Source organism: Polaromonas sp. P1_F8, from assembly GCF_056405635.1.
In genome coordinates this window covers 448,464-505,392 of record NZ_JBFUBS010000003.1, presented here as the reverse complement: position 1 = coordinate 505,392, position 56,929 = coordinate 448,464, and the positions used below count along the sequence as shown (strand labels likewise).

Genomic DNA, 56,929 nt, shown 5'->3' with positions numbered 1-56,929 from the left:
TAGAACGATGATGGCACACCAAAACAAGATGCCGAGCACTGCCGCTCCGGCGATCGGGAAAATATCCGCACCGCGAATACCGACTTGAGCAGAACCAAGAGCATGAGTGTACCGAGGCTTTCTGCGGCCCAGGCTAAGCAAGAACAGAAGCACCTCTCCAGTTGCTGTGAACGGCGCGTGTAATCGGAAGAGAAGGAGCAGGATCTCCACTAAACCCAGCAGGGCAGCGGCCGCTGAAACAACGGTAAGTATTGTCACTAAAGCGTGCATGGGCGAAGGAAATCTAACGTAATGTATGCCGCAAAACCTGCGGTATAACCTGGCGCTTGCAATCTAATCTGGACATTAAAACCTCCTGTAAGCCGCTTGCATGCTGGGATTCAAAGAAATATACTGTAATTTCATACAGATATAAAAATTCTGTGAAACCCCGCAATCCTCCACTGCAGTCTGCCCGCTTGCTGGATCAGGTCCGGGAGCGGGTTCGGTATTTGCACTATAGCCTTAGCACCGAGAAAACTTACCTGTATTGGGTCCGTTTTTTTGTCCGATGGCATGGCCGCAACGGCCACATGACGCACCCGCGCGACATGGGAGCACGCGAGCTGGAGGCGTTCCTCACGATGCTGGCCAATGAGCGCAAAGTTTCAAGCGCCACCCACAACCAGGCTTTGAGCGCGCTGCTGTTTTTGTACCGTGAAGTACTGGAGGCAGACTTGCCTTGGCTCACGGAGCTCAATCGCCCCAATCGGGTTCGCCGAATTCCTTCCGTACTGACGAAGGAAGAAATCGCCAGTCTCCTGGCCGTGATGGACGGCGAAACTTCCCTGCTCGCACGCCTGCTTTATGGCACCGGCATGCGGCTGATGGAAGGAATGCGCTTGCGGGTCAAGGATGTGGACTTTGACCGCCACGTCATCATCGTGCGCGAAGCCAAGGGCAACAAGGACCGTGTGGTGATGCTGCCGCGCTCGCTCGCACCGGCTCTTCGGCTGCAGATGCTGACTGCCCGCGCAACATGGGAAATGGACCGGCAGGCTCAGCGCAGCGGCGTGCAGGTGCCCGACGCCCTTGAACTCAAATACCCGCGGCTTGGTCAGACCTGGGGATGGTTCTGGATGTTTCCGGCACCCAAACCCTCTATTGACCCACGCACCGGCGTAGAGCGACGCCATCATCTTTTTGAAGAACGCTTGCAACGCAGCCTCAAAAAAGCTGTCGCGCTGGCTGGCATCGTCAAGCCCGTATCCGTTCATACCCTGCGACACAGCTTCGCGACCCATTTGCTGCAGTCCGGCACCGACATCCGCACCGTACAGGAACTGCTGGGCCACAGCGACGTGAGCACCACGATGATTTATACGCATGTGCTGAAGGTTGCCGCCGGCGGTACAGCCAGCCCGCTGGATGCTCTGCTCGCCTGAAGCGCTATTGATTTGATAGCTGCTCGCGCACATTCGGATTGGGCTGCAGCCCGTTTTGATACCTAAAAAAAGGCCAAAACCGCTTTGGAGGCGGTTGCAGCGCCTTGGCGAGGCATGGCAGCGTCAAATCCCTTATTTTTGAGCATTTTGGGGCTGCTTTTAGATACGAAATATGCCCGTAGACCAATGCAGACGAGCGAAAGCAGCTATTGATTTGATAGCACAACAAAACGGCGCACAAGGCGCCGTCTTCGTTTCAGCCCCGACCAGAGGCCTCAGTGCGCCCCGGCCGCGGCGTCCGCACTCCCCGCCCCCACCTTGGTATGCCGCGTCAAAAACACCAGTGGAATCAGCAGCAGGAAGATCAGCGAGGAGGCATAAAACACGTCGTTGGCGGCCAGCATGTAGGCCTGCTGGTCGACCAGGCGGTTGATGGTGCCCAGCGCCTGGTCAGGCGTGAGGCCGGCGCCGGCCAGGCCTGTCAGGGCGCTGTTGGTGGCGGTGCTGCCCTGGTTCACGTATTCGCTGATCTGCGCGTGGTGCATGGCGGCGCGGTCTTGCCAGATGGTGGTGGCAATCGAGGTGCCGAAGGAGCCGGCCGTGATGCGCACGAAGTTCGACAGGCCGGATGCCGCGGGGATCTTGTCGGGCGAGATGCCCGACAGCGTGATGGTGACCAGCGGGATGAAAAAGAAAGCCATGGCCACGCCCTGGATGATGGTCGGGATCATGATGGTGCGGAAGTCGGCCTGGGTGTTGAAGTTGGACCGCATCCACAGCACCAGCGCAAACACCATGAAGGCAAACGCGGCGAAACGGCGCGGATCAACTTTCGCGATGTTCTTGCCGACGACGGGCGACAGCAGCAACGCAAACGCGCCAACAGGCGCCAGCACCATGCCGGCCTGCGTGGCGGTGTAGCCCATGTATTGCTGCAGCCACAGCGGCAGCAATACGACGTTGCCGAAGAAGAGGCCGTAGCCCACCGACAGCGCCAGCGCGCCGGCCCAGAAGTTGCGTTTTTTGAACAGCGTGAGGTCGACCACCGGATGCTCTTCCGTCAGCTCCCAGATCACAAAGGCGATCAGGCCGACCAGCGCGATGATGCCCAGCGCGATGACTTCACCAGAGTGAAACCAGTCGAGCTCCTGGCCCTTGTCGAGCATGATCTGCAGCGCGCCGACCCAGATGACCAGCAGCGCCAGCCCCACCGAGTCGATGGGCAGCTTTCGGGTGACGCTTTCGCGCTTCCTGAAGATGCTCCAGGTGATGAAGGCAGCGCCGAAGCCGACGGGGATGTTGATGTAAAAAATCCAGGGCCATGAAATGTTGTCGGTGATCCATCCCCCTAAGAGCGGCCCCATGACGGGCGCGATCAGCGTTGTCATGGACCACAGCGCCATGGCCAGCCCCGCCAGCGCTTTCGGGTAGCTCGACAGCAGCAGCGCCTGTGAAAGCGGAATCATCGGCCCGGCCACCAGGCCCTGCAGCACGCGCAGAAAGATCAGCGTGGTCATGTTGGGCGCCAGGCCGCACAGCCACGAGGTGATGACAAACAGGATGACGCTGGTGGTGAAAAGCCGCACCTGGCCGAAGCGCTGCGACAGCCAGCCGGTGAGCGGCACGGCAATCGCGTTGGCCACGCCAAAGCTGGTGATGACCCAGGTGCCCTGGTTGGGGCTCACGCCCAGGTCGCCGGCAATCGCGGGCAGCGACACGTTGGCGATGGACGTGTCGAGCACGTTCATGAAAGTCGCGGCCGACAGGGCCAGCGTGCCCCACAGGCGGGCAGAGCCCGTCAGCGGTGGCGGCTGGACATAGGCGGAGGCGGGAGCAGGTGCGGAAGCCATGAAAGCCTTGCGAATAAGGGGCTGGTGGAAACCGCTACGGAAAATCGCTGCGGTTGCGCGGGCCGGAGTGCGGGGTTGTGTGAGGCCTGTGACTTACGGCGCCACGCGGTTGCCAGCCAGCGACAGCGTGTGGCTGAACGCGAGGCGCTGCGCGTCGGCACCGGCCTGGGCGGGCGAAACGGCCCCACCCTGCGGCAGGGTCGGACTGACTGCGACGGCGGGCTTGGCCAGCTTCACGGATTTGCCGGTGTTGGCGGCAATGACGCGCTGCACATCCTTGTCGGCGGCATCGTCAGGTGTGCCGTAAGTCTGGGTGTGTGCCAGGGCGGCGTCGCGCGGGGCATCGGCCAGCGTCTTGCCGTCCTTGCTGCTCACGTCCACTTCGGCGTCCATCGACAAGCCCACGCGCAGCGGGTTGTCGGCCAGCTGCTTGGCGTCCAGCGCGATGCGCACCGGAACGCGCTGCACCACCTTGATCCAGTTGCCGGTGGCGTTTTGTGCGGGCAGCAGCGAGAAAGCCGCACCGGTGCCAACGCCCAGGCCGGCCACCTTGCCTTTGTATTCCACCTTCTTGCCATACAGGTCAGCTACCAATGTCACGGGCTGACCGATGCGGATGTTGCGCAGCTGGACTTCCTTGAAGTTGGCGTCGACCCAGACCTGGTTGAGCGGGATGATGGACATCATCGGCGCGCCGGCGGCCACGCGCTGGCCGAGTTGCACCGTGCGCTTGGCCACATAACCGTCCACGGGCGCCAGCAGCGCGGCGCGCTGTGTGGCCAGGTAGGCCTCGCGCACCCGGGCGGCTGCAACCTGCACGCTGGGGTGCTGCTCGACGCTGGTGCCTTCGGTCAGGGCCTGGTTGCTGGTGAGCTGCTCACGTGCGGCGACCACACCGGCCTGCGCCGCAGTCAGCGCACTTTTGGCGGTGGCCAGCTGCGTCTGCGCGTGGTTGAGTTCTTCCTTGGACACTGCGCCGTTGCCGGTGAGCGACTGGCGGCGGTTCAGGTCGTCGCTGGCGCGGGCGATGTCGCTTTGCGCCTTGACCACATCGGCGTCGCGCAGGGCAATCTGCGCGGCCAAGGTGCCGTTGTTGGCGTAGAGCGTGCGCACCTGGCGCACGGCCTGGGCCAGTGCGGCCTCGGCCTGCTCCAGCGCGACCTTGGCATCGGCCGGATCCAGCTGTACCAGCGTCTGGCCGGCTTTCACGAAGTCGGTGTCGTCGGCCATGATGGCCATGACGGTGCCGCCGATCTGCGGCGTGATCTGGATCACGTTGCCCTGCACATAGGCGTTGTCGGTGGACTCGTAATGGCTGGCCACCAGGTATTCATAGGCAGACCAGCCGAGCCCTGCAACGACCACCACGGCCGCAAGCGCCGTCAGCGCCTTTTTGCGTTTGGGGTTTCCTGCGGGCGGCTGTGCTGGTGCATCGGAAGCTGGGGAGTTGGTAGATGTTGTGTCGCTCATGATGGTGTCGGGTGTTGGTTGATTCGGGGACGTTGCGTGACGTTGAGCCGGCGCTTAATGCGCTGCAGGCACTTTTTCAGAATTAAAACCGGCTGCAGCCCAATCAGGACGGGCGCCAGCAGCTATTGTTTTTGTAGCGCCCTGCGCTTGCGGCGCCTGTGCCGGGGAACTGCCGTAGCCGCCGCCCAGGGCGCGTATCAATGCGACCTGCGTGTCGAGCGCGCGGGCCGAGAGGTCTACCGCCAGGCGGCGCTGGGCCAGCACGCTGGTTTCGGCGGTCAGCACATTGAGGTAGGTGCCCAGGCCGGCCTTGTAGCGCTGCACGGCGATGTCATAGGCGCCTTCTGCGGCTTCCTGCGCGGCGCGCTGCTCGGTTTGCTGGCGCGTGATGGCTTGCGATGACGCGACCTGGTCGGCCACATCGCGCACCGCGTCGATCACGGCGGCGTTGTAGCTTTCGACAGCGGCGTCCAGGTCGGCCGTCTTGCCGCGCAGGTTGGCGCGCAGGCGGCCGGCGTCAAAAATCGGCAGGCGCAGGGCCGGCCCGACACCCCACTGCTGGCTGCCGGAGTCGAGCAGACGGCCCAGGCCGATGCTGGAAAAACCGGCGAAGGCGACCAGGTTGACGTTGGGGTAGAACTGGGTTTTGGCGTTGACCACGTCTTTGGACGAAGCCTCTACGCGCCACCGCGCAGCGGCGATGTCGGCGCGCCGGCCCAGCAGGTCGGCGGGAATGGCCGTGGCGGTTGCTACGTTTTTGATAGCTGCTTGCGCCGGAAGGGAAAGGGCTGCAGTGCCATTTTGCTTGCCAATGAGGGCGTCGAGCGCGTTGCGCGTGAGGGCCATCTGCTCTTGCAGGGTTTCGAGCTGCAGGCGCGCTTCGGGAAGGCCGCCTTCGCTCTGGCGCAGCTCCAGGCGGGTGTCCAGGCCGGCGTCGACGCGGTCGCGCACCAGCTTGAGGGTTTCTTCACGCTGGGCGAGCGTGCGGCGGGCCACCGTCACCTGCTCGTTCAGGCGAACCAGCTGAAAGTAAGTGCGGGTCACATTGCTGGCCAGCAGCAAGCGTGCGGCCTGCGCGTCTGCTTCAGCCGCGCTGGCGGTGCCCAGCGCGGCATCCAGCGCGGCGCGGTTCTTGCCGAAAAAATCAAGCTCCCAGCTCACCGCGAGCTGCGCCGTACCGCTGTTGCGGATGGAGCCTGCCAGTGGTGCGGGCACTGCGCCATTGGCGGTGTACTGCTGGCGCGTCAGGTCCAGTTGCCCGGTGACCTGCGGCAATGTGGCCGCATCGGCAACCTCGGTGACGGCCAGTGCGCGCGCCAGGCGGGCCTGCGCGAGCTTCAAGGTCGGGCTGGTTTGCAGGGCCTGGTCGACCAGGTCGTTGAGCTGCACATCGCCAAACTCGCGCCACCATTCGGCGGCCAGCGGCGCCTGGGCCGGCGTTTGGCTGGCGGTGTCGGCAGCCAGGCCCAGCGAAGGCGCGTCACGCAGGCTGGAATGCGGCGCGATGCCCGACATGTCGGCACAGCCGGTGAGGCCGGTTGCCATCAGGCCCACAGCCACCACGCTGGCGGCAGCCACCAGGGCCATGCGGAAAGAGGCGCGCCAGAGCGGCAGGCGCGGCTCGGCGTGTTCGGCCTGGTTCACCGAAACGCAAGCCGAGGCGGAAGCGGATGCGCTGCAGAGGGTGTTGCTGTTATTTGTCATCTTTTTCATTCGCTGCTTGAAGGGCTTGAAGGGTCTGGGCTGTTTCAAGGATGCGGCGCAGGTAGCCTTTGAGGTTTTGCCACTCCTCGACCGTGAAGCCGGCCAGGTGGGCGTTTTGCACACGGCTGAGCACCGCGGGGATTTCTTTCGCCGCTTCGCGGCCTTCGGGCGTCAGTTCGATGTTGACCACGCGCCTGTCTTCGCTGGAGCGGATGCGGCGGCAAAAGCCCTTGGCTTCGAGCCTGTCGAGCAGGCGGGTCATGGAACCGGCGTCGAGCTGGCAGACACGGGCGAGTTCTGCCACCGTGGAGGCCTTGCCGAGGTAGATCTTGAGCATGGGCACCCACTGCGCGTTGGTGAGGCCCTGGGGCTCCAGTTCGCGTGTGACCTGCTGGGAGACGCTGTTGAGAATCTGGCGCATCAGCGCGCCGGTGCTCTGTCCGGCGTCGTAATCAGTCGCGCAATAAAACTCGGCCGGCAACCCACACAGGGGGACTGGGGCAGCTGGCGGACGGGTGGATTCGGGTTTCATGGACACGAATAATACATGCCTAGACAAACATTGTCAAGGCTGTGTTTGTACAGACATCTTTTATGGCTAAACTCCCCGCATGGCTACTTCTTCCCTTTCCAATGCGCCCAAAGGCGCACCCCGTTCCCTCTCCGGCCTCGTTCCCTTCCTGCGTCCCTACCGGGGGCGAATTGTTCTGGCGATGTTTTTCCTGGTGATGGCGGCCGTTGCCACGCTGGTGTTTCCGCTGGCCCTGCGCAGCCTGATCGACGGCGGGCTCAGCGCGGCGGACAAGGGCCAGCAGCTGATGGCGCTGCGCACCCATTTCTTTGAACTGTTTGGCGTGGCGGCGGCGCTGGGCCTTTTTTCGGCAGGCCGCTTCTATATGGTGAGCTGGCTGGGCGAGCGTGTGACGGCAGACCTGCGCAATGCTGTCTACGCACATGTGGTGCGGCAAAGCCCCGAGTTTTTTGAAACCACGCAAACCGGGGAAGTGCTCTCGCGCCTGACAGGGGACACGACACTGGTGCAGACGGTGGTGGGCTCCTCGCTCAGCATGGGCCTGCGCAATGCAGTCATGGGCGTGGGCGCGCTGGGCATGCTGGTCTATACCAACCCTTACCTCATGGTGCAGGTACTGGTGGTGCTGGTGCTGATCGTGGCGCCCTCGGTCTGGTTTGGCCGGCGTGTGCGCAAGCTGTCGCGCGCCAGCCAGGACCGCGTGGCAGACTCCAGCGCGATAGCGGCCGAAGTGCTTAACGCCATTCCGGTGGTGCAAAGCTACACCGCTGAAGGCCGCGAAGCCGCGCGCTTTGATGCGTCAACGACCAATGCCTTCAACACCGCGATTCGCCGCACCAGGGCGCGCTCGGTGCTGGTGGCCTTCATCATCATCGCTACGTCGGCGGCGCTGCTGTGGGGCCTGTACCAGGGCACGCAGGCGGTGATGCGGGGCGACATCACGGCGGGCCACCTGGGGCAGACGGTTGTTTACGTGATCATCCTGGCCAGCGCGGCGGCCGTGCTGGGCGAGGTCTATGGCGACCTGCTGCGGGCTGCGGGCGCCACCGAACGGCTGATGGAGCTGCTGACGTCGCGTTCACCCGTGGCATCACCGGCCAAACCGATTCCCGCACAAGTCACGCGGGCCGGCAGCGCGGTCAAATTTGATGCCGTGACATTTCACTACCCGTCGCGGCCTGCGCAGGCCGCGCTGACAAACTTTTCCCTGAGCGTGGCGCCCGGCGAAACGGTGGCCATCGTGGGGCCCAGCGGCGCGGGAAAGAGTACGGTGTTCCAGCTGCTGCTGCGGTTTTATGACCCGGCCTCGGGCCGCATCGAACTGGATGGCGTGCGCACGGCCGACATGGCGCTGCATGATTTGCGGCAGCGCATCGGCATCGTGCCGCAGGACGCCGTCATCTTTTCGACCAGCGCGCTGGAGAACATCCGCTACGGCAAACCTGAAGCCACTGATGAAGAGACCCGTGCAGCGGCCAGGGCGGCCTTCGCGCATGAGTTCATCACAGCCCTTCCCGACGGCTACGACACCTTCCTGGGGGAGCGCGGTGTGCGGCTTTCCGGCGGCCAGCGCCAGCGCATTGCGATTGCCCGGGCGATGCTGAAAAATGCCCCGTTGCTGCTGCTGGATGAAGCGACCAGCGCGCTCGATGCCGAAAGCGAGCGCATGGTGCAGGCGGCCCTGGAGTCGGCCATAAAGGACCGCACGACGCTGGTGATTGCGCACCGGCTGGCCACTGTGCAGCAGGCTGACCGCATCCTGGTGCTGGACCACGGACAGCTGGTGGAACAAGGCACACATGCCGAGCTGGTGAATCGCGGGGGCGTTTATGCGCGGCTGGCGGCATTGCAATTCACGGTGTGACGGCCTTGGCATGTGCGGGCTTCCCGGCTTTCGCCGCAGCTCCGGCGGCCATCAAAATCAGTGATATGCATTATTTGCATAGATTTTGCTCAACAATGCCTTGGACTATTTAGACCGGGGCTCTTAAGCTCCGTGCATTGATTCTTCCCGCAGACTTTCCCGCAAGAAATCCCACAAGGAGCTTTTTCAATGTCACACGCAGCCTCTTCCGTTCCCACCCCCGCCGGGTCTCACCCGCTTCCCTCTTACCTGCAGGCGGACAACCTGGGCCCCTGGGGCAACTACCTGCAGCAGGTAGACCGCGTCATTCCGCACCTGGGCAGCCTGGCGCGCTGGGCTGAAACCCTCAAGCGGCCCAAGCGTGTGCTGATCGTGGACGTGCCGATTCACATGGACGACGGCACCGTGGCGCACTTTGAAGGCTACCGTGTGCAGCACAACGTCTCGCGCGGTCCCGGCAAGGGCGGCGTGCGTTTCCACCAGGACGTCACGCTGTCGGAAGTGATGGCGCTGTCGGCCTGGATGTCGGTCAAGAACGCGGCGGTGAACGTGCCTTACGGCGGTGCCAAAGGCGGTATCCGCGTTGACCCGAAGAAGCTTTCGCGTGGCGAGCTGGAACGCATGACGCGCCGCTACACCAGCGAAATCGGCATCATCATCGGCCCCAACAAGGACATCCCGGCGCCGGACGTCAACACCAACGACCAGATCATGGCGTGGATGATGGACACCTACTCGATGAACACCGGCTCTACTTCAACCGGCGTTGTCACGGGCAAGCCGGTCGATCTGGGCGGCTCGCTGGGCCGGCGTGAAGCCACGGGGCGCGGCGTGTTCACCGTGGGCACCGAAGCGGCCAAGCACATCGGCCTCGATATCAGTACCGCACGGGTCGCCGTGCAGGGCTTTGGCAATGTGGGCGGTGTGGCGGGCAAACTGTTTGCCGAAACCGGTGCACGCGTGGTCGCGGTGCAAGACCATGGCGGCACGATTTACCGCGAAGCCGGCCTTGATGTGCCCGCGTTGCTGCGGCACGTAGAAGCCAACGGCAGCGTGGCCGGATTCACCGAAGCCGAAGTCATTGCCAACGACGCGTTCTGGGACGTGGAGTGCGACATCCTGATCCCGGCCGCACTTGAGCAGCAGATCACGGCGGCCAATGCCGGCCGCATCAAGGCGCGCATGATCATTGAAGGCGCGAACGGCCCGACCACGCCCGCCGCCGACGACATCCTGCATGACCGCAACGTGCTGGTGCTGCCGGACGTGATCGCCAACGCCGGTGGCGTGACCGTCAGCTACTTTGAATGGGTGCAGGATTTTTCCAGCTTCTTCTGGGACGAAGAAGAAATCAACAAGCGCCTGGTGAAAATCATGAAAGACGCCTTTGCCGGTGTTTGGGCCGTGGCGCAAGACCAGAAGGTCAGCCTGCGTACCGCCACCTTCATCGTGGCCTGCAAGCGGATCCTGCACACACGCGAGCTGCGCGGCCTGTACCCCTGAGTTGCTGAGGCAGCGCGAAACCCTTCGCGCTGGAGACCAAACTCAGTGAACGGTCTTTTCAAGCAGGGGCCGCAGAACCGGCTTTGCCGGGCTGCAGGCGCAGCGCCCCCTCGGGGGGGCAGCGCATTACACGAAGTGAAAAGCGTGGGGGCTCTATTGCTCCGCAGAACCGGCTTTGCCGGGCTGCAGGCGCAGCGCCCCCTCGGGGGGGCAGCGCATTACACGAAGTGAAAAGCGTGGGGGCTCTATTGCTCCACGGAACCGGCTTAGCCGGGCCGCAGGCGCAGCGGCCCCCTCGGGGGCAGGGAGTTACGCGAAGCGAACGACCGTGGGGGTCATTACTGCAACGTTTCCTTGATCCCAGGCAGCGAAGGCAAAGGCATGACGTCTATGCCTTCTTCGATCAGTTCCACGGCTTCGCGCGCACTGGTCTGGCCGCGAATATTGCGCGCCTCAAGTTCGCCATAGTGCATGCGGCGGGCCTGCTCCGCGAACTGGCTTCCGACATCTTCGGTATGCGCCATCACGTGACGCAAGGCCTTCAAGAACGCTGCCTGCTCTGCATGATTCTTTGCGGCCGGTATACCTGCCATGGCGATGGCCTCGCCTTCAGCGCCCCGAACCGGGTTCGGAATCGCAACTGATGAAGACGCAGCAGCCCGGCTGCCAGCGCTCACGATGTCATGGCCGCCCAGGTTGAGGCGTGGTGCACTGGGAAGTTTCTGGATGCTTTTGTCGGCACACATCGGGCATTCGATCAGGCCGCGCGACAGCTGGGCCTGGAAGTCGTCCTCGGACGCAAACCAGCCTTCAAATGAATGCTGGTGCGCACATTGGAGATTCAGGACTTTCATGGCCGGATTATCGCCGGGGGATCAGGGGGTTGCAGCTTGCCAGTCCAAAGCCCACGCACCGGACAGCACGTTTTGCAACCACAGCGCGCCTGTCAACGTTTTTGCATCCGTGACCTCGCCGCTGGCGCACCAGGCAAGAAGCTCAGGGAGTGTTGCCGTAAAGACGTCCAGAAACTCCCCGGCATCCAGCTTGCGCTGGCCGAGGGCCAGCCCACGCGCAAACCAGATATCAATGAATTCGGTGGAATAAGAAATCACCGGGTGCAGCACGCCTGCCCTCGCCCACTCACGCGCGGTGTAACCGGTTTCCTCCAGCAGTTCACGCTGCGCGCAGGCCAGCGAGCCTTCGCCTGGATCGAGCTTGCCCGCAGGAAACTCCACCATCACGGCACGCATGGGGTAGCGGTACTGGCGTTCCAGCACCAGACGCCCGTCGTCCAGTTGGGCCACGATCATCACTGCACCGGAGTGAATGACGTATTCGCGCGTTGCCTGCTTGCCGTCGGGCAGCCTGACGGTATCACGCAAGGCATGCAGGAAATTCCCTTTCAGGATCTCGACCGAGTCGATGCAGGTCTCGACGAGGTGCGCGTCGGCAATTGCACCGGCTTGATCAGGATCGGAAGACGCGCTCATGGGCGGTGCTTGAACAGGTAGCGCCAGGTAAATCCGGGAAACGCAAAGGTGATGAAGAGCGTGCCGGTGATGGCATAAAACTCCCAGCCTTGCGGTGCAATCTGGCCGCTCCGCTGCTCAAGGTATAAACCCAGACCGCCGACAACCAGGTACCAGACCACCAGCTCTGCGGCCCTGATTGCCAGGTTTTTCGGCAACTTGAGCGCGTAGACCGCGAACAGGCGATTGCTGATGAAAGGCAGGTTGGCTGCCAGCAAGGCCAGCAGCACGACCAGCCAGACTGAAGCAGTTTGGGTCATGGCAGGGGTCAGCTACCCAGTGATTTGACGATGCTGCTGATGGACTGCGCGCACAAGGTCATCAAACCGCCAGGCATGATGCCCAGGATCAAGATGAGCGCACCATTGATGGCCAGCACTGCCTTGGCATCTGCCGGCGCAGAAACCGGCTGGGCGTTATGGGCCAAGGGTGCATCAAAGTACATGACCTTGACCACACGCAAGTAATAGAAGGAGCCTACCAGCGACATGATCACCGCAAAAATGGCCAGCACGATGTAGCTGGTTTGTTGCGACGAAATCAGCGCCTGCAGGACGGACAGCTTGGCATAAAAACCCACCAGCGGCGGCAGGCCGGCCAGCGAGAACATGCTGATGGCCATCACACCGGCGTACAACGGGCTACGCTGGTTCAGGCCGGCCAGATCGACGATCTCTTCGGACTCGTGCCCGGCGCGTGCCAGCAGCATGATGATGCCGAAAGCACCCAGGGTGGTGAGCACATAAGTCAGTGCATAGAACATCGCTGCGCTGTAGGCCGATTCGGTGTTGAGCTGGTTGCCGTTGACCACGCCGGCTAGCAAGCCGAGCAGCAGGAAACCCATTTGCGAGATGGTGGAGAACGCCAGCATGCGTTTGAGGTTGGACTGCGCAATTGCGGCCAGATTACCCACCAGCAGCGAGCCGATCGCCATCAATCCCAGCATCTGCTGCCAGTCAATTGCCAGCGGCAACAGGCCTTCGACCAGCAGGCGGATACAGATCGCAAAGGCCGCGAGCTGCGGCGCTCCACCGATCAGGAGGGTCACGGCTGTAGGCGCACCCTGGTAGACGTCAGGCAGCCACATATGGAAAGGCACAGCGCCCAGTTTGAAGGCCAGGCCAGCCACGATGAAGACCAAGCCGAAAATCAGTACCTGATGCTTGACCTGGCGGCTGGCAATCGCGTTGAACACTTCGTTGAGGTCCAGGGAGCCGGTCGCGCCGTACAGCATCGAAAGACCATACAGCAGGAAACCCGAAGCCAGCGCGCCCAGCACGAAGTACTTCATGGCGGCTTCGGTGGCAGTGGCGTTGTCGCGACGCAGGGCCACCAGCGCATAGCTGGACAGCGTCAGCAATTCCAGGCCCATGTAGATCACCAGGAAGTTGTGGCCCGAGATCATGACGAACATGCCCAGCAGCGCGAACAGGCTCAGGGTGAAGAACTCACCGCCGCGCAGCATGTCGCGATCTGCCGCGTAAGGGCGACCATAGACCAGCGTAATCATCACGGTGATACAGGCAAAGCACTTGAGCCAGCCGCCCATGGGGTCGCTGACAACCATGTTGCCGAAACCATAGAAGGTCTGGCCTCCAGAGGCGTAGGCAGCCTCCATGGCCGCCACGACGGCCAAGGTCAACAGCGTGAGCACGTAGGTCAGCGTACGCTGCGGCGTCTTGACGCCCAGGTCCACCAGCGCAATCACGCAGGCCATTGTCAGGAGGACGATTTCCGGATAAACCGTGATCCAGGAGAGTTTGTCAATCATCTGAATTCTTTGTAGTTGCTTCAGTTCAGTTTGGAGGCCGCGACGTGCTTGAGCAGGTCCGCCACTGAAGTATTCATCACATCGGTAAACGGCTTGGGATAGATGCCCATGTACAGCACAGCGATGGCCAGCAGCGCCAGCATCAGGAATTCGCGGCTGTTGATGTCGACGAGTGCCTTGACGTCGTCATTGGCCACGGGGCCCAGGTAAACGCGCTTGTACATCCACAGGGTGTAGGCTGCGCCAAATATGAGTGCCGTCGCTGCCGCGCCGCCTATCCAGAAGTTGTATTTGACCGCACCCAGAATCACCATCCACTCGCCGACGAAACCGGCTGTGGCCGGAAGGCCGCAGTTGGCCATGGCAAACAGCAGCGCAAAGGCCGCAAACTTGGGCATGGTGTTCACCACGCCGCCGTAGCTGGCGATCTCGCGCGAATGGACGCGGTCGTACAGTACACCAATGCACAGGAACATCGCGCCCGACACAAAGCCGTGGGCGATCATCTGCACGATGCCGCCGGAAACGCCCAGGTCGTTGAAGATGAAAAAGCCCAGGGTGACAAAGCCCATGTGGGCCACTGACGAATAAGCCACCAGCTTTTTCATGTCCTGCTGCACCAGTGCAACCAAACCAACATAGATGACAGCAATCAAGGACAGGGCAATCATCAGCCAGGACCATTCATGCGCAGCATCCGGGGCTATAGGCATCGAGAAGCGCAGGAAACCGTAAGCGCCCAGCTTCAGCATGATGGCGGCCAGCACGGCCGAACCACCAGTGGGGGCCTCAACGTGCACATCGGGCAGCCAGGTGTGGACCGGCCACATCGGCACCTTGACGGCAAAGGCTGCGAAGAAGGCGAAGAACAGCAATGTCTGCACCGTGCTGCCCAGAGGCAGCTTGTGCCAGGTCAGGATGTCGAAGCTGCCGCCCGACTTGTTGTACAGGAAGATCAGTGCCACCAGCATCAGCAGGGAGCCGAGCAAGGTGTACAGGAAAAACTTGAAGGCCGCGTAGATCTTGTTGGGGCCGCCCCAGATGCCGATGATCAGGTACATCGGGATCAGCGTGGCTTCAAAGAACACGTAAAACAGAATGCCGTCCAGTGCCGCAAACACGCCGATCATGAGCCCGCTCAGGATCAGGAAAGAAGCCATGTACTGGTTGACGCGCGTGGTGATGGCTTCCCAGCTGGCGATGATGACGACCACATTGATAAAGGCCGTCAAAAGCACAAACCACAGCGATATGCCGTCAACACCTACGTGGTAGTTGACATTAAACCGCTGGATCCAGCTGCCCTTTTCGACAAATTGCATGGCCGACGTGTCCAGCTGAAAACCGCTGTACAAAGGCAGCGTGACCAGGAAACTGACGACCGCGCCTATCAGCGCAACCCAGCGAACGCTGCGCGCTTGCTCGTCACGGCCCAGCGCCAGCAGAACCACACCGAAAACAATCGGCGTCCAGATCGCAAGACTCAACAAACCCATTCTTGTTCTTCCTTGATTTTGTTGAAACTGATCAGCGATTGAGCCAGACGAAATACGTCATCAACACAAACACGCCAATGATCATGCCGAAGGCATAGTGGTAGATATAGCCGGACTGCAGCCGGCGCACTATGCCGGAAACCCAGCCGACCAGCTTCCATGAACCGTTGACCAGCGCGCCATCGATCAACTTCTGGTCGCCGCCCTTCCAGAGTGCGGTACCAAGTGCGCGCGTGCCCCGGGCCAATACGTTCTCATTGAACCAGTCAAGGTAGTACTTGTTCTCGAGCAACGTGAAGACTGGCATGCACATGCGCTTGATCGCGGCCGGCAGGGCCGGGTTGATCATGTACATGTACCAGGCCAGCACCGAGCCCGACAGGGCCAGCCAGAACGGCGCAGCCGTGAGGCCATGCAAGGCCATCTGGGCCGGGCCGCGGAACAGATGCTTGAGCTCTTCCATGGCCGGGTGTTTTTCGAGATTCACCACGATGGCGCCCTTGAAGAACTCGCCGTACAGCATGGGTTCAATTGTCATGAAGCCGATGACCACGGACGGGATCGCCAGCAGGATCAGCGGCACCGTGACGACCCAGGGGGACTCGTGTGGCTCGTGGTGCTCATCATGGTGGCCGTGGTCGTCGTGGCCATGGTGGTGCGCATCGGGATTCTGGTCAAAACGTTCCTTGCCGTGGAACACCAGGAAATACAGGCGGAAGGAATAGAAAGCCGTCACGAAGACGCCCGCCAGCACCGCGAAGTACGCGAAGCCCGCGCCCGCCAGGTGGCTTTCATGCACGGCTTCGATGATGCTGTCCTTGGAGTAGAACCCCGCGAACAAAGGCGTGCCTATGAGGGCCAGTGTGCCCAGCAGTGAGGTGATCCAGGTGATAGGCATGTACTTGCGTACGCCGCCCATCCAGCGGATGTCCTGGTTATGGTGCATGCCGATGATGACCGAGCCGGCGGCCAGGAACAGCAGCGCCTTGAAGAAAGCGTGCGTCATCAGATGGAACACCGCGACGGAATAAGCCGAGGCGCCCAATGCCACCGTCATGTAACCCAGTTGCGAGAGCGTGGAATACGCGACCACACGTTTGATGTCGTTCTGGATAATGCCGAGAAAGCCCATGAACAGCGCCGTAATGGCACCTATCACCATGATGAAGCTGAGCGCGGTATCGCTGAGCTCAAACAGCGGTGACATGCGCGCCACCATGAAGATGCCGGCCGTCACCATGGTTGCCGCATGAATCAGCGCGGAGATCGGGGTTGGGCCTTCCATGGAATCTGGCAACCAGACGTGCAAAGGGAATTGCGCCGACTTGCCCATGGCGCCAATGAAGAGGCAGATGCAGATCACGGTCACCAGCATCCAGCCGGTGCCCGGGAAGCTCAGCTTGGAAAGCTCGCCGGCCTTGGCAAAGGCCTCGCCGTAGTTCAGCGTGCCGGCATAGGCAGCGATCAGGCCAATGCCGAGGATGAAACCGAAGTCGCCCACGCGGTTGACGAGGAAGGCCTTCATGTTCGCGAAGATGGCGGTCGGCTTGTTGAACCAGAAGCCGATCAGCAGGTAAGACACCAGGCCCACGGCTTCCCAGCCGAAGAACAGCTGCAGCATGTTGTTGCTCATCACCAGCATCAGCATGGAGAAGGTGAACAGCGAGATGTAGGCAAAAAAGCGGTTGTAGCCCTCATCTTCTTCCATGTAACCGATGGTGTAAATGTGCACCATGAGCGACACAAAGGTCACCACGCACATCATCATGGCTGTGAGGCCGTCGACCAGGAAGCCAATTTCCATTTTCAGGCCGCCGACGTTCATCCAGGTGTAGAGCGTTTCATTGAAACGCGCGCCGTCGATGGCCACGCTCTTGAGCGTCATTGCCGAAATGATGAAGGCCACCAGCACGCCGAGGATGGTCAGGCTGTGCGAGAGGCGACGGCCTATCCAGTTGCCGCCGAAAGAGGTGCCGAGGATACCGGCCGCCAGGGCGCCGGCCAAGGGTGCCAACGGAACGGCCAGCAGAGTTGAAGCGTTGAGGGTTGATGCCATATTAGTTTTTTTCCGCCAAGCAAGTTACGCAGGCAAACAAGGAAGCCATGCCAGGGCCGCCACGGAACCGGCTTTGCCGGGCCGTCAGCGGCGCCCCCTTGAGGGGGAGGCGGCCGGAGGCCGCTTCGGGGGGGAGCGTCATCATTAGCCCTGGAGCGTATTGAGTTCGTCTACGTTGATGCTGGACTTGTTGCGGAACAGCAGCACCAGGATGGCCAGGCCGATGGCCGATTCAGCCGCCGCGACGGTCAGAATGAAAAACACGAACACCTGTCCGGCCATGTCGTTCAGGTAATAAGAGAAGGCCACAAAATTCATGTTGACGGCCAGCAGCATCAGCTCGATGGCCATGAGCAGCACGATCAGGTTTTTGCGGTTCAGGAAGATGCCGATGACCGACAGCGCGAACAGCATCGCGCCCAGCGAAAGAAAATGTCCCAGGGTGAGCGTCATGCCTTCTTCTCCTCGGCGGCAGCAGGTGCCGCGGCGACAACCGGTGCGGCCACAACAGATTTCATTTTGACCAGGCTCACACGATCTGCACGCTTGACCCGGATCTGCTCTGAAGGGTTCTGGTATTTGGAGTCCTTGCGTGCACGCAAGGTCAGTGCGATGGCGGCAATGATGGCTACCAGCAGAATCACCGCGGCGACTTCCAGCGGATAGAGGTATTCGGAGTACAGCAGTTTGCCGAGCTCCTTGGTATTGGAGACCTGCGCGCCTATCTGGCCCGCGGCGGTCGCGGCCTTGGGTGGCTCACGAAAACCACCCATCAGCACGTAAGACATTTCCAGCGCGATGATGGCGCCCACGGAACCGGCCAGCGGGAAGTGCTTCCAGAAACCTTTGCGCACACTGTCAATATTGATGTCCAGCATCATCACGACAAACAGGAACAGCACCATCACGGCGCCCACATAGACCAGCACCAGCGTGATGGCCAGGAACTCAGCCTTCAGCAGGATCCAGACGGCGGATGCCTGGAAGAATGCCAGCACGAGGTATAGCGCCGCATGCACGGGGTTGCGCGCGGTAATCACCTTGAATGCTGCAAACAGCAGCACTGCGGCAAAAACATAAAAAAGACCTGTTTTAGCGTCCATGTTGTTGTGGATTCTTTCTTGAGCCAGCGGCTTGGGATTCAGCGGTACTTTGCGTCTGCCGCGCGGTTGGCGGCAATTTCGGATTCATACCGATCGCCCACGGCCAGCAGCATCTCTTTGGTGAAATACAGGTCGCCGCGCTTTTCGCCGTGGTATTCAAAGATGTGGGTCTCAACAATGGAATCGACCGGGCAGCTTTCTTCGCAGAAACCGCAGAAGATGCATTTGGTCAGGTCGATGTCGTAGCGCGAGGTGCGGCGGCTGCCGTCTTCACGCACGTCGGATTCGATGGTGATGGCCATCGCCGGGCACACCGCTTCGCAGAGCTTGCAGGCAATGCAGCGCTCTTCGCCGTTCTCATAGCGGCGCAACGCGTGCAGGCCGCGAAAACGCGGGCTCAGCGGGGTCTTTTCCTCAGGGAACTGAACCGTGATCTTGCGGCTGAACATGTACTTGCCGGTCAGGGCCATGCCCTTGAACAGCTCGGTGAGCATGAAGCTCGACGCAAAGTCTTTGATGGAAGCTACGGCACTCATGATGATTTCCTGCGCAACTGAGTCATATAAGGGGTGCTCGCGAGAGGCTCTGCCCAAGCAGGGGCCGCGGAACCGGCTTTGCCGGGCCGCAGGCGCAGCGCCCCCGCGGGGGGCAGCGCATTACACGAAGTGAAAAGCGTGGGGGCCATGATCACTTCCAGATGTTGTACGGCGTCTGCATCCAGGCGCCGACGACCACCAGCCAGACCAGGGTCACGGGAATGAAAATCTTCCAGCCCAGGCGCATGATCTGGTCATAACGAAAGCGCGGGAAGGTGGCGCGCACCCACAGGAACATGGTGACCACCACAAAAGTCTTGGCGCCGAGCCAGATCCAGCCGGGGATGAAACTCAGGGCTTCGACAGGTGGCAACCAACCGCCCAGGAACAGCAATACGGCCAGAATGGCAACAAGCCACATGTTCGCGTATTCGGCGAGGAAGAACATCGCGAAAGCCATGCCCGAGTACTCGACCATATGGCCGGCCACGATTTCGGACTCGCCTTCGACGACATCGAAGGGATGGCGGTTGGTTTCGGCCAGGCCGGAGATGAAGTACACGACAAAAATCGGCAGCAGCGGCAGCCAGTTCCAGGACAGGAAAGTCCATCCGTTGCTTGCCAGCATGCCCTTGCCCTGGCTCATCACGATGTCGGTCATGTTCAGGCTGCCGGACACCATGAGCACCACCACCAGACAGAAGCCCATGGCGATTTCATAGCTGACCATTTGCGCCGAAGCGCGCATGGCGCCGAGGAATGCGTACTTGGAGTTCGAAGCCCAGCCCGCGATGATCACGCCATAGACCTCCAGCGAGGTGATGGCCATCAGGAACAGCAGGCCGGCGTTGATGTTGGCCAGCGCGATCTCGGGTCCGAAGGGAATCACGGCCCAGGCGGCCAGGGCCGGCATGATCGTCATGATGGGACCGAGCACGAACAGGCCCTTGCTGGCCGCCGTGGGAATGATGATTTCCTTGGTCAGCAACTTGAGCGCATCGGCAATCGGCTGCAGCAGGCCAAAAGGCCCGACGCGGTTGGGCCCAAGGCGGATCTGGGTGAAGCCGATGGCCTTGCGCTCCCACAAGGTCAGGTAAGCCACGAGGCCCATCAGCGGCAGCAGCACGCAGACGATCTTGATGAGGGTCCACAACACAGGCCATACCGTGGCCGGCCAGATGCCGCCCATCAAACCCTGGCCAAACGCGAAGATTCCATCAATCATGCCGTCACTCCTTCGAGCTTGGCGGCGGCCTGGCGGGCATCCGCCGTCAGCTGCAGCGATGTGGCGCGCCTGACCAGCCCGTCGAGCTGGTAAATGCTGGCCACCGCAGGCACCTGGACGATAGCAGCCGACAGGTCGATAGCGGCCTGGGTGCTGTTGCCGAGCTTGTCCGCGGGAAGCTGCGTCGCATCAGCATCCGCGACCTGCTTGAGCACGTCCTGCGACGATTCGAAATCAAAGCCGGGCAAGCCCAGCACGTTGGCGAGCACGCGCAGCACCTTCCAGGCCGGACGGGCATCGCCCAGCGGCTTGACGACGGCGTGAAAGCTTTGCACGCGGCCCTCGGCGTTCACAAAGGTGCCGGGCGTTTCGGTGAAAGGCGCAATCGGCAGCAGCACATCGCTGAAGCCCATGTTGGCCTTGAAAGGGCTCAGCGTCACGACCATCTGTGCGGCGTTGAGCGAGGACTTGGCGCTGGCGCCGGCAGCCGAGTCAAACTCGGGTTCGTTGTTGAGCAGGATCACGGCCTTGAGCTGGCCACCCAGCATCTGACCGGCGTTCAGGCCCTTGCCCGCAGGCAAGGCGCCGGCCAATTGGGCACCCACGGTATTGGCAGCTTCCGTGAGGTAGCCCACGGTGGCGCCGGTTTGCGCAGCGATCCAGTTGGCAAGCACCAGCAGGCTGGAGGCCTTGGCGTGGTGCGCCGCGGCGTTGCCCAGCAAAATGGCTTTGCGTTCGCCACCCAGCAAGGACTTGGCGACGGCCTTGGCGGCGTCGGTGGCCTGGCCGGCGGCGGGCGCTGCGACACCCTTGCCAGCGGCAATCGCGGCGGCCACATCGGCCAGAGCCTGGGCCCAGGCTTCAGGCGCTGCCAGCAATGTGTTGGCGACGGGCATGGCCCATGCGTCGGCGCTCGCCAGTTCGGTAGCGGAATTAATGACGCTGAGTGCCCCACCCTTGCGAACCGCCTGACGTATGCGCTGCGCGAACAGTGGATGGTCCTTGCGCAGGTTGGAACCGACCACGAGCACGCGCTGCAGTTGCGACAGTGAAGCGATGGAGGTGCCCAGCCAGCGGATGGCCGACGGCGCGGTGAATTCAGCGTTGCGCAGGCGGTAATCGATGTTCTCGCTGCCGAGACCACGCATCAACGAGGCGGCGAGGTAGAGCTCTTCGAGCGTGCTGTGCGGGCTGGCCAGAGTGCCAATGCTGTTGGCACCGTAGTCGGCCTTGATTTGTTTGAGGCCGTTGGCCACGTACTCGAGCGCGGTCTGCCAGTCGACAGCCTTCCATTCGCCGCCCTGCTTGAGCATGGGGCTGGTCAGGCGTTCGTCGCCGTTGAGGGCTTCATACGAGAAGCGGTCGCGGTCGGCGATCCAGCATTCGTTGACGTCTTCATTCTCGAGCGGCACGACGCGCATGACCTTGTTGCTCTTGACCTGGACAATCAGGTTGGCACCGGTCGAGTCGTGCGGGCTGACCGACTTGCGGCGCGACAGTTCCCAGGTGCGGGCGCTGTAACGGAAAGGCTTGCTGGTCAGCGCGCCGACCGGGCAGATGTCTATCATGTTGCCGGACAGCTCGGAGTCCACCGACATACCGACGAAGGTTTCGATTTCGGCGTGCTCGCCGCGATGCGACATGCCGAGTTCCATCACGCCGGCCACTTCCTGACCGAAACGCACGCAGCGCGTGCAATGGATGCAGCGGCTCATCTCCTGCATGGAAATCAGCGGGCCCACGTCCTTGTGGAAGACGACGCGCTTTTCTTCCTCGTAGCGCGATTCGCTGCCGCCGTAACCGACGGCCAGGTCCTGCAGCTGGCATTCGCCGCCCTGATCGCAGATCGGGCAGTCCAGCGGGTGGTTGATCAGCAGGAACTCCATCACACCCTTCTGGGCCTTGATGGCTTTGTCGTTCTTGGTGCGCACGATCATGCCTTGCGTGACGGGCGTAGCGCAGGCCGGCATGGGCTTGGGCGCCTTCTCCACGTCGACCAGGCACATGCGGCAGTTGGCGGCAATGCTGAGTTTCTTGTGATAGCAGAAATGCGGAATGTAGGTGCCGGCTTTTTCGGCCGCATGCATCACCGTGCTGCCTTCAAGCACTTCCACCTTCTGACCGTCGAGTTCTATTTCAACCATATTTTTTTCTTTCCGGGACTCAGGCTTGCGCGACGGCCGAAGCCTGGGATGCAGGCGGCTGATGGGCTGGCGTCTTGATCATGGCTTCAAACTCATGGCGGAAGTGTTTGATCATGGCGCGCACCGGCATGGCCGCGGCATCGCCGAGCGCGCAGATGGTGCGGCCCTGGATGTTGTCGGCCACCGAGTTGAGCAGATCCATGTCGGTCTGCTTTCCGTGGCCGTTGTGGATACGGTCCACGACGCGCCAGAGCCAGCCCGTGCCTTCGCGGCAAGGGGTGCATTGGCCGCAGGATTCGTGCATGTAAAAGTAGGACAGGCGTTTGAGCGACTCGACCATGCAGCGGCTGTCATCCATGACGATCACCGCGCCCGAGCCCAGCATGGAGCCGGCCTTGGCAATGGAGTCGTAGTCCATGGTGCAGTCCATCATGATGGAAGCCGGCAACACAGGCGCCGACGATCCGCCGGGAATCACGGCCTTGAGTATGCGGCCCTTGCGCACGCCACCGGCGAGTTCCAGCAGCCTGGAGAACGGCGTGCCCATGGGCACTTCATAGTTGCCAGGCAATTCGACGTCACCGGACACGGAATAAATCTTGGTGCCGCCGTTGTTGGGCTTGCCGCATTCGAGGTAAGCCTGGCCGCCGTTGCGGATGATCCAGGGCACGGCCGCGAAGGTTTCGGTGTTGTTGATGGTGGTGGGCTTGCCGTAGAGGCCGAAGCTGGCCGGGAACGGCGGCTTGAAGCGCGGCTGGCCTTTTTTGCCTTCGAGCGATTCGAGCAGCGCGGTTTCTTCGCCGCAGATGTAGGCGCCGAAGCCATGCGAGGCATGGAGCTGGAAGCTGAAGCCGCTGCCGAAGATGTTGTTGCCCAGCAGGCCGGCGGCGCGCGCTTCTTCCAGGGCTTCTTCAAAGCGCTGATAGGTCGCGAAGATCTCGCCGTGGATGTAGTTGTAACCCACGCTGATGCCCATGGCGTAGGCAGCGATCGCCATGCCTTCGATCACGCTGTGCGGGTTGTACTGCATGATGTCGCGATCTTTGCAGGTGCCCGGCTCGCCTTCGTCCGAATTGCAGACCAGGTATTTCTGGCCCGGGAACTGGCGCGGCATGAAGCTCCACTTGAGCCCGGTCGGGAAACCCGCGCCGCCGCGGCCGCGCAAGCTGCCGGCCTTGACTTCGGCAATGACCTGGTCGGGCGTCATGCCCTCGCCGCCATCCTGTTTCAGGATCTTGCGCAGGGCCTGGTAGCCGCCGCGCGCTTCGTAGTCCTTGAGCCGCCAGTTGCTGCCGTTGAGGTCGGCCAGAATTTGCGGGTTGATGTGCCGGCCGTGAAAGCAGGTCTGCACGCCGGTGGCCGAGAACTGGGACAGCACGCTCTGCGCGGCTGCGCTGTTGGGAGTCAGGGGTGCGAGCGTCATGGTTGTTTTGCCTCGGCGGATTTGAGACCTTCGATGAGCTGGTCCAGCTTCTCGTTGCTCATGAAGCTGCACATGGTGAGGTCGTTGACGAGCATCACCGGAGAATCCGCGCAGGCGCCCAGGCATTCGGACTGCTGCAGCGTGAAAAGACCGTCGGCGCTGGTTTCGCCCATGGCGATGCCCAGCTTGTGCTGCAGGTGCTTGAGCGCCTTGGCGCCGTCGCGCAACTGGCAAGGCAGGTTGGTGCAGACGTTGAGCTTGTACTTGCCCACCGGGCGCTGGTTGTACATGTTGTAAAAGGTGGTGACTTCGTGCACGGCGATCGGCGCCATGCCGAGGTACTCGGCCACGACCTTCTCGCTTTCGGCGCTGACGTAGCCGTGCTCTTCCTGCAGGATGGTCAGGCAGGCCATGACGGCCGACTGTTTCTGGTCCGCGGGGTATTTGGCGACTTCGCGATCGAAGCGCGCTCTGGTTTGTTCAGAAATCATGGGGGAAACCATCCGGTTTAGCGATCAATCTCACCGAACACAATGTCCATGGTGCCGATCACGGCGACGGCGTCGGCGATCATGTGGCCGCGCGACATTTCGTCCATGGCCGCAAGGTGCGAAAACCCCGGCGGACGGATCTTCAGGCGATAGGGCTTGTTGGCGCCGTCGCTGACGATGTAGATGCCGAACTCGCCCTTGGGGTGCTCGACCGCCGCATAGGCTTCGCCTTCGGGCACGTGGAAACCTTCGGTGAAGAGCTTGAAGTGGTGAATCAGCTCTTCCATGTTGGTCTTCATGGATTCGCGGTCGGGTGCGGCAACCTTGTGGTTGCTGGTAATCACGGGACCGGGGTTGACGCGCAACCAGTCGACACACTGCTTGATGATGCGGTTGGACTGGCGCATCTCTTCGATGCGGACCAGGTAGCGGTCGTAGCAGTCGCCGGTCTTGCCGACCGGGATGTCGAAGTCCATCTTGTCGTAGACGTCGTAGGGCTGCTGCTTGCGCAGGTCCCAGGCGAAACCGGAACCGCGAAGCATGGGACCGGTAAAACCGAGATTCAGGGCACGCTCGGGCGAGACGACACCAACGCCGACGGTGCGCTGCTTCCAGATGCGGTTGTCGGTCAACAGGGTTTCGTATTCGTCGACGTAACCGGGGAACTTGTTGGTGAAGTCCTCGATGAAGTCGAGCAGCGAACCTTGGCGGTTCTCATTGAGCGCGGCGATGGCCTTGGCGTTCTTGACCTTGCTGACACGGTACTGCGGCATACTGTCGGGCAGGTCGCGGTAGACGCCGCCCGGGCGGAAGTAAGCCGCGTGCATGCGCGCGCCGGAGACGGCCTCGTACATGTCGAACAGCGCCTCGCGCTCGCGGAAGCAGTAAATCAGGATGTTCATCGCGCCGCAGTCGAAACCGTGCGCGCCCAGCCACAGCAGGTGGTTGAGCAGGCGCGTGATTTCGGCGTACATCACGCGGATGTATTGCGCGCGCACCGGCACATCGACGCCGAGCAGCTTCTCGATGGCCAGGCAGTAAGCCTGCTCGTTGGACATCATGGAGACGTAGTCCAGCCGGTCCATGTAAGGCAGCGACTGGATGTAGGTCTTGCTTTCGGCGAGCTTTTCGGTGGCACGGTGCAGCAGGCCGATGTGCGGATCGGCGCGCTGGATCACTTCGCCGTCGAGCTCCAGCACCAGTCGCAGCACGCCGTGCGCCGCGGGATGCTGTGGCCCAAAGTTGAGCGTGTAGTTTTTGATTTCAGCCATGGGGATGTCTTCTGTCGACGCTGCTTACTGCAGGCCGCCGTAGTTGTCTTCACGGATCACACGCGGAGTGATCTCACGCGGCTCGATGGTGACCGGCTGGTAAATCACGCGCTTTTGCTCAGGGTCGTAGCGCATCTCCACATGGCCCGAGGTCGGGAAGTCCTTGCGGAAAGGATGGCCGATGAACCCGTAGTCGGTCAGGATGCGGCGCAGATCGTTATGGCCTTCGAAGATGATGCCGTAGAGGTCGAAGGCCTCGCGCTCGAACCAGTTGGCGGAATTCCAGATGCCGTTGAGCGAATCCACCACGGGGAAATCGTCGTCGGGGCAGAATACCTTGAGGCGCACGCGCTGGTTGAGGCTGACCGACAGCAGGTGCGACACCACGCAGTAGCGCAGGCCGTCGTACTGACCGTCACGGTATTCGGAATAGTCGACGCCGCATAGGTCGATCAGCTGCTCGAAGCGGCAGCCCGGCGCATCGCGCAGCAGGGTAGCGGCCGCAAGGTAGTCGGCGGCGGAGACCGCAAGGGTGATTTCACCGAGCGCCGTCGCCAAGGTTTTGACCTTGTCGCCAAGGACGGCATGAATCGTTTCGACGAGTTGCTCCATGGACACGGGAGAAGAGGACATGTCTTATGCCCTCGCAATCGTGTTGGTGCGACGAATTTTCTGCTGCAGCTGGATGATGCCGTACATCAGCGCTTCAGCCGTGGGCGGGCAGCCGGGCACATACACGTCAACCGGCACGATACGGTCGCAGCCGCGAACCACGGAGTAGCTGTAGTGATAATAGCCGCCGCCATTGGCGCACGAGCCCATGGACAATACCCAGCGCGGCTCCGACATCTGGTCGTACACCTTGCGCAGGGCCGGGCCCATCTTGTTGCACAGCGTGCCGGCCACGATCATCAGGTCGGACTGGCGCGGGCTGGGTCGGAACAACATGCCGAAGCGATCCAGGTCGTAACGCGCCGCGCCCGCATGCATCATTTCGACGGCGCAACAGGCCAGGCCGAACGTCATGGGCCAGAGCGAACCCGTCTTGGCCCAGTTCACCACCGAGTCGTAACTCGTGGTCATGAAGCCTTCGTTGAAAACACCTTCAAGTGACATACCCGTACCTTTGTGGCGAGACCCGCCTGGAAAACCCTCGGGATTCTTAGCTTCTTATTCCCAGTCCAGCGCACCCTTTTTCCACTCGTAGACAAAGCCCACGACCAGAATGCCCAGGAAAATCATGACGGACCAGAAACCGGCGGGGCCGACTTCCTTGAGCGCTACGGCCCAGGGAAAAAGAAACGCGATTTCGAGGTCAAAAAGAATGAAGAGGATGGCAACCAGGTAGTAGCGCACATCGAATTTCATGCGGGCATCTTCGAAAGCCTCGAAGCCGCATTCGTAAGGGGAATTTTTTTCGCTGTCGGGGCGCACAGGGCCCAACAAACGCCCCAGAACCTGAGGCACCACACCGACACCCACACCGACCAGAATAAACAGGAGAACAGGAAGGTATTGATCGAGGTTCATCGTGGATTCAACTTCTGAAAAGCCACCTGCGCGGTTTGTTCAGCTTGCCGTTTAAGGCGACAGCATCGCCGGAGCGCTGCTGCCGATGCTTGTTCTGGTGCGGACGGCGAGACTCGAACTCGCACACCTTTCGGCACTACCCCCTCAAGATAGCGTGTCTACCAATTTCACCACGTCCGCGGTATTTAACTGCCTGGATGGCATGAGGAACCTTGCGGTTTTTGGCTTTCCAGACAGTCTTAGAGTTTACCCCGAAATATTGCTGCTCCCGACTGCGGGCAACAGCAAAATCTCGTTATTTCGTCGGGATTTGCGCAGCACCGGACGCGGCAGGCGCAGGCGGGACAGGAACTGCCGTGCCGGCACTTGCAGGCGCAGAGGTTCCCGGAATCTGGGCCGCACCGGAAGCTGCAACAGCCGGCGCCGGAGCGGTCACGGCGGCCCCCTCCAGGACGCTGGAGCTGGTGCGTGCAGGAGCATTGCCAAAGTAAGCAAGCAGCAAGGTGCAGGCAAAAAACAACGCGGCGAGAACACCGGTAGTGCGTGACAGGAAATTGGCACTGCCGCTGGCGCCAAAAAGGCTGCCCGAACCGCCGCTACCAAACGCTGCGCCCATGTCTGCGCCCTTGCCGTGCTGCACGAGGATCAGGCCAATCATGCCGAGCGCCGAAAGCATTTGCACGGCGAGGACAATGGTTAATACAACGTTCATATTTACTCCTAAATTAATAGCATTCTGCGCCCGTCAGTTGCGGGCTGCAGCAATAATTGTCAAGAAATCAGGGGCCTTGAGCGACGCGCCGCCAATCAGGCCGCCGTCGATATCGGGCTGGGCCAGCAGCGTTGCCGCGTTGGCCGCATTCATGCTGCCGCCGTACAGGATTTTCACGCGGGCAAACTGGTCGGTTGCCGCCTTCAATTGGCTGCGCAGCACCAGGTGCACAGCCTGCGCCTCTTGCGGGGTCGCTGTCTTGCCGGTACCAATCGCCCATACCGGTTCGTAGGCCACCACGATTTCGCTGATGCAGTGGCCATTGGCGTGGATTACCGCCGCGAGCTGCCGCTTCACGACTTCCTCGGTATGGCCTGCCTCACGTTCGGCCAGCGTTTCGCCAACACAAACGATGGGGGTAACACCGCAGGCCAGTGCAGATTTTGCCTTGTCGGCGACCATCGCATCAGTCTCGCCGTGATACTGGCGGCGCTCCGAGTGACCAACGATGGCGAAACGGCAACCAAATTCCTTGAGCATGGCGGCACTGACTTCACCCGTATAGGCGCCACTGGCATGAGCGGACACATCCTGCGCGCCCAGTTCAATGGCAGACAGGCCGGGTTTTGCAGCTCGCAATAGCTGAACCTGTGCCAGGTAAGGCGCGGGAACACAAACCGCCACCTCGCATGCCGGGGGGCTGGCCAGCCCGCCCGCCAGAGCATCCAGCAAGGCTGCGTTGGCCTCCAGGCCGCCGTTCATCTTCCAGTTACCAGCAATAAGCTTCTTCATGGTGTCAGTGGCCAGGTTAAGACGATTTTGCCGACATGCTGGTTGGACTCCATCAATGCATGCGCCTTGGCCGCACCAGCCGCCGCAAACGTGCTGTGAATCACCGGCTTGACAGCACCGCTCGCAAGCAGTGGCCACACCTTATTCTTCAATGCATTCGCAATGGCACTCTTGAACTCAACAGATCGCGCACGCAGGGTTGAACCGGTGATGGTCAATCGCTTGCGCAATACCAATCCCGCATTGATCTCGGACTTGACCCCACCCTGTATCGCAATGATGACCAATCGGCCATCGTCGGCAAGGCAATCAACCTCGCGCGCCACATACCCACCAGCCACCATATCGAGAATGACGTCAACACCCTTCCCGTTCGTGAGCTTTTTGACCTCTTCAGAGAAATCACTGGTTTTGTAGTTGATGGCATGGTCAGCACCTAACGCAACACAGGCAGCGCATTTTTCGTCGCTGCCGGCCGTCACCAGCACCGTGACTCCCAGGGCCTTGGCGATCTGGATGGCCGTGACGCCGATGCCGCTGGAGCCGCCCTGGATCAGCAAGGTTTCGCCCGGCTGCAGGTAAGCGCGCTCAAACACATTGCTCCAGACGGTGAAAAACGTCTCGGGCAGAGATGCCGCCTCGATGTCGCTCAGCCCTGAAGGCACCGGCAGGCACTGCCCAACCGGCGCAACACACAATTCGGCATAGCCGCCACCCGCAACCAGCGCGCAGACACGGCCACCGATTTTGAGGCCGGCTGCGGCCATGGCAACGGCATCGCCGGACACGATCACACCCGCGACTTCAAGCCCGGGGATGTCAGATGCCCCGGGCGGTACCGGGTAGTGACCCATTCGCTGAAGAACATCAGGGCGGTTGACGCCACTGGCGCTCACGCGGATCACTACCTCGCCAGAGCCTTCGATGGGCGCCGGCCGATCGGCCAGGCGCAACACCTCAGGCTTGCCGTAGGAGGTAATTTCAACAACTTTCATGGCGTATCAAGGTCATTTGAGCCGCCAGCCCTCTATACAAGAGCGCAGGCAGCTACAAAATCAATAGCAGTATTGATCAGCCCCGGTCCTGGTCCTGGGCCGGGCGGTCCAGCAGGGCCTTCATCGACAGCTTGACACGGCCTTTTTCGTCGGTTTCCAGAACCTTGACCTTGACGATCTGGCCTTCGCTCAGGTAGTCGGTGACCTTCTCGACGCGCTCGTGGGCGATCTGGCTGATGTGCAACAGGCCGTCCTTGCCGGGCAACAGGTTGATCAGAGCGCCGAAGTCCAGGATCTTGGTGACCGGGCCTTCGTACACCTTGCCGATTTCGACTTCAGCGGTGATCTCGGCGATGCGGCGCTTGGCTTCATCGGCCTTGGCGCTGTCATTCGACGCGATGGTGATGGTGCCGTCTTCTTCGATGTTGATCTGCGTGCCGGTTTCTTCGGTCAGCGCGCGGATGACGGCGCCGCCCTTGCCGATCACGTCGCGGATCTTCTCGGGATTGATCTTCATCACGTACAGGCGCGGTGCGAAGTCGGACACTTCAGCCTTGGCTTCGCCCATGGCTTCCTGCATCTTGCCCAGGATGTGCATGCGGGCTTCCTTGGCCTGGGCCAGTGCGACCTGCATGATTTCCTTGGTGATGCCCTGGATCTTGATGTCCATCTGCAGCGCGGTGATACCGAAGGTGGTACCGGCAACCTTGAAGTCCATGTCACCCAGATGATCTTCGTCACCCAGGATGTCGGTCAGCACGGCAAAACGGTTGTCTTCCTTGATCAGGCCCATGGCGATGCCGGCCACGTGGGCTTTCATCGGCACGCCGGCGTCCATCAGCGACAGGCAGCCGCCGCAAACCGAAGCCATCGACGAGGAGCCGTTGGACTCGGTGATTTCAGACACCACACGCATGGTGTACGGGAATTCTTCCTTCGTGGGCAGCACGGCGATCAGCGCGCGCTTGGCGAGGCGGCCGTGGCCGATTTCTCGGCGTTTTGGCGAGCCGACACGGCCGGTTTCGCCGGTGGCGAACGGAGGCATGTTGTAGTGCAGCATGAAGCGGTCTTCGTAGTCGCCCGACAGCGCATCGATGCGCTGCGCGTCGCGCTCGGTACCCAGCGTGGTAACGACCAGAGCCTGGGTTTCGCCGCGCGTGAAGAGGGCAGAACCGTGGGTGCGTGGCAGCACGCTGTTGCGGATTTCAATCGCGCGCACGGTGCGCGTGTCGCGGCCGTCGATACGGGGCTCGCCGGCCAGGATCTGGCTGCGGACGATCTTGGCTTCGATGTCGAACAGCATGCCTTCAACGGCCACGCCGTCGAATTCAACGCCGTCAGCCTTCAGTGCGGCCATCACGTCGGAGGTCACCACGCGGCAGGCTTGCGTACGGGCTTGCTTGGCGCGGATCTGATAAGCGGCTTGCAGCTTGGCGCCGGCGAGTTCGTTGACCTTGGCGATCAGCGGCTCGTTCTTGGCGGGGGCTTTCCAGTCCCAGACCGGCTTGCCGGCGTCGCGCACGAGTTCGTGGATCGCGTTAATGGCGATGTTGCCCTGCTCATGGCCGAACACCACGGCGCCGAGCATGATTTCTTCGGACAGTTGCTGGGCTTCGGACTCGACCATCAGCACGGCGGCTTCAGTGCCGGCCACGACGAGGTCCATCTTCGAATCCTTGAGCTGGGTCTTGCCGGGGTTCAGAACGTATTGGCCGTCGATGTAAGCAACGCGGGCGGCGCCGATGGGGCCGTTGAACGGGATGCCGGAGATCGACAAGGCGGCGCTCGAAGCGATCAGCGCGGGGATGTCGCCTTCCACTTCAGGGTTCAACGACAGCACGTGGATCACAACCTGCACTTCGTTGAAGAAGCCTTCGGGGAACAGCGGGCGAATCGGGCGGTCGATCAGGCGGGAGGTCAGCGTTTCGAATTCGCTGGGGCGGCCTTCGCGCTTGAAGAAGCTGCCCGGAATACGGCCGGCGGCGTAGGTTTTCTCAAGGTAGTCAACGGTCAGGGGGAAGAAATCCTGGCCGGGCTTGGCATCGGTCTTGGCGACGACGGTGGCCAGCACCACGGTGCCGTCCATGTCAACGATGACTGCGCCGCTGGACTGGCGTGCGACTTCGCCGGTTTCCATCGTGACCTTGTGCTGGCCCCATTGGAAAGACTTGGTGACTTTGTTGAAAATGCTCATGTTCTTATCTCCACTAAATTCACGCACTTGAGGCAGTGCGGGAGGCCCGGAGCGGCGGCTGGCTGAACACGATGCCATTCCACAAAATGCCTGGATCAGGGGTCTGACCAGGGCTTTTCTTGTGGAATGACACAGCGCGTGCTCGTTTTGCCTTGCTCCGAAGTAAAAAGCGCCTGAGCTAGTGAACTAACTCAGGCGCTTTCAAATCGTTGTTACCGATTACTTGCGCAAGCCAAGCTTGGCGATCAGCGCGGTGTAACGTTCGGCATCTTTGGACTTCAGGTAGTCCAGCAGCTTGCGGCGGCGGCTCACCATGCGCAGCAGACCGCGGCGGCCATGGTGATCCTTGGCGTTGGCCTTGAAATGGGGGGTCAGTTCGTTGATGCGGCCGGTCAGTAGCGCCACTTGAACTTCAGGGCTGCCGGTGTCGCCGGCGGCACGTGCGTTGGCCTGAACGATTTCGGCCTTGATTGATTTTGCAATCATGTTTTTTCTTTCTTGCACCGAGGTGCGCTTGCGAGCGAAGCAGCGTTCCCGACATGGGAGTGAATAAACCGCTTTCGTCGTGTTCCGGCATGAAAAAGGCCCAAAAAGAGCCTCAAACTGCGCAGAGCCTTGGATTATAGCCCAAGCCAATGCCTGAGGCGGCCAACCCCCTGCCCCAGCCTGTCCACGTCCTGGCTGGCGAAGCACCAGCGCAGCCAGCCCTGGGCCTCTGGACCTGGATTGACCATGAATGCATTGCCGGGTGCCAGGCCCAAGCCCCCCTCCACCACCAGGCGCTTGGCGGTCTCCAGAGAGTCCCCGAAGCGCGCCTGGTCTTCCAGGCGGAAAAAGGCGTACATGCCGCCCTTGGCCGGTGCCAACTGCACGCCCGGCACGGCCTGTAGCAGCGGCACCAAGGTGTCGCGGCAGGTTTTCAGATGGGCAACCACCCGGGGCGTGATATCGGCCGTCCGCTCGATGGCCACCAGACCGGCCCGTTGCACGAACACCGGGGCACAGGAGGTATTGAACTCCACCAGCTTGCCCATGTGTGGCGTCATGGCAGCCGGCATCACCAGCCAGCCCAGGCGCCACCCAGTCATCAAAAAGCTCTTGGAAAAGCTGTGAACGACCACCAGCCGATCCTCGGGCGCGGCGATATCCAGAAAACTGGGGGCGCAACCATTAGGGGTGGGCTCGTAATAAAGCCGTTCATAGACCTCGTCCGCCAGAATCCAGGTGCCCGTCTTGCGGCAATGCGCCAGGATGACCTCCTGTTCGGCGCGTGACAGCGTCCAGCCAGTGGGATTGTTGGGCGCGTTGACGATGAGTAGTTTGGTTTTCGGCGTGATGGCGGCCAGCAGTTCGGCCACGTCAAGCCGCCATTCGCCTGCCACCGGCTTGAGGCTGACGCATTTGACCTGCGCGCCCATGATGGCCGGCTGGGCCGTCAGGTTGGGCCAGACAGGCGTCACGGCCACGACTTCGTCGCCGGCATCCACCAGCGCCTGCACCGCCAGCATCAGCGCGTTGACGCCGCCTGAGGTCACCGCAATGCGTTCGGCCGTGATCGGCGCGGCCCCCACACAGCGCAGGCCCGTCGCGTAATTGGCAATAGCCTCCCGCAGCTGTGGCAAGCCCAGGTTTTGCGCATAAAAAGTCTCGCCCTGCTGCAACGACGCAGCCGCCGCATCGCGGATAAAGGCGGGCGTGACCTCATCGCTCTCGCCAAACCAGAACTTGAGGACGTCATCGCGACCCATGCCCGCGTTGGCCACCTGGCGGATCATCGATTCTTCAAGATCTAAAACAGTTTTTCTCATGGATAGTCCGTCCGCCTGTGCCGGCTTCAATCAATTGTTCAATCAGCCCATTTGAACTCAGGGCCGGACCATCTTGCAGCTGTTGGGCTGCTCGGCCTTTTCGGGCGAAATAGTCTTGATGACGCGAAAGCCGTAGCCCGAGCCCTCGACATCAAATTTCACACCCGACGAGCCCTGCTTGCCCATCAGTGCCACAAGCAGCGGCTGCTGGAACTGGTGGTCGGCCGAGCGCATCGCGCCTTTGTGGCCCACGAAGGTGACCGAACTACGCTCCAGCTGCGCCGCCACCGCGCCGGCGTCAGCACTGCCCGCTTTGTCAAGGCTTTGGGCCAGCGCCTCAATCATGAGCTGCATGCGCATGTGCACATAGTCGTCCTGCGGCTTGGGAAAGCGCTGGCGAAAGGATTGGTAGAAGGCTTCGGACTGCGCGCCCGCCTCATTCGGGAACCAGTCGGCCACCGCGATCACCTTGCCTACGCCGGCATCGCCCAGCGCGCCCGGCACGCCCAGTGCGTTGCCGTAGAAGGTGTAGAACTTGCCCTCGTAACCGACTTCCCTTGCCGCCTTGATCAGCAGTGTCAGGTCGTTACCCCAGTTGCCCGTGAGCACTGCCTGCGCTCCGCTGGCCTTGATCTTCGCGGCATAGGGAATGAAGTCCTTGACGCGGCCCAGCGCGTGCAACTCGTCGCCCACGATCTGCACGTCGGGTCGCTGCGCGCCCAGTTGTTTGCGTGCCTCGCGCAACACGGCCTGCCCGAAACTGTAATCCTGGCCTATCAGGTAAATGCTTTTGAGCGCCTTGTCGTCCCGGAGCACATCCATGAGCGCGGCCATGCGCATGTCCGCGTGCGCATCAAAGCGGAAATGCCAGTAGCTGCACTTTTCATTTGTCAGGATCGGGTCGACCGCCGAGTAATTGAGGAACAGCACACGCTTGTTCGGCTCACGTTCGTTGTGCTTGTTGATGGCATCGATCAGCACAGCCGCAATCGCGGATGAATTGCCCTGTGCAATGATGGTCACGCCGTCGTCGATCGCCGAGCGCAATGCCGCCAGCGCCTCTTCGTTCTGGCCCTTGTTGTCATAGCGCTCAACCACCAGGTTGCGCGGCCCGCCCGCCAGCTTCACGCCGCCACGCGCATTGACGCGCTCAGTAGCCCAGACGAGGTTTCGGAACACCGCCTCGCCGGTATTGGCGAACGCGCCTGAAAGGCTTTCGATCAGCGCAATACGAACAGGTGCCGGCACAGGCGGCTGGCTTGCGGTCTGCGCGAACGCCGCCGCCGAGGCGCAAAGACATAAGGCCATGAGGAAGCGTTTCAAGTGTTTCTGCATAAAAAAATAGACCCTGGTCTTTTGCCTGATTTGGCTTGAATAAACCGCTTGCACACCTAACTGGGGTGCATGCGGCAATCACGGTGAGCGCCGCGCAGTGTAAGGGGAAAACACCCCTTGTTCATCCATCAAGGAATAGCCATGTTTTACTCTCTCGCCCATCGCCCTGCCCGCGCCTTTCATCGTCACTACGCACCTGTCGTGAGCAACGGCGCCCTGGAAAAATTCCTCAACGACACCTTCTCTTCGCTGTCTGACACCGGCACCGCCAAGGCCGCCAATGTAGAAGATCTTGAAAAGGCCTACACCCTGCAACTCGATGTGCCGGGCCTGGCCCGCGAACAGCTGGACATCGGCATCGAAGGCGATGTGGTCCGCGTCTCGAGCAAAGAAGACGCACCCCGCAAAATCAAGGCCGCATGGCGCTTCCCGCTGGAAATCGACACCACCAACAGCAGCGCCAAGCTCGAAAACGGCGTGTTGACCCTGACACTGGGCAAAAAAATCCCTGTCAGCAACGTCACCCACCTCGACATCCAGTAACCCGACCAAAGCCGGGTAGCCGTCCCTGCCAGCCAGGGCCGCGGAACCGGCTTTGCCGGGCCGCAGGCGCAGCGGCCCCCTCGGGGGGCAGGGGAGCTACGCGGCGCGAGCGACCGTGGGGGTCAAACTCCAGCGCGGCTTCACGTCAAAGGTGTAGCCGCGTTGCAGTGTTTCCAGGCCTGCCTGTAAGCGCATACCAGCCGCCAGGGCAATCATGGCGCCGTTGTCGGTGCACAAATGCAGCTCGGGGTAATGCACACGAATGCCGCGCTGCTTGCACACGGCATTGAGCTGGCTGCGCAGCAACGCATTGGCGCCCACGCCGCCAGCCACCACCAGGCGCTTCAACCCGGTTTGCGTCATGGCCGCCAATGATTTTTTCACCAGCACTTCAACAATCGCCGCCTGCGTGGCAGCTGCCAGGTCGGCCTTGCGGCTTTCCAGATCCGGCCCCAGTTTTTTGGCCTGCGTCAGCACTGCGGTTTTGAGCCCCGCAAAGGAAAAATCCAGGTCACCGCTGTGCAGCAAGGGGCGCGGCAGCTTGAAGGCCGCACCGTCGCCGTGCTCAGCCAGCTTCGACAGATGGGGCCCACCGGGATAAGGCAAGCCCATCAGCTTGGCCGACTTGTCAAAAGCCTCACCTGCCGCATCGTCAATGGTTTCACCGAGCAATTCGTAACTGCCAACCCGGTCCACCCGCATCAGCTGGGTATGGCCGCCAGACACCAGCAGCGCCACAAAAGGAAACTCGGGCGGGTCGGCGCTCAGAAAGGGCGACAGCAAATGCCCTTCCAGGTGATGCACACCCATCGCCGGCTTGCCCAGCGCCGCCGCCAGCGAGCAGGCCACACCCGCCCCCACCAGCAACGCACCCGCAAGCCCGGGGCCGCGCGTATACGCCACCACATCCACTTGCGCCAGGCTGCTGCCCGCCTCGGCCATCACCTGATGCGTCAAAGGCAAGACACGCCGGATATGGTCCCGGCTTGCCAGCTCAGGCACCACGCCGCCATAGGCCTGGTGCATGTCAATCTGGCTGAACAAGGCGTGCGACAGCAGACGCGGCACGCCGCTGCCACTGGCATCCACCAGCGCCACACCGGTTTCATCGCAACTCGATTCGATTCCTAGAACTAGCATCGTCCAAGTGTAGACCCACCCCCGTCCAGGCTCACTGCGTGTAGCCTGTTCCCCCCTCCAGGGGGCGGCGCCTGCGGTCTGGCAAAGCCAGTCCCGCGGCTGCCCGCTGGTACTCTTTAACCCAGCATGAGCCGTGGAACCGGCTTTGCCGGGCCACAGGCGGGCGGCACCCCTCGGGGGCAAGGAGTTACACGCAGTGAACGACTGTGGGGGCACGGTTCTTGCACCGCTTGGCGCATGACACCGTCCCAATCCCTGCGCCTTGTCATCATCGCCCCGGACCTGCTGGAGTCCGTGTCCGATGACGCCCATGCACGGGAGCTGGCCGAGCGCTCGCGCCAGCTGCGCATCGGCCTGCTGGAAAACGGTTACAACATCGTCGCGGTGCTCCCCGCCGATACCTTCCTGGATGAGCGCCTGGCGCAACTGCAACCCGACATGATCATCGTGGACGCCGAAAGCGAGGCCCGCGATTCGCTGGAGCATGTGGTGATGGCGACGCGGGACGCCCGGCGGCCCATCGTGCTGTTCACCAACGACAACGACACCAGCCACGTGAAGGATGCCGTCGCCGCCGGCGTGTCGGCCTATGTGGTGGCCGGCCTTTCCCCGGATCGAATCCGCCCCATCCTGGATGTGGCCATGGCGCGCTTTGAACACGAGCAGGGCCTGCGCAAGGAACTGGCACACGCCAAAACAGAGCTGCATGACCGAAAAGTCATAGACCGGGCCAAGGGCATGCTGATGCAGCGCCAGGGCCTGACCGAACAGGCTGCCTTCGAAAAGCTGCGCAAGGCAGCGATGGACAAGGGACTGCGGCTGGGCGAAGTCGCCCAGCGCATGCTCGACGCCCTGGATTTGCTGGGATGAATCCCGGGCCTGACGTCAGGTAACCCCCAATTGGTGCGCCGCACAAATACGGTGCAAACATCAAACCACCGCCTCGCACCGCCTTTCCCCGCAGCCACTGGTGCAGGCAGTGCATCCGGGGCACTTTCCCTTCTCAAAGCGACTCTCTTTCACAGCACTCAGCATCGCTGGCACAGCTTTTGCAATGCCCTAGGCATTGGTCAAAGATGGCCAACCGGCACAGCACTTCAATGGCGAAGTGTGTGGTGCCCCAAGGAACAAAGGCGTTCGCACCCTGCATCACGTTCAACGTGTTGCCCGGGTCGAGCGCCTTTTTTGTTTTTGTCTTTTGTTTTTAACTCTCAGGAGCCGCTGACATGACTGAACTGCTGAAATCTTCGCTGACACGCCGCACAGTACTGCAGGCCGCAGCCGTGGGCGCCGTGGGCATCAACCCCGCCCTGCGCGCTGCCGTCTATGCCCAGGGCTCAGACGCACCAGAGAAGAAGGAAGTGAAGATCGGCTTCATTCCACTGACCGACTGCGCCTCCGTGGTCATGGCCTCGGTGCTGGGCATTGACCAGAAATACGGCGTCAAGATCATCCCGACCAAGGAAGCCAGCTGGGCCGGTGTGCGCGACAAGCTGGTCAACGGCGAACTGGACTTCGCCCACGTGCTCTACGGCCTGGTCTACGGCGTCCACATGGGTACCGCCGGCCCCAAGAAAGACATGGCCGTGCTGATGACCCTGAACAACAACGGCCAGGCCATCACACTGTCCAAAAAACTCGCCGACAAAGGCGCGGTTGACGGCCCGGGCCTGGCCAAACTCATGGCCAGCGACAAGCGCGAATACACCTTCGCCCAGACCTTCCCCACCGGCACGCACGCCATGTGGCTTTACTACTGGCTGGCCGCCAACGGCATCAACCCGATGAAGGACGCCAAAGTGATCACCGTGCCGCCGCCGCAGATGGTGGCCAACATGCGCGTGGGCAACATGGACGGCTTCTGCGTGGGCGAGCCCTGGGGCCACCGCGCCATCATCGACGGCATCGGCGTGACCGCCGTGACCACCCAGGACGTCTGGAAAGACCACCCTGAAAAAGTGCTGGGCACCACGGCCGACTTCGTCAAAAAATACCCCAACACGGCGCGCGCCGTGACCGCCGCCATCATCGAGGCCGGCAAATGGATTGACGCCAGCCTCTCCAACAAGAACAAAATGGCCGAAACCGTGGCCGACAAGAGCTACGTCAACACCAGCGTGGACGCCATCAACCAGCGCATCCTGGGCCGCTACCAGAACGGCATGGGCAAGACCTGGGACGACCCCAATTACATGAAGTTCTACAACGACGGTGCGGTGAGCTTCCCTTACCTGTCCGACGGCATGTGGTTCCTCACACAGCACAAGCGCTGGGGCCTGATCAAGGATCACCCCGACTACCTGGGCATTGCCAAGCAAATCAACCACATCGACGTCTACAAGCAGGCCGCGACGGCTGCCAAGGCCAGCGTTCCCAAAGACATCATGCGCAGCAGCAAGCTGATGGACGGCACCGTGTGGGACGGCAAGGACCCGAAAAAATACGCCGACAGTTTCAAGGTTCACGCCTGAACACCCACGCGATATCCACGCTACACCCACCCAACCTTCCTACGTAAAGAGGTGACGCCATGGTCAGTGCCGTATTTCACAACCCGCTGGAGGCGGCAACCCCGGCAAGCCGCAGCAACGAAAGGCCCAGAGATGCTGCCGCTATCAATTCGATAGCTGGTGGCGCTCATCCAACGGGCACTACAGCCCAAAACAGCATGAACGCTCCAACAAAACCCACCCCCATCACCAAGCCATCCGGTGATGCCTCCTGGCTCTGGTTCAGCGTCCTGCCCCCCCTCCTGGGCCTGGGTTTGCTGGTGCTGATCTGGGAACTGGTTTTCATGGGCACGGCCGGCAGCATTCCCTCGCCCAAAGACACCTTTGTGCAGGCGGTGCAGATCTTCAGTGATCCGTTCTACAGCAAGGGGCCCAACGACCAGGGCGTGGGCTGGAACGTGCTGTCTTCGCTCAAGCGCGTGGCCATGGGCTTCGGCATGGCGGCTGTCGTCGGCATACCGGTCGGCTTCATGATCGGGCGCTTCAACTTTCTGAGCCGCATGTTCAACCCGCTGATCAGCCTGCTGCGCCCGGTCTCGCCGCTGGCCTGGTTGCCGATTGGTCTGCTGGTCTTCAAGGGCGCCAACCCCGCAGCCATCTGGACCATCTTCATCTGCTCCATCTGGCCGATGATCATCAACACGGCAGTCGGCGTGCAGCGCGTGCCCCAGGACTACATGAACGTGGCGCGTGTGCTCAACCTCAGCGAGTGGAAGATCGTCACCAAGATCCTCTTTCCCGCCGTGCTGCCTTACATGCTGACCGGCGTGCGCCTTGCCGTGGGCACCGCCTGGCTCGTCATCGTCGCGGCCGAGATGCTGACCGGCGGCGTCGGCATCGGCTTCTGGGTCTGGGACGAGTGGAACAACCTCAACGTCAAGAACATCATCATCGCGATCTTCGTGATCGGCATCGTCGGGCTGGTGCTGGAGTTCGCCCTCATCAAGCTGGCCACGGCTTTTACCTTCGAAGAAGTGAAAAATTAAGGAATCGCCATGACCTCTTTCACCACCAAATACATCGAAATCCAGGGCGTCGAGCAAACCTTCAAGACCAAAAAGGGGCCGTTCTGCGCACTGCAGAACATCAACCTCACGGTCGCCAAAGGCGAGTTCGTCACACTGATCGGCCATTCAGGCTGCGGCAAATCCACGCTGCTCAATCTGATTGCTGGCCTGACCACGCCGACAGAGGGCAGCCTGCTGTGCGCCAACCGCGAGATTGCCGGACCCGGCCCCGAGCGCGCTGTCGTATTCCAGAACCATTCGCTGCTGCCCTGGCTCACCTGCTTTGAAAATGTCTACCTCGCTGTCGAGCGCGTGTTCTCAGCCACCGAAAGCAAGGCGCAACTCAAGGCCCGCACCGACGCCGCACTGGCCATGGTCGGACTGACGCCGGCTGCGCAAAAACGTCCCGGCGAGATTTCGGGCGGCATGAAGCAACGCGTCGGCATTGCACGCGCGCTGTCGATGGAACCCAAGGTGTTGCTGCTGGACGAGCCTTTCGGTGCCCTTGACGCCCTGACCCGCGCCAAGCTGCAGGACGAACTGCTGCAAATCGTTGCCACCACGCAAAGCACGGTGGTCATGGTGACCCATGACGTCGACGAAGCCGTGCTGCTGAGCGACCGCATTGTGATGATGACCAACGGTCCCGCCGCCACGATCGGCGAAGTGCTGCCGGTGGAACTGCCCCGCCCGCGTTCCCGCGTGGCGCTGGCCGAAGACATCCGCTACCTGGGTTACCGCAAAGCCGTGATCGATTTCCTTTACACCCGCCAGGGTCACGTCGAAAAAGCAGCCTGAGTAAAGACTCGCCCCCGAAGCGCCTTTGGCGCCTCCCCCTCGAGGGGGCGCCACCAGCAGCCCGGCAAAGCCGGTTCTGCGGTGGCTCGCGACTAAACAACCAAGCAGGAGGTTTCCAATGTCTGCAGTTTTGCCCATTTCCGGTGCCGACAGAATCGCCCATGGTGCGTCGGCCAGCACACGGCCGCCAGCATCGCACGGCCTCTCCTCGCTCGGCAAGTACCGTGAAATCATCATCGCAGTCGCGTTTTTCCTGCTGTTTGACCTGGGGGTGCTGGTCCTGAACTTCTACACCTCGTTCAAGATCGACCAGGACACCGTGGCCATCAACCTTTCCGGCCGCCAGCGCTATGTTTCGCAGCGTGTCGCACGGACCCTGCTCGAACTCGACGCCATGCGGGTGGCGGGCACGCCTTACAAGCCCGAGACACTGGCCGAGCTGCGTTCAGGCGCAAAGATCTTCCAGGCCTCCCACGTCGCATTCCGCGAAGGCGGCACCATTCCCGGCGGCGACGGCAAACCGGTGTACCTGGAGCCCGTGGTGTCCAGCCGGGGCCGCGAGCTGGAGGACAAGGTTGATGCGCTGTGGAAACCCTATTTCGAGCTGCTCCAGCCCCTGCTTGCCGCTGACAACTTCACGCAGACGGAACTGGCCGCCGCACTGGCCTACAGCCAGGCCAACAACAGCAAACTGCTGGGCGTTGCCAACGACTTCGTGACGGAAACGCAGCAGATCGGCGCCTCGCGCGCCAGCGTGCTGCGCATGGTGCAAACCGTCGGCATCGTGCTGGCACTGTTGAATTTCGCCTTCATTCTGTTCAAGTTCCTGCGCCGCCTCAAAACTTCAGACGCCGCGATTGAAGCTGCCACCGAAGAAAACAGGGAAATTCTCGCCAGCGTGCGCGAAGGGCTGTTCCTGCTGACACCCCAACACCAGCTCGGCTCCCAGTTGTCCCGCTCGACCCACGCGCTGTTCGGCAAAACACTCGCGCCCGGGCAAAACTTTTTCTACCAGCTGTCCACCCTGGTTTCCGACAAGGCATTGACCGATGCGCGGGACTATGTCGAGTTATTGTTCTCCCCGCACGTCAAGGAGCAACTCATCCAGGGCATCAACCCGCTGTCGGAGGTGGAACTCACCGTCAGGAACCGGCTGGGCCAGGACACCAAGCGCTACCTTTCGTTCCATTTCAACCGGGTGCAGGACGGCGCCACGGTGCGGCACCTGCTGGTCACCGTACAGGACATCACGCAAAAGGTCGAGTTGCAGGCCCGTTTGACCGGCGAACGCCAGCGCTCGCAAAAAGAGCTGTCCATGATGCTCAAGGCTTTCGAGACGGAGCCGGCCATGATGCGCGCCTTTGTCGAGCGGGCTGAAGCGTCCCTGCTGGAAGTCAACGACCTGCTGCGAAGCACTTCATCGGCCGCCTCGGAAGTCCAGGTGCTCAAAGCTGTGGACGGCGCCTACCGCCGCATCCACGCCTTCAAGGGCGACGCAGCATCGCTCGGACTGGAAATCCTGGCCACACTGGCCCATCAGTTCGAAAGCGAGTTGCAAAAGCTCAAGGACAACGGCGCCGCCACCGGCGACGCCCTGCTGGCCCTGCCTTTGCCGCTCGAGGACCTGCTGGCCAAGGTCGGCGCCTTCAAGGCGCTGGGCCAGAAGCGCTCAGGCGGTGACACGGCGCCCGCCCCGGACGGTTCCGCATCGCAAGGACTGAACGCCGTGCTGACCCAGCTGGCGAACGAGGTCGGCACCGACTGCGGCAAACGCGTGGATGCCGAAGTGCGCATGGGCAGTGCCCAGGACATGCCGGCCGACAAGATGAATCTGCTGCGCGAAATCGCCATCCAGCTGCTGCGTAACGCCGTGGTGCACGGCGTGGAAGCTCCCTCCGTACGGCGCGCTGCGGGCAAGGCGGAGGCCGGGCGGATCGCCGTCAACCTCACCCGGAACGAAGACGGCCAGTGGCAGCTCAGCGTGCGCGATGACGGCGCGGGCCTGAATGCGGCCGACGTTCGCCGCCGTCTGCTTGAATTGGGCTGGTACACGCCTGAGCAGCTGCAAAGCTTTAGTGAGCAGCAGATCGTTGCGCATATTTTCAAGCCGGGCTTTTCCACGGCCGGCGCTACCTCTCGCCACGCAGGCCGCGGCGTGGGCCTGGATCTGGTGCAATCCAACGTTCAGAGTCTCGGCGCGCGCCTGCTGCTCTCCAGCACGCCCGGCCAGCACACCGAATTCAAGGTTTCTTTTTCCTGAATTTTCCTGAAGCAATCCAGCAATGGCCATCACAAACCCCACACAGGAGCTTCTCCATGCGACTGCTGATTGTTGACGACTCCAACATGATCCGGACCCGGATTTCGAGAGTGGTGCAAAACGGCGGCATCAAGGGCGTGGTGCTCGCAGGCCTGGCCAAAAACGGCCTTGAAGCCGTGCGGCTGGCCCGGGCAACCCGCCCCGAGGTCGTCACCATGGACCTGACCATGCCCGAGATGGACGGCATTGAATGCATCACCGCATTGCTGAAGTTCGACCCATCCATCAAGATACTGGTGGTCAGCGCCCTCAGCGACAAATCAACCGCCATCCAGGCGCTCAAGCTGGGCGCCCGCGGATTTGTTGCCAAACCCTTTACCGACGAAGAGCTGCAGATTGCATTGCTCGACGTTGCAGACGTGCGCTAAGGACACTGCGATGGCCACACTGAACGAAAACGACCTCAAGCTTTTTGTCGACTCCATCCGGCATTACCTCAAGATCACGACCCGGCAGGAGCCGCAGATCACCTCGGCTTATCTCGGCACGGGAGATATCGAAGCCTTTGAATTCAATGGCATCGTGACCTTTTCCGGAAGCCACAACGGACATGTGGTGGTGTCCATGCCGGGGAAACTGGTGCGCGAGATTTTGCTGCTCCAGCATGAAACCGACCTGGGCGATGGCAACCTGCTTGATGCAGTGGGTGAAATCGCCAATACGCTGGCAGGCAATGCGCGCAAGGCTTTGGGGTCCGAGCTGCAGATTTCAGTGCCGATCAAGCTACAGGGCGCGCAAGGCATGAAAGCCCGGGTACGCAAACGTCCCTACGTGATCACCTTGCGCTGGAACCACTACGCGGCGATGGTCTGCGTCGACATGGACCGCAAAAACTAGCCCGCGACCTCGGTCGGCTTGGTTGATTCGCACGGCTGCGCGCACGCAATGCGTGCGCCGCACCAAAAGAAACCGCAACTCAGGCCCAAATTGCGCTGCAAGGGTGCATTTTTAGCGCCCCAAGTTGGCATGCTTTTCGCACTGTTTCTGTGAATCAACCATCTTCACAGAAAGAGCTTGCACCATGGCGGGGTTTCGTAATTTTCTCAAGGCTGGCCACGCGCCCACACTAGGTGCAGCGTTTTTCTACTTCGCGTTTTCGTGCTGCATCTGGGTCATGAACGGCGCCATGGCGCCTTTCATTTCGGAAACCTACAAGCTCTCGCCCACAGAAAAAGGCGTGATGCTGTCGGTTCCCATCTTCGCCGGTGCGCTGATGCGCTTTCCGCTGGGCGTGCTGGCCCAGTACATTGGCCGCAAAAATGCCACGCTGGTGGAAATGGGCCTGATCATGGTCGCCCTGCTGTTCGGCTATTTCGTGGTCGATTCTTACAGCAGCCTGCTGGCCATGGGCGTGCTGCTGGGCATTGCCGGCGCCAGTTTCGGCGTAGCGCTCAGCCTGGGTTCGGGCTCCTTCCCTCCCCGCTACAAGGGCTTGGCCATGGGTCTGGTCGGTGCGGGCAACGTGGGCACCGCTGTCTCCGTGCTTGTCGCGCCGGCGCTGGCGCAGCGCTTCGGCTGGCAGTCGGTCTACGGCATTGCCGCCGTAGCCATGCTGCTGCCGATGATCGCGATGATTCTTTTTGCCAAAGAACCCGACGATGTGGACAGCCACGCCACCCTGCGCGAGCACGTGGCCTGCCTGTTTGAAAAAGACGGCTGGGCCTTCAGCCTGATCTACGCCGTGAGTTTTGGCGGTTTCATCGGGCTGGCGACGTTTTTGCCTTCCTACTACTACGACCAGTTCGGCGTCAGCAAGGTGCAGGCCGGGCAGCTGTCGATGCTGGCAGCTTTCATGGGCGCGGCGCTGCGCATCTTCGGTGGCTGGATCTCGGACCGCTGGGGCGGCGTGAATACCTTGAGCGTCGTGCTGCTCACCATCGCCGTCACACTCGTGGCATGCGGGCTGGCCAGCAAATCCCTGGTGGCCACCACCTTGCTGGTGATGCTGTGCTTTGCCGCATTGGGTGCAGGCAATGGCGCCCTTTTCCAGCTGGTACCGCTGCGCTGGCCCCTGGCCACCGCGGTGGCCGGCTCCATGATCGGGGAAATCGGCGCATTGGGCGGCGGCCTGGTGCCCAATGCCATGGGTATCTCCAAGCAATATGCGGGCACTTACATGTGGGGGTTCTTCTTTTTTGCGGCGCTGTCGCTGGGCATGCTGGTGATGCTGAGGGTGATGCAGATTCGGTGGACACGGACCTGGGCGGAGAAAGGTGGACGGGCGCGGACTGCTTGAGGATGCGCCTTTAGCTGAGGCCGCTGGCCGGGGGTTGCCCGGCCAGCTACCCTCAGCAAAGTGCGCGCTATCAATTCAATAGCTACTCGCGCCCGTCCCCATTGCCCCAGAAACCGATTCAATACTCAATCACCTTACCTGGGCAAAAACAGCAACCAGTAAATCAGCAGCACATTGACCAGCACACTCACACCCAGCAGCAGCTTCCACAACATCACGGGATCCCGCTGAATCAAAGGCGTGGCCTGCGGTGCTGTCAGCGGCCGCGAGGCGCCCCGCTCCAGCGCCAGCAACAATTCTTCGGCGGTTTCAAAACGCCTGCGCTTGTCGCGCGCCACGGCCTTGAGCACGATGTGGTCCAGCCAGATCGGCACTTCGGGGTTGATGCGGCTGGGTGCCACCGGGTCGCGGTAATACCGGCCGGCCTGGTAGGGCAGCACTTCACCGTAAGGAAGCCGGGCTGTTAACAACTGGTACAGCGTCACACCCAGCGCGAACAAATCGCTTTGCGCATCGGGCAACTCCTCCGGCCCATCTGCGCTGCTTGCGCTGAAGCCCCACTGCTCGGGGTTGATGAAGCTGGGCGTACCGGCGTGCAGCTTTCGCATGGCCTCCGGTTCACGTCCGCTCAATGCCACGCCGAGATCCAGCAGCCGCAGCACGCCATCTTCGCCCTGATGGAGATTGGCCGGCTTGATGTCGCGGTGAATGACGCACTGGCGGTGCAGCCGGCCCAGGGCCCGCGCGGCCTGGGTGGCCACGCCCAGCACCTGCTCTACGCTGAATTTATGGCGGCGGTCAAGCTGCTGCTGGAGCGTCTCGCCGCTGTGCCAGTCATACAGCAGGTAAAACGCGCTGCGCTCCTGGCCGTTCGGCAGGCGGTCATGCAGGTTCACCAGATGCCCTGCCGCCCTGCCCGACTGCATGCGCAGGGCCAGCCAGGCCTCGTGGGCCAGCATGGCGCGCTCTTCTTCGTCATGTGACCGGGCCGGGTTCAGCGTCTTGAGGGCATACAGCACCCGTGTAGCGGGGTCGCGCACCTGATACAGCACATTGATGCCGTTGTCGGCCACTGGCGCCGTCACGCTCAGGCCGTCCATCACCTCGCCCACCTTCAGGCGGGGCGGGATTGGCAGGGTCTGCGCAATGCGGTTGACGTCCTGCAGTGTTGCGTCGAGCAAACCGCGCACCCGCACCACCACAGCCGTCACGTTGTCGTTGCTGCCAGCCGCCAGGGCTGCCTCGACCAGGTTCTGGCTTGCAAGCTGGGCGTCGGCAGACGCCTCAAGATCGGCAAAACCCTGCAGCCGCACGTCACGCACCACGCCATGCACGCCATCCGTCAGCAGCACAAAAACGTCACCGACCTGCAGGTCACCCTGCATGTAGTCCACCACCACATGGTCCTCTGCGCCCACTGAACGCAGCAACTGGTGCCGAAAGTCCGGGTGATTGACTGCATGGTCGTGCGTAAGTTGCTGGGTTTTGCCGCCGCGCAGCAAATAGGCCCTCGAATCGCCGACATGCGCCAGCGTGTACGACTGCCCGCGCAGCACCAGCGCCGTGAGGGTGGTCAGGCCCATGGCCGGACTGCGGCGCTGGTTGATACCCGCCAGCCAGGCGTTTTGCGCCCCGATGATGCGGTCCAGGGCCACGGTGGTGTCCCACGTTTCGGGCGTGCCGTAGTAGTCACGGACCAGGCTGGTCACGGTGGTCTGCGCCGCCTCCCGGCCCATGCCGCCTGTGCTCACGCCATCAGCAATCGCCACGATGGAACCCATGCCCTCCTGCCCCGCCTCGGGCAGCATCGCTGCGCAAAAGTCTTCGTTGGTGTTCTTGCGGCCCGCAAGTGTTGCGAAGCCAATGTCCAGATCAAATGCCATGCACCAAGATAAGCAAGTTTAATGCCCGAATTTGGTGCATTGCAACAATGCACGCAGGCGTGCAGGCCCTAGCCCACCAGCATTTGCATACTGTGTTCGTACTGGGCCGACAGCTGCTCAAAGACGTCGAGGAGGTCTTCGCTGGCCGTCGCCAGGCCCTCCAGGCGCCGGGGGTCTTTGTCCATGGCAAGCGCACCCTCGCGCATGTGCTGCCAGCTGATGGCCGCCCGGTCCAGCGACAGGCGGATGTCCTTGCTGGTCAGCGGAATGTCGTTCAGGTACTGCAAGGCCTGCTCGAATGCCGCCTGGGACTCGGCCATGCCGGCCTCGCTGCGGGCCAGCGTTGCCTTGCCGCCGGTGGCCCTGAGCAGGGCATATTTGGCAAAACGCTGGCTCAGCATGCGCTGCCGGCCAGCCAGGTTCAGCATCTGCAGCGGCGGCATTGCGCCGGCGCTCTCCAGGCTGCTGGTCATGCGCTCGGCATCCTGCAAAAGCAGGTCTGCCAGTTCATCCAGGTGAGCCATGCTGCCAGCGGCGGGCGTGTCCTGCAGGGCAATCTTGAGCCGCCCCCAGGTAATGGACACCTGCCCGAGCAGATCTCCAAATGTGGGCTGCGAAAGGCTTTTTCCCAGTGAAACCAGGTTGGCGTCGATGCGCAGCACCGACTCTTTCAGCAGCTCTTTGGCCCGGGCGGCCTGCACCCCCGCAAGCTGCAGCAGGGCAAGCTTGACCAGCCGCTGCGACAGCATGCGCAACTGGCCGGAACGGTTGACATCCTCGGCGAAGCGTGCCGAATGGATGATGTGCTCCGACACCTGCCCCAGCCGCTGGTTGGTATGCATGGAGGCGGTCCGCAAAATATGGAAAGCGTCGTCGTCCGACATCTGCCGGGCCCGCATCAAAATACCTTTGGCCCGGTCAACCGCCTTGCGCTCTTCAAGCCGGCTGGCGGCCTCCTGCACCTGGGCACGCAGGGCCTGCTCGCGGGTAAAACGCGCCTGGGCGAGGTGAATGAGGGGCCGCAGGCGCTGCGCACCATAACCGTTGACCACATAGGCATGAACACCCACCTCGGTGGCTCGTGTGATCTTTCCCGCGTCTGTGTCGCTGGTGAAAACAATGACGGGACACGGCGCCGTGTCAGCCACCAGCTGTAAGGCCTTGAAAAGCTCATCGCCCGGAAGCGGGTCATGGCAAATCACCACATCGGGTGCCTGCCGGAGCACTTCCTGCACCAGTTTGCTGCGCTCACCGACAGGCCCCAGCACCTGGATGCCAACGGCTTCCAGGTCTGAGACCAGAGGATGTGCGCCACCGGGGCCGTTCAGATTTACCAATGCGGAGGTCATACAAATCAAGGGGTTAAGCGGGGAACAGCGACATAGTTCGCAAGTCGCAGGCCATGCCACCGCCACGCCGGTGCCGGGAAAGCCGCGAATCCCAATGATATGGCACAAGTCTTGCGTCATTTGCAGCGGGCGTAACGACGCGCCCAACCTTAGCGAATGCACTGCGGGTTCTGCGCACAACGACGTGCGTAATGGTGTGCCTCATACCGGGTTGACAGCCCGGATCCCTGTTTTTCCGGGAGAGAGCATCATGATTTCCACTCAATTTTTGACAAATCAGACAGATCCGCTGGTGTTGGCGAACTACCGCTGCGTTGCTGCGCCTCATCCTGGCGCCGAGGCCATTTACGCCGCTCTGCCCGCCCGTTGCCCATCTGCTGCCGCGTTCGCCGTGGCATGACGCTTGCACATTGGACCTTGAACATGACATCGAATCAATCTGGAGTAGCCCCATGAAAAAATCAAAACTGGTGATGGTCGGCAATGGCATGGCCGGCGTTCGCACCCTTGAGGAGCTGCTCAAGGTCGCCCCCGACCTCTACGACATCACGGTCTTCGGCGCCGAGCCCCATCCCAACTACAACCGCATCCTGCTCAGCCCCGTGCTGGCCGGTGAGCAGACGCTCGACGAAATCGTGCTGAACAGCTGGGACTGGTACAAGGACAACCACATCACGCTGCATGCCGGCAAAAAAGTGGTTGAAGTGGACCGCATCAAGCGCGTGGTCCGCGCCGAAGACGGCACCGAAGAGGAATACGACCGCCTGCTGATGTGCACCGGCTCCAACCCCTTCATCCTCCCCGTGCCCGGCAAAGACCTCAAGGGCGTGATTGCCTACCGCGACATCGCCGACACCAACGAGATGATCGCCACAGCCCAAAAGTACAAAAAAGCGGTGGTCATCGGCGGCGGCCTGCTGGGCCTGGAAGCGGCCAATGGCCTGATGCTGCGCGGCATGGAAGTCACCGTGGTGCACGTCATGCCCTGGCTGATGGAGCGCCAGCTTGACGACGTGGCGGGCAAGCTGCTGCAGAAATCGCTGGAAGACCGCGGCCTCAAGTTCATGATCGGCGCGCAGACGCAGGAACTCGTGGGTGGTGAAGACGGCCGCGTGACGGCGATCAAATTCAAGGATGGCATGGAAGTGGCCACTGACCTCGTGGTCATGGCAGTCGGCATCCGGCCGAACACCCAGCTGGCTGAGTCCATGCGCCTGCACTGCAACAAGGGCATCGTGGTCAACGACACCATGCAGACCGTCACCGATGCGCGCATCTACTCGGTCGGCGAATGCGCAGCGCACCGCGGCATTGCCTATGGCCTGGTGGCTCCGCTGTTCGAACAGGCCAAGGTTGCGGCCAACCACCTGGCGCAGTTCGGCATAGGCCGTTATTCCGGTTCGCTCACGTCCACCAAACTGAAAGTCACCGGCATCGACCTTTTCAGCGCCGGCGAATTCATGGGTGGTAGCGGCGCTGAAGAAATCGTGATGAGCGACCCCTTCGGCGGCGTCTACAAAAAACTCGTCATCAAGGACGACAAACTCATCGGCGCCTGCCTTTACGGCGACACCGTGGACGGCAGCTACTACTTCAAGCTGCTGCGTGATGGCCGCAGTGTGGCCGACATCCGCGACAAGCTGATTTTCGGAGAGTCCAACCTCGGCGACGCCGGCCACGAAGGCCAGAACAAGGCCGCACTGATGGCCGACGACGCCGAAGTCTGCGGCTGCAACGGCGTCAACAAGGGCACGATCTGCAAGGCCATCAAGGAAAAAGGCCTTTTCACGCTTGACGAAGTGCGCAAGCACACCAAGGCCAGCGCCTCGTGCGGCTCCTGCACCGGGCTGGTGGAGCAGATCCTGATGTTCACCGCGGGCGGCGACTACTCGGCCACGCCCAAGCTCAAGGCCATGTGCGCCTGCACCGACCACGGCCACCAGGCGGTGCGTGACGCCATCCGCGCCAACAAGCTGCTGAGCATCTCGGACACCTTCAAGTTCATGGACTGGAAGACGCCCAACGGCTGCGCCACCTGCCGCCCTGCCGTCAACTACTACCTGATCAGCACCTGGCCCAAGCAGGCCAAGGACGACCCGCAAAGCCGCTTCATCAACGAACGCAGCCACGCCAACATCCAGAAAGACGGTACCTACAGCGTCATCCCGCGCATGTGGGGCGGCGAAACCACGGCCAGCGAGTTGCGCCGCATTGCGGATGCAGTCGACAAATACAAGATCCCGACCGTCAAGGTGACAGGCGGTCAGCGCATCGACTTGCTGGGCGTCAAGAAAGAAGATTTGCAAAACGTCTGGAAAGACATCGGCATGCCTTCGGGCCACGCCTACGCCAAGGCCCTGCGCACGGTCAAAACCTGCGTGGGCAGCGAATGGTGCCGCATGGGTACGCAGGACAGCACGCAAATGGGCAAGGACCTGGAGCGCGCCATGTGGCGCATGTATGCACCGCACAAGGTCAAGTTTGCCGTGAGCGGTTGCCCGCGCAACTGCGCCGAGTCCGGCATCAAGGACGTCGGCATCATCGGCGTCGATTCGGGCTGGGAGATGTACATCGCCGGCAACGGCGGCATCAAGACGGAAGTGGCCCACTTCTTCACCAAGCTCAAGACCGCGGCCGAGGTGCTCGAATACACCGGCGCCTTCTGCGAGCTCTACCGCCAGGAAGGCTGGTACCTCGAGCGCACGGTGCATTACGTCAACCGCGTCGGCCTGGACTATGTGAAGAAAAAAATCCTGGAAGACCACGAAGGCCGCAAAGCCCTGTGGGAGCAGTTGCAGTTTGCGCTGGACGGCGAGCCGGACCCCTGGTTTGACCTGAAAGAAGCGTCGGTGGACGCCCGTCAGTTCGAAAAACTCACGCCCGCCTGACCGGCTGCCCGTCTTAAGCCCGAATTGAGAGATCACTATGTCTGAATGGAAAAAAATCTGCCTGGTCACCGACATCCCGGTGCTCGGCTCGCGACGTGTCTCACGCGCCAAAGGTATTGATGTGGCCGTGTTCCGCAATGACCAGGACCAGGTGTTTGCGCTGCTGGACCGCTGCCCGCACAAGGGCGGCCCGCTGTCGCAGGGCATCGTGTTCGGCACCAGCGTGGCCTGTCCCCTGCACAACTGGACCATAGGCCTGGCGGACGGCTGCGCCAAGCAGCCCGACGAAGGCTGCACGCCCAAATTCACCTGCAAGGTAGAAACAGGCCAGGTCTTCCTGGACGCTGTCGAGCTGGACACGCTGGCGCTGGATTTGCAGCCCCCTCGCGCCGGCCCGGGTGCAACCAGTGGCGCATTGGGCGACGAAAGCTTCAGCGTGCAGGCGCCTCACACGGCATAAGCCGCATCACCGGAATAAACGCGAAGGCTCCCTGAACATTCATGACTGATACCCGATCAACTTGCCCGTATTGCGGTGTCGGCTGCGATCTAACAGCTCATGCTGTTGATCGCTTTGCGATGCACGACAAAGGCCGCAGCCTTGGCTTCGTCCATCATGGCTGAGACCCGGTCAACTTGCCCCTATTGCGGTGTCGGCTGCGGCGTCATCATTGAATCGCAAGGCGACGAAATCACCGGGGTACGCGGTGACCCGGATCACCCGGCCAATTTCGGGCGGCTGTGCACCAAGGGCTCAACGCTGGCGCTGACCGCGACGGCGGCCGTTACGCGACAGACGCGCTTGCTGCAGCCGATGCGGCGCGAACATCGGCATGAAGCGCCCAAGCCGGTGTCCTGGGACAACGCGCTCGGCTTTGCCAGCGAAAGCTTTGCGCAGATCATCCGCGAGCATGGGCCCGATGCGGTCGGTTTTTACATTTCAGGCCAATTGCTGACGGAAGACTATTACGTCTTCAACAAGCTGGCCAAGGGCCTGATCGGCACCAACAACGTCGACACCAACTCGCGCCTGTGCATGAGCAGCGCGGTGGCGGGTTACAAACAAACGCTGGGCGCAGACGCACCGCCTGCCTGCTACGACGACGTGAATCATGCGCAGTGCATTTTTATCGTCGGCAGCAACACCGCCTACGCGCACCCCATCCTGTTTCGCCGCATTGAAGACGCCAAGGCCGCGAACCCCGCGCTCAAGATCATTTTTTGCGACCCGCGCCGCACCGACACGGCCGAGATCGCCGACCTCTACCTGGGCATACAGCCGGGCACCGATGTGTCGCTCTTTAACGGCATGCTGCACATCATGCTGTGGGAAGGCTGGGTTGACGCGGCCTACATTGCGGCGCACACCACGGGCTTTGACGCGCTCAAGGCCACGGTGCGCGACTACACGCCCGACCTGGTGGCCGAAACCTGCGGCATCAAAAAAGAAGACCTGCTGGCCGCGGCCAAACTCTTCGCCACCTCGACGGCCACGCTGAGCCTGTACTGCCAGGGCCTGAACCAGTCCAGCAGCGGCACCGCCAAGAATGCCGCACTCATCAACCTGCACCTGGCCACAGGCCAGATCGGCAAGGCAGGCGCCGGCCCCTTTTCATTGACGGGGCAGCCCAATGCCATGGGCGGGCGCGAAGTGGGCGGCCTGGCCAACCTGCTGAGCGCGCACCGCGACCTGGCCAACCCCGATCACCGCGCCGAAGTCGCTGCGCTGTGGGGCGTGCCATCGGTGCCAGAGACACCGGGCAAGACAGCTGTTGAAATGTTCCAGGCCGCGGCGGACGGCGAGATCAAGGCGCTGTGGATTGCCTGTACCAACCCGGCCCAGTCGATGCCGGACCAGGCCACCGTACGCCGCGCCATGGAGCGCGCCGAGCTGGTGATCGTGCAGGAGGCTTTTTCCACCACGTCGAGCTGCGACTACGCCGACCTGCTGCTGCCGGCCACGACCTGGGGTGAAAAGATCGGCACGGTGACCAACAGCGAGCGCCGCATCAGCCGCGTGCGGCCGGCCGTGGCTGCACCAGGCCAGACGCGCCACGACTGGTCCATCGCGGTGGACTTTGCACAGCGGCTTGAAAAGCTGCTGCCCAGCCGCGCGGCAGCCGGCGCCACCCTCTTCCCCTATTCGCTGGCCGAGGAAGCATCAGGCGCGGAAACCATCTGGAACGAGCACCGCGAATCCACCCGCGGCCGCGACCTCGACATCACCGGCTTGAGTTACGCACTGCTCGACGACGCACCGCAACAGTGGCCCTTCAAGACGGGCGACACGGCGGGCAAAGTGCGGCTGTATGAAGACGGCGTGTTCCCCACCGCCGACGGCAAGGCCCGCTTTGTCAACACGGTCTACAAGCCGGTAGCCGAGCCGCGCGAATCGCGTTATCCGTTTTCGCTTACCACCGGCCGGCTGCGCGACCAGTGGCACGGCATGAGCCGCACCGGCACGCTGGGGCGCTTGTTCGGCCACGTGGCCGAACCCTCGATTCAAATGAACGTGCAGGACATGGCGCGGCGCCTGCTGAAAGACGGCGATCTGGTGCATGTCACGTCCAAGCGTGGCTCCATCGTGGTGCCGCTGCAGTCTTCACCTGAAGTGGCAGTAAGCCAGGCTTTCATGGCCATGCACTGGGGCGAAGAGTATTTAAGCGGTCAGTCGACCGGCGGCACGCCGCTGGCAGGCGTCAATGCGCTGACCACGTCGGCTTATTGCCCGAGCTCCAAACAGCCCGAGCTCAAGCACGCAGCGGTGAAGATCCTCAAAGCCGAAATGCCGTGGACGCTGCTAGCGATGGCCTGGTTGCCCGAGGGCGATGCGCTGGCGGCGCGTGAGCAGCTCAAGCCGCTGATGGCGCAATTTCCCTTCACCAGCTGCGTGCCGTTTTCCAACAACACACCGCTGGCCGACCGCAGCCTCGAACGCACCGGCGTGCTGTTTCGCGCGGCCAGCCATGAGGCGCCGCCTGACGAAACACTGGCCGCGCTGGAACGCATTCTCGGGTTGGATGCGGCCGATGTGCTGCGCTACGCCGACCGCAAAAAAGGCCAGCGCCGCACCATGCGACTGATGCGCAGCGAAGGCGACGTCCACCTCGCCGGCTTTGTACTGGCGGGCGACACCAGCGCCCAGGCCTGGATCAAAACCTTGCTGCAGGACGAGCTGGCCGCGCAATCGTATGGACGCCTGTTGCTGCTGCCCGGCGCCAAGCCACCGGTGGCGGTGCAGTCGCGCGGCAAGCCGGTGTGCACCTGCTTTAACGTCAGCGACATGGCCATCGACGAGCACTTGTCGCTGTTAGTGGCCGGTGGTGGCGGCGCCGGCCATCTGGGCACTGATGAAGAGCGCCTGGCCTCGCTGCAATCCACGCTGAAGTGCGGCACCAATTGCGGCTCCTGTGTGCCCGAACTCAAACGCCGGGTGCGGTCATCGCGCAACGACGCGCCGCCTTCAGCACCCCGTACCGTGATCCCTATCCGGCAAGTGGCTTAAGCTCATAACAAGAAGTTATCTGCATTGGCGGACAATCACGCTTATGGGCATTAGCCAATACATCAAGGAAATCGGTCGCGGCAAGGATGGCGCCCGCGCTTTGTCACGCGAGCAGGCTACGGACCTGATGGGTCAGGTGCTCGACGGCACCGTGACTGATCTGGAAATCGGCGGCTTTTGCCTGGCCATGCGCATCAAGGGTGAAACGCCCGAAGAGATGGCGGGTTTCCTCGATGCGCTGCACCAGCGCCTCAATCATCTGCCCGCCGGCGACAGCCCCACGGTGGTGCTGCCCAGCTACAACGGCGCCCGCAAGCTGCCGGTGCTCACGCCGCTGCTGGCGCTGTTGCTGGCGCGTGAAGGCGTTCCGGTGCTTATCCACGGCACACCCACCGAATCGAGCCGGGTTTTTGCATCAGAAGTGCTCCTGGCCCTTGACATACGAGCGCAAGCTGCTATTAATAAGATAGCAAACGGCGAAGTGGCCTTTGCACCGACCGAGCTGCTGCTGCCTGCGTTAAAGCGCCTCCTGGACGTGCGCCGCGCCGTAGGCCTGCGCAACCCGGCGCACAGCCTGGTCAAGATCATGACGCCCTGCCTGGGCAAGAGCCTGGTGGTGAGCAGCTACACGCACCCAGAATACGCCGTGTCGATGGCGCAGACCTTTGAGCTGACGGGCGCCAATGCATTGCTGCTGCGTGGCACCGAAGGCGAAGTGGTGGCCGACGCGCGCCGCATGCCGCAGATGGACGCCTTTATCGGCGGGCAGCGCTCACTCCTGCAAGAAACCCAGGCCGGCACGCTGGCCTCCATCCCCGACTTTCCCAAAACAGTGGACGCAGCCGCCACAGCGGACTACATTCGCGCCGTGCTCGCAGGCGACGTACCTGTGCCGCCTTCGATCGCCCGTCAGGTGGAACATATCTTGCACTTGCTTCCTCAAATCAAGCCGCCTCACATCACGACATCATGAACAACGGAAAAGTCACTTTGGTAGGCGCCGGCCCCGGCGACCCGGAACTATTGACCCTCAAGGCCCTCAAGGCCATCCAGCGCGCGACCGTGCTGCTGGTGGACGACCTGGTCAGCGACGAGATCGTAGCGTTTGCGCGGCCCGAAGCCCGCGTCGTGTATGTGGGCAAGCGCGGCGGCTGCAAGTCCACACCCCAGGCCTTTATTGAAAAGCTCATGCTGATGGCCGCGCGCGAGGGCGAAGACGTCGTGCGGCTCAAGGGCGGCGACCCATTCATTTTCGGCCGCGGCGGCGAAGAAGTTGAGCACCTGCGCGCCGCGGGCATTGAAGTGGAAATCATCAACGGCATCACCGCCGGCCTGGCCGCCGTCACTTCGCTGGGTGTGCCGCTCACGCACCGCGAGCATGCGCATGGCGTGGTGTTTGTCACCGGGCATGCCAAACCCGGCGACACCGGCACCGACTGGAAGGCCCTGGCCGCCACCGCGCACAGCGCACGCCTGACGCTGGTGATCTACATGGGCGTCAGCGGCGCGGAGCGCATCCAGGACGAACTTCTCTCCGGCTTGCCAGCCTCGACACCGGTCGCCGTGGTGCAGAACGCCTCATTGCCGGGCCAGCGCCACATCACCGCCACGCTGGGCACGCTCGCGCAGGCGCTTGGTCAGGCCGGCATGGCCAGCCCGGCCGTGATCGTCGTAGGCGACGTGATCAGCGGCGTCGCACTGGCCGCCAGCCACCCGCACGCGGTACGCGCAGCCTGAGCTTCAGCGCCGCTAAGCTGGCGACCCGCGCGTCCCTGCGCCAACCGGGTATGCACGGCTACACTCCCGACATCAAAACAACAGCAGAGGGAACGGCGCGATGCTTGAAAAACTCAATGAATTGACGGAAAGCCACGGCGAGCTGCGCCGCGGCAAGGGCCTCATGAGCGGGGTGATCGCTCTCAGCCTGGGTGTGCTGTGCTTTCTGGGCGTGCTGGCCTTTCACTTTCCCGAATACCTCACCACGCCGGAACT

Annotated in this window: 51 protein-coding genes and 1 tRNA gene (1 of these 52 running past the window's edge); 20 read left to right on the top strand and 32 right to left on the bottom strand. The window is 61.9% G+C overall.

Annotated elements, in window-relative coordinates:
* The first annotated feature begins 422 nt into the window (after positions 1-422).
* Positions 423-1,424: an integron integrase gene (locus AC1D1J_RS14255; RefSeq protein ID WP_477686691.1), complete on the top strand. Its 1,002-nt coding sequence runs from the start codon at positions 423-425 to the stop codon at positions 1,422-1,424.
* Positions 1,425-1,699: 275 nt separating this feature from the next.
* On the opposite strand, the gene AC1D1J_RS14250 is transcribed toward AC1D1J_RS14255, so the two are convergent.
* The 4 genes from AC1D1J_RS14250 to AC1D1J_RS14235 all read right to left on the bottom strand — a co-directional run bounded on the left by AC1D1J_RS14250 (position 1,700) and on the right by AC1D1J_RS14235 (position 6,980).
* A complete protein-coding gene (locus tag AC1D1J_RS14250) occupies positions 1,700-3,274 on the bottom strand; it encodes a DHA2 family efflux MFS transporter permease subunit (protein WP_477695004.1) in 1,575 nt (524 codons plus the stop codon).
* Positions 3,275-3,367: 93 nt separating this feature from the next.
* Positions 3,368-4,744 (bottom strand): EmrA/EmrK family multidrug efflux transporter periplasmic adaptor subunit, encoded by a 1,377-nt coding sequence (locus tag AC1D1J_RS14245; RefSeq protein ID WP_477695003.1) that lies wholly within the window; start codon positions 4,742-4,744, stop codon positions 3,368-3,370.
* A 54-nt stretch (positions 4,745-4,798) separates the two neighbouring features.
* Positions 4,799-6,331: an efflux transporter outer membrane subunit gene (locus tag AC1D1J_RS14240; RefSeq protein ID WP_477695087.1), complete on the bottom strand. Its 1,533-nt coding sequence runs from the start codon at positions 6,329-6,331 to the stop codon at positions 4,799-4,801.
* 106 nt (positions 6,332-6,437) lie between these two features.
* Positions 6,438-6,980, bottom strand: a complete 543-nt coding sequence (locus AC1D1J_RS14235; RefSeq protein ID WP_477695002.1) for a MarR family winged helix-turn-helix transcriptional regulator — start codon at positions 6,978-6,980, stop codon at positions 6,438-6,440.
* Positions 6,981-7,059: 79 nt separating this feature from the next.
* Here AC1D1J_RS14235 and AC1D1J_RS14230 point away from each other — a divergent pair, with 79 nt between their 5' ends.
* Positions 7,060-8,844, top strand: a complete 1,785-nt coding sequence (locus tag AC1D1J_RS14230; protein ID WP_477695001.1) for an ABC transporter transmembrane domain-containing protein — start codon at positions 7,060-7,062, stop codon at positions 8,842-8,844.
* A gap of 189 nt (positions 8,845-9,033) precedes the next feature.
* Positions 9,034-10,347, top strand: coding sequence for a Glu/Leu/Phe/Val family dehydrogenase (locus AC1D1J_RS14225; protein ID WP_477671605.1), 1,314 nt, complete (start codon positions 9,034-9,036; stop codon positions 10,345-10,347).
* A gap of 338 nt (positions 10,348-10,685) precedes the next feature.
* On the opposite strand, the gene AC1D1J_RS14220 is transcribed toward AC1D1J_RS14225, so the two are convergent.
* From AC1D1J_RS14220 to AC1D1J_RS14100, 25 genes are all read right to left on the bottom strand, one after another.
* A complete protein-coding gene (locus AC1D1J_RS14220; protein ID WP_477695000.1) occupies positions 10,686-11,201 on the bottom strand; it encodes a DUF1178 family protein in 516 nt (171 codons plus the stop codon).
* A gap of 21 nt (positions 11,202-11,222) precedes the next feature.
* The gene (locus tag AC1D1J_RS14215; protein WP_477686687.1) at positions 11,223-11,837 is read right to left on the bottom strand and encodes an NUDIX domain-containing protein; all 615 of its coding nucleotides are present in this window, start codon (positions 11,835-11,837) and stop codon (positions 11,223-11,225) included.
* On the bottom strand, positions 11,834-12,136 hold the full coding sequence (locus AC1D1J_RS14210; protein WP_457279055.1) for a DUF2818 family protein: 303 nt from the start codon (positions 12,134-12,136) through the stop codon (positions 11,834-11,836). The genes AC1D1J_RS14215 and AC1D1J_RS14210 overlap by 4 nt, the downstream gene beginning before the upstream one ends.
* 8 nt (positions 12,137-12,144) lie before the next feature.
* Positions 12,145-13,647 (bottom strand): NADH-quinone oxidoreductase subunit NuoN, encoded by a 1,503-nt coding sequence (gene nuoN / locus AC1D1J_RS14205; RefSeq protein WP_477694999.1) that lies wholly within the window; start codon positions 13,645-13,647, stop codon positions 12,145-12,147.
* A 20-nt stretch (positions 13,648-13,667) separates the two neighbouring features.
* Positions 13,668-15,143: an NADH-quinone oxidoreductase subunit M gene (locus AC1D1J_RS14200; protein WP_457279057.1), complete on the bottom strand. Its 1,476-nt coding sequence runs from the start codon at positions 15,141-15,143 to the stop codon at positions 13,668-13,670.
* A 31-nt stretch (positions 15,144-15,174) separates the two neighbouring features.
* Entirely contained in the window at positions 15,175-17,199 is a 2,025-nt protein-coding gene (gene nuoL, locus AC1D1J_RS14195; RefSeq protein ID WP_477694998.1) for an NADH-quinone oxidoreductase subunit L, read from the bottom strand.
* A 144-nt stretch (positions 17,200-17,343) separates the two neighbouring features.
* Positions 17,344-17,652 (bottom strand): NADH-quinone oxidoreductase subunit NuoK, encoded by a 309-nt coding sequence (gene nuoK, locus AC1D1J_RS14190; RefSeq protein WP_007864437.1) that lies wholly within the window; start codon positions 17,650-17,652, stop codon positions 17,344-17,346.
* A complete protein-coding gene (locus AC1D1J_RS14185) occupies positions 17,649-18,302 on the bottom strand; it encodes an NADH-quinone oxidoreductase subunit J (RefSeq protein ID WP_477686684.1) in 654 nt (217 codons plus the stop codon). The genes nuoK and AC1D1J_RS14185 overlap by 4 nt, the downstream gene beginning before the upstream one ends.
* A gap of 38 nt (positions 18,303-18,340) precedes the next feature.
* Positions 18,341-18,838 (bottom strand): NADH-quinone oxidoreductase subunit NuoI, encoded by a 498-nt coding sequence (gene nuoI / locus AC1D1J_RS14180; RefSeq protein ID WP_436155269.1) that lies wholly within the window; start codon positions 18,836-18,838, stop codon positions 18,341-18,343.
* A gap of 151 nt (positions 18,839-18,989) precedes the next feature.
* A complete protein-coding gene (gene nuoH, locus AC1D1J_RS14175; RefSeq protein ID WP_477671598.1) occupies positions 18,990-20,063 on the bottom strand; it encodes an NADH-quinone oxidoreductase subunit NuoH in 1,074 nt (357 codons plus the stop codon).
* Positions 20,060-22,207 (bottom strand): NADH-quinone oxidoreductase subunit NuoG, encoded by a 2,148-nt coding sequence (gene nuoG / locus AC1D1J_RS14170; RefSeq protein WP_477694997.1) that lies wholly within the window; start codon positions 22,205-22,207, stop codon positions 20,060-20,062. Before nuoG ends, nuoH begins: the two co-directional genes overlap by 4 nt.
* Positions 22,208-22,226: 19 nt before the next feature.
* Complete coding sequence (nuoF, locus tag AC1D1J_RS14165) at positions 22,227-23,630, bottom strand: NADH-quinone oxidoreductase subunit NuoF (protein ID WP_477694996.1); 1,404 nt, start codon at positions 23,628-23,630, stop codon at positions 22,227-22,229.
* Entirely contained in the window at positions 23,627-24,121 is a 495-nt protein-coding gene (gene nuoE / locus AC1D1J_RS14160; protein ID WP_477694995.1) for an NADH-quinone oxidoreductase subunit NuoE, read from the bottom strand. Before nuoE ends, nuoF begins: the two co-directional genes overlap by 4 nt.
* 17 nt (positions 24,122-24,138) lie before the next feature.
* Entirely contained in the window at positions 24,139-25,392 is a 1,254-nt protein-coding gene (locus AC1D1J_RS14155; RefSeq protein WP_477694994.1) for an NADH-quinone oxidoreductase subunit D, read from the bottom strand.
* Positions 25,393-25,416: 24 nt separating this feature from the next.
* Complete coding sequence (locus tag AC1D1J_RS14150; protein ID WP_477694993.1) at positions 25,417-26,025, bottom strand: NADH-quinone oxidoreductase subunit C; 609 nt, start codon at positions 26,023-26,025, stop codon at positions 25,417-25,419.
* Positions 26,026-26,028: 3 nt separating this feature from the next.
* Positions 26,029-26,508 (bottom strand): NuoB/complex I 20 kDa subunit family protein, encoded by a 480-nt coding sequence (locus AC1D1J_RS14145; protein ID WP_007864469.1) that lies wholly within the window; start codon positions 26,506-26,508, stop codon positions 26,029-26,031.
* Positions 26,509-26,562: 54 nt separating this feature from the next.
* Positions 26,563-26,922 carry an NADH-quinone oxidoreductase subunit A gene (locus tag AC1D1J_RS14140; protein WP_477694992.1) on the bottom strand — a complete coding sequence of 120 codons (360 nt, stop codon included), beginning with the start codon at positions 26,920-26,922 and terminating at the stop codon, positions 26,563-26,565.
* A 95-nt stretch (positions 26,923-27,017) separates the two neighbouring features.
* A tRNA-Leu gene (locus AC1D1J_RS14135) sits at positions 27,018-27,102 on the bottom strand.
* A 115-nt stretch (positions 27,103-27,217) separates the two neighbouring features.
* Complete coding sequence (gene secG / locus AC1D1J_RS14130; RefSeq protein ID WP_477694991.1) at positions 27,218-27,634, bottom strand: preprotein translocase subunit SecG; 417 nt, start codon at positions 27,632-27,634, stop codon at positions 27,218-27,220.
* Positions 27,635-27,667: 33 nt separating this feature from the next.
* On the bottom strand, positions 27,668-28,426 hold the full coding sequence (tpiA, locus tag AC1D1J_RS14125) for a triose-phosphate isomerase (protein ID WP_477694990.1): 759 nt from the start codon (positions 28,424-28,426) through the stop codon (positions 27,668-27,670).
* On the bottom strand, positions 28,423-29,421 hold the full coding sequence (locus tag AC1D1J_RS14120; protein WP_477694989.1) for an NAD(P)H-quinone oxidoreductase: 999 nt from the start codon (positions 29,419-29,421) through the stop codon (positions 28,423-28,425). The genes tpiA and AC1D1J_RS14120 overlap by 4 nt, the downstream gene beginning before the upstream one ends.
* Before the next feature lie 76 nt (positions 29,422-29,497).
* Positions 29,498-31,615 (bottom strand): polyribonucleotide nucleotidyltransferase, encoded by a 2,118-nt coding sequence (gene pnp / locus AC1D1J_RS14115; RefSeq protein ID WP_477686677.1) that lies wholly within the window; start codon positions 31,613-31,615, stop codon positions 29,498-29,500.
* Positions 31,616-31,834: 219 nt separating this feature from the next.
* Positions 31,835-32,101: a 30S ribosomal protein S15 gene (gene rpsO / locus AC1D1J_RS14110; protein ID WP_348046953.1), complete on the bottom strand. Its 267-nt coding sequence runs from the start codon at positions 32,099-32,101 to the stop codon at positions 31,835-31,837.
* Between the two features lie 134 nt (positions 32,102-32,235).
* Positions 32,236-33,423 carry a pyridoxal phosphate-dependent aminotransferase gene (locus tag AC1D1J_RS14105; RefSeq protein WP_477686676.1) on the bottom strand — a complete coding sequence of 396 codons (1,188 nt, stop codon included), beginning with the start codon at positions 33,421-33,423 and terminating at the stop codon, positions 32,236-32,238.
* 57 nt (positions 33,424-33,480) lie between these two features.
* Positions 33,481-34,758, bottom strand: a complete 1,278-nt coding sequence (locus tag AC1D1J_RS14100) for a branched-chain amino acid ABC transporter substrate-binding protein (RefSeq protein WP_477694988.1) — start codon at positions 34,756-34,758, stop codon at positions 33,481-33,483.
* Positions 34,759-34,899: 141 nt separating this feature from the next.
* Here AC1D1J_RS14100 and AC1D1J_RS14095 point away from each other — a divergent pair, with 141 nt between their 5' ends.
* On the top strand, positions 34,900-35,301 hold the full coding sequence (locus tag AC1D1J_RS14095) for an Hsp20/alpha crystallin family protein (RefSeq protein WP_477694987.1): 402 nt from the start codon (positions 34,900-34,902) through the stop codon (positions 35,299-35,301).
* A gap of 96 nt (positions 35,302-35,397) precedes the next feature.
* On the opposite strand, the gene tsaD is transcribed toward AC1D1J_RS14095, so the two are convergent.
* The gene (gene tsaD, locus AC1D1J_RS14090) at positions 35,398-36,441 is read right to left on the bottom strand and encodes a tRNA (adenosine(37)-N6)-threonylcarbamoyltransferase complex transferase subunit TsaD (protein WP_477694986.1); all 1,044 of its coding nucleotides are present in this window, start codon (positions 36,439-36,441) and stop codon (positions 35,398-35,400) included.
* A 237-nt stretch (positions 36,442-36,678) separates the two neighbouring features.
* Between tsaD and AC1D1J_RS14085 the strand changes: the two genes are divergently transcribed.
* The 8 genes from AC1D1J_RS14085 (at position 36,679) to AC1D1J_RS14050 (ending at position 45,312) form a co-directional block, all read left to right on the top strand.
* Positions 36,679-37,311, top strand: coding sequence for an ANTAR domain-containing response regulator (locus tag AC1D1J_RS14085; RefSeq protein ID WP_477648113.1), 633 nt, complete (start codon positions 36,679-36,681; stop codon positions 37,309-37,311).
* A gap of 356 nt (positions 37,312-37,667) precedes the next feature.
* Positions 37,668-38,912, top strand: a complete 1,245-nt coding sequence (locus tag AC1D1J_RS14080; RefSeq protein WP_477694985.1) for a CmpA/NrtA family ABC transporter substrate-binding protein — start codon at positions 37,668-37,670, stop codon at positions 38,910-38,912.
* A 59-nt stretch (positions 38,913-38,971) separates the two neighbouring features.
* The gene (ntrB, locus tag AC1D1J_RS14075) at positions 38,972-39,937 is read left to right on the top strand and encodes a nitrate ABC transporter permease (protein WP_477694984.1); all 966 of its coding nucleotides are present in this window, start codon (positions 38,972-38,974) and stop codon (positions 39,935-39,937) included.
* A gap of 9 nt (positions 39,938-39,946) precedes the next feature.
* Complete coding sequence (locus tag AC1D1J_RS14070; protein ID WP_477686671.1) at positions 39,947-40,756, top strand: ABC transporter ATP-binding protein; 810 nt, start codon at positions 39,947-39,949, stop codon at positions 40,754-40,756.
* A 118-nt stretch (positions 40,757-40,874) separates the two neighbouring features.
* Positions 40,875-43,016 carry an ATP-binding protein gene (locus tag AC1D1J_RS14065; RefSeq protein ID WP_477694983.1) on the top strand — a complete coding sequence of 714 codons (2,142 nt, stop codon included), beginning with the start codon at positions 40,875-40,877 and terminating at the stop codon, positions 43,014-43,016.
* Positions 43,017-43,072: 56 nt separating this feature from the next.
* Positions 43,073-43,444 (top strand): response regulator transcription factor, encoded by a 372-nt coding sequence (locus tag AC1D1J_RS14060; RefSeq protein WP_457279080.1) that lies wholly within the window; start codon positions 43,073-43,075, stop codon positions 43,442-43,444.
* A gap of 10 nt (positions 43,445-43,454) precedes the next feature.
* The gene (locus AC1D1J_RS14055; protein ID WP_477694982.1) at positions 43,455-43,913 is read left to right on the top strand and encodes a chemotaxis protein CheX; all 459 of its coding nucleotides are present in this window, start codon (positions 43,455-43,457) and stop codon (positions 43,911-43,913) included.
* Positions 43,914-44,097: 184 nt separating this feature from the next.
* Positions 44,098-45,312: an MFS transporter gene (locus tag AC1D1J_RS14050; protein ID WP_457279081.1), complete on the top strand. Its 1,215-nt coding sequence runs from the start codon at positions 44,098-44,100 to the stop codon at positions 45,310-45,312.
* Positions 45,313-45,446: 134 nt separating this feature from the next.
* Here AC1D1J_RS14050 and AC1D1J_RS14045 read toward each other — a convergent pair whose 3' ends face one another.
* Together AC1D1J_RS14045 and AC1D1J_RS14040 are read right to left on the bottom strand one after the other, a co-directional pair.
* Positions 45,447-47,195: a bifunctional protein-serine/threonine kinase/phosphatase gene (locus AC1D1J_RS14045; protein ID WP_477694981.1), complete on the bottom strand. Its 1,749-nt coding sequence runs from the start codon at positions 47,193-47,195 to the stop codon at positions 45,447-45,449.
* A gap of 68 nt (positions 47,196-47,263) precedes the next feature.
* A complete protein-coding gene (locus tag AC1D1J_RS14040) occupies positions 47,264-48,544 on the bottom strand; it encodes a type IV pili methyl-accepting chemotaxis transducer N-terminal domain-containing protein (RefSeq protein ID WP_477694980.1) in 1,281 nt (426 codons plus the stop codon).
* A 250-nt stretch (positions 48,545-48,794) separates the two neighbouring features.
* Here AC1D1J_RS14040 and AC1D1J_RS14035 point away from each other — a divergent pair, with 250 nt between their 5' ends.
* The 8 genes from AC1D1J_RS14035 to AC1D1J_RS14000 all read left to right on the top strand — a co-directional run.
* Positions 48,795-48,944, top strand: a complete 150-nt coding sequence (locus tag AC1D1J_RS14035; protein ID WP_477686667.1) for a hypothetical protein — start codon at positions 48,795-48,797, stop codon at positions 48,942-48,944.
* A gap of 52 nt (positions 48,945-48,996) precedes the next feature.
* Positions 48,997-51,432, top strand: a complete 2,436-nt coding sequence (gene nirB, locus AC1D1J_RS14030) for a nitrite reductase large subunit NirB (protein WP_477694979.1) — start codon at positions 48,997-48,999, stop codon at positions 51,430-51,432.
* A 37-nt stretch (positions 51,433-51,469) separates the two neighbouring features.
* A complete protein-coding gene (gene nirD / locus AC1D1J_RS14025; protein ID WP_457279086.1) occupies positions 51,470-51,892 on the top strand; it encodes a nitrite reductase small subunit NirD in 423 nt (140 codons plus the stop codon).
* Positions 51,893-51,933: 41 nt separating this feature from the next.
* A complete protein-coding gene (locus AC1D1J_RS14020; RefSeq protein ID WP_457279087.1) occupies positions 51,934-52,056 on the top strand; it encodes a hypothetical protein in 123 nt (40 codons plus the stop codon).
* The gene (locus tag AC1D1J_RS14015; protein ID WP_477694978.1) at positions 52,049-54,937 is read left to right on the top strand and encodes a nitrate reductase; all 2,889 of its coding nucleotides are present in this window, start codon (positions 52,049-52,051) and stop codon (positions 54,935-54,937) included. The genes AC1D1J_RS14020 and AC1D1J_RS14015 overlap by 8 nt, the downstream gene beginning before the upstream one ends.
* 43 nt (positions 54,938-54,980) lie before the next feature.
* A complete protein-coding gene (gene ybiB, locus AC1D1J_RS14010) occupies positions 54,981-55,910 on the top strand; it encodes a DNA-binding protein YbiB (RefSeq protein ID WP_477694977.1) in 930 nt (309 codons plus the stop codon).
* On the top strand, positions 55,907-56,674 hold the full coding sequence (cobA, locus tag AC1D1J_RS14005; RefSeq protein ID WP_477694976.1) for a uroporphyrinogen-III C-methyltransferase: 768 nt from the start codon (positions 55,907-55,909) through the stop codon (positions 56,672-56,674). The genes ybiB and cobA overlap by 4 nt, the downstream gene beginning before the upstream one ends.
* Positions 56,675-56,774: 100 nt before the next feature.
* A protein-coding gene (locus tag AC1D1J_RS14000; RefSeq protein WP_477694975.1) for a sterol desaturase family protein crosses the window boundary here: on the top strand, positions 56,775-56,929 show its 5' portion. The gene runs 970 nt beyond the window's last position; 155 of the gene's 1,125 nt are visible here — the first part of the coding sequence; it begins with the start codon at positions 56,775-56,777; the stop codon falls past the right edge of the window.

Coding starts and splice junctions, on each gene's coding strand:
- AC1D1J_RS14230 (WP_477695001.1), top strand. CDS start 7,060: ATGGCTACTTCTTCCCTTTCCAATGCGCCCAAAGGCGCACCCCGTTCC.
- AC1D1J_RS14200 (WP_457279057.1), bottom strand. CDS start 15,143: ATGGGTTTGTTGAGTCTTGCGATCTGGACGCCGATTGTTTTCGGTGTG.
- AC1D1J_RS14120 (WP_477694989.1), bottom strand. CDS start 29,421: ATGAAAGTTGTTGAAATTACCTCCTACGGCAAGCCTGAGGTGTTGCGC.
- AC1D1J_RS14225 (WP_477671605.1), top strand. CDS start 9,034: ATGTCACACGCAGCCTCTTCCGTTCCCACCCCCGCCGGGTCTCACCCG.
- rpsO (WP_348046953.1), bottom strand. CDS start 32,101: ATGATTGCAAAATCAATCAAGGCCGAAATCGTTCAGGCCAACGCACGT.
- nuoN (WP_477694999.1), bottom strand. CDS start 13,647: ATGATTGACAAACTCTCCTGGATCACGGTTTATCCGGAAATCGTCCTC.
- nuoH (WP_477671598.1), bottom strand. CDS start 20,063: ATGATTGATGGAATCTTCGCGTTTGGCCAGGGTTTGATGGGCGGCATC.
- nirD (WP_457279086.1), top strand. CDS start 51,470: ATGTCTGAATGGAAAAAAATCTGCCTGGTCACCGACATCCCGGTGCTC.
- nuoG (WP_477694997.1), bottom strand. CDS start 22,207: ATGGTTGAAATAGAACTCGACGGTCAGAAGGTGGAAGTGCTTGAAGGC.
- AC1D1J_RS14070 (WP_477686671.1), top strand. CDS start 39,947: ATGACCTCTTTCACCACCAAATACATCGAAATCCAGGGCGTCGAGCAA.
- AC1D1J_RS14015 (WP_477694978.1), top strand. CDS start 52,049: ATGGCTGAGACCCGGTCAACTTGCCCCTATTGCGGTGTCGGCTGCGGC.
- AC1D1J_RS14140 (WP_477694992.1), bottom strand. CDS start 26,922: ATGAACCTCGATCAATACCTTCCTGTTCTCCTGTTTATTCTGGTCGGT.
- AC1D1J_RS14105 (WP_477686676.1), bottom strand. CDS start 33,423: ATGAGAAAAACTGTTTTAGATCTTGAAGAATCGATGATCCGCCAGGTG.
- nuoE (WP_477694995.1), bottom strand. CDS start 24,121: ATGATTTCTGAACAAACCAGAGCGCGCTTCGATCGCGAAGTCGCCAAA.
- nirB (WP_477694979.1), top strand. CDS start 48,997: ATGAAAAAATCAAAACTGGTGATGGTCGGCAATGGCATGGCCGGCGTT.
- tpiA (WP_477694990.1), bottom strand. CDS start 28,426: ATGAAGAAGCTTATTGCTGGTAACTGGAAGATGAACGGCGGCCTGGAG.
- AC1D1J_RS14050 (WP_457279081.1), top strand. CDS start 44,098: ATGGCGGGGTTTCGTAATTTTCTCAAGGCTGGCCACGCGCCCACACTA.
- AC1D1J_RS14250 (WP_477695004.1), bottom strand. CDS start 3,274: ATGGCTTCCGCACCTGCTCCCGCCTCCGCCTATGTCCAGCCGCCACCG.
- AC1D1J_RS14095 (WP_477694987.1), top strand. CDS start 34,900: ATGTTTTACTCTCTCGCCCATCGCCCTGCCCGCGCCTTTCATCGTCAC.
- ntrB (WP_477694984.1), top strand. CDS start 38,972: ATGGTCAGTGCCGTATTTCACAACCCGCTGGAGGCGGCAACCCCGGCA.
- AC1D1J_RS14215 (WP_477686687.1), bottom strand. CDS start 11,837: ATGAGCGCGTCTTCCGATCCTGATCAAGCCGGTGCAATTGCCGACGCG.
- cobA (WP_477694976.1), top strand. CDS start 55,907: ATGAACAACGGAAAAGTCACTTTGGTAGGCGCCGGCCCCGGCGACCCG.
- AC1D1J_RS14085 (WP_477648113.1), top strand. CDS start 36,679: ATGACACCGTCCCAATCCCTGCGCCTTGTCATCATCGCCCCGGACCTG.
- secG (WP_477694991.1), bottom strand. CDS start 27,634: ATGAACGTTGTATTAACCATTGTCCTCGCCGTGCAAATGCTTTCGGCG.
- nuoF (WP_477694996.1), bottom strand. CDS start 23,630: ATGACGCTCGCACCCCTGACTCCCAACAGCGCAGCCGCGCAGAGCGTG.
- AC1D1J_RS14185 (WP_477686684.1), bottom strand. CDS start 18,302: ATGGACGCTAAAACAGGTCTTTTTTATGTTTTTGCCGCAGTGCTGCTG.
- AC1D1J_RS14145 (WP_007864469.1), bottom strand. CDS start 26,508: ATGTCACTTGAAGGTGTTTTCAACGAAGGCTTCATGACCACGAGTTAC.
- ybiB (WP_477694977.1), top strand. CDS start 54,981: ATGGGCATTAGCCAATACATCAAGGAAATCGGTCGCGGCAAGGATGGC.
- AC1D1J_RS14100 (WP_477694988.1), bottom strand. CDS start 34,758: ATGCAGAAACACTTGAAACGCTTCCTCATGGCCTTATGTCTTTGCGCC.
- pnp (WP_477686677.1), bottom strand. CDS start 31,615: ATGAGCATTTTCAACAAAGTCACCAAGTCTTTCCAATGGGGCCAGCAC.
- AC1D1J_RS14040 (WP_477694980.1), bottom strand. CDS start 48,544: ATGACCTCCGCATTGGTAAATCTGAACGGCCCCGGTGGCGCACATCCT.
- AC1D1J_RS14020 (WP_457279087.1), top strand. CDS start 51,934: ATGACTGATACCCGATCAACTTGCCCGTATTGCGGTGTCGGCTGCGAT.
- AC1D1J_RS14155 (WP_477694994.1), bottom strand. CDS start 25,392: ATGGCTGAAATCAAAAACTACACGCTCAACTTTGGGCCACAGCATCCC.
- nuoI (WP_436155269.1), bottom strand. CDS start 18,838: ATGAGTGCCGTAGCTTCCATCAAAGACTTTGCGTCGAGCTTCATGCTC.
- AC1D1J_RS14235 (WP_477695002.1), bottom strand. CDS start 6,980: ATGAAACCCGAATCCACCCGTCCGCCAGCTGCCCCAGTCCCCCTGTGT.
- AC1D1J_RS14245 (WP_477695003.1), bottom strand. CDS start 4,744: ATGAGCGACACAACATCTACCAACTCCCCAGCTTCCGATGCACCAGCA.
- AC1D1J_RS14210 (WP_457279055.1), bottom strand. CDS start 12,136: ATGACCCAAACTGCTTCAGTCTGGCTGGTCGTGCTGCTGGCCTTGCTG.
- tsaD (WP_477694986.1), bottom strand. CDS start 36,441: ATGCTAGTTCTAGGAATCGAATCGAGTTGCGATGAAACCGGTGTGGCG.
- AC1D1J_RS14045 (WP_477694981.1), bottom strand. CDS start 47,195: ATGGCATTTGATCTGGACATTGGCTTCGCAACACTTGCGGGCCGCAAG.
- nuoL (WP_477694998.1), bottom strand. CDS start 17,199: ATGGCATCAACCCTCAACGCTTCAACTCTGCTGGCCGTTCCGTTGGCA.
- nuoK (WP_007864437.1), bottom strand. CDS start 17,652: ATGACGCTCACCCTGGGACATTTTCTTTCGCTGGGCGCGATGCTGTTC.
- AC1D1J_RS14060 (WP_457279080.1), top strand. CDS start 43,073: ATGCGACTGCTGATTGTTGACGACTCCAACATGATCCGGACCCGGATT.
- AC1D1J_RS14080 (WP_477694985.1), top strand. CDS start 37,668: ATGACTGAACTGCTGAAATCTTCGCTGACACGCCGCACAGTACTGCAG.
- AC1D1J_RS14240 (WP_477695087.1), bottom strand. CDS start 6,331: ATGGCCCTGGTGGCTGCCGCCAGCGTGGTGGCTGTGGGCCTGATGGCA.
- AC1D1J_RS14220 (WP_477695000.1), bottom strand. CDS start 11,201: ATGAAAGTCCTGAATCTCCAATGTGCGCACCAGCATTCATTTGAAGGC.
- AC1D1J_RS14055 (WP_477694982.1), top strand. CDS start 43,455: ATGGCCACACTGAACGAAAACGACCTCAAGCTTTTTGTCGACTCCATC.
- AC1D1J_RS14150 (WP_477694993.1), bottom strand. CDS start 26,025: ATGTCCTCTTCTCCCGTGTCCATGGAGCAACTCGTCGAAACGATTCAT.
- AC1D1J_RS14065 (WP_477694983.1), top strand. CDS start 40,875: ATGTCTGCAGTTTTGCCCATTTCCGGTGCCGACAGAATCGCCCATGGT.
- AC1D1J_RS14035 (WP_477686667.1), top strand. CDS start 48,795: ATGATTTCCACTCAATTTTTGACAAATCAGACAGATCCGCTGGTGTTG.